This is a genomic window from Paenibacillus agri, assembly GCF_013359945.1.
In the GTDB taxonomy this organism is placed as follows: domain Bacteria; phylum Bacillota; class Bacilli; order Paenibacillales; family Paenibacillaceae; genus Paenibacillus_AQ; species Paenibacillus_AQ agri.
Genome location: NZ_JABWCS010000216.1, coordinates 57672 through 115342 on the forward strand (window position 1 = coordinate 57672; position 57671 = coordinate 115342).

56 protein-coding genes, 2 pseudogenes and 1 other annotated feature (2 of these 59 cut by a window edge) are annotated in these 57671 nt (G+C 46.2%); of the genes and pseudogenes, 9 read left to right on the forward strand and 49 right to left on the reverse strand.

Going from position 1 to position 57671, the window contains the following annotated elements; genetic code table 11:
- From HPT30_RS20605 to HPT30_RS20690, 18 genes and pseudogenes are all read right to left on the reverse strand, one after another.
- Window positions 1–424, reverse strand: partial view of a hypothetical protein gene (locus HPT30_RS20605; protein WP_175373207.1) — the 5' portion only. The gene continues 785 nt to the left of window position 1, outside the view; the window shows 424 of its 1209 coding nt (coding positions 1–424); its start codon is at window positions 422–424; its stop codon lies beyond the left edge, outside the window.
- A gap of 16 nt (window positions 425–440) precedes the next feature.
- Window positions 441–1466 (reverse strand): hypothetical protein, encoded by a 1026-nt coding sequence (locus HPT30_RS20610; RefSeq protein ID WP_175373208.1) that lies wholly within the window; start codon window positions 1464–1466, stop codon window positions 441–443.
- A gap of 40 nt (window positions 1467–1506) precedes the next feature.
- Window positions 1507–2121 carry a hypothetical protein gene (locus HPT30_RS20615; protein WP_175373209.1) on the reverse strand — a complete coding sequence of 205 codons (615 nt, stop codon included), beginning with the start codon at window positions 2119–2121 and terminating at the stop codon, window positions 1507–1509.
- 67 nt (window positions 2122–2188) lie between these two features.
- Window positions 2189–2539, reverse strand: coding sequence for an SMI1/KNR4 family protein (locus tag HPT30_RS20620; RefSeq protein ID WP_376767052.1), 351 nt, complete (start codon window positions 2537–2539; stop codon window positions 2189–2191).
- A gap of 86 nt (window positions 2540–2625) precedes the next feature.
- Window positions 2626–2796: a hypothetical protein gene (locus HPT30_RS20625; protein ID WP_175373210.1), complete on the reverse strand. Its 171-nt coding sequence runs from the start codon at window positions 2794–2796 to the stop codon at window positions 2626–2628.
- A gap of 59 nt (window positions 2797–2855) precedes the next feature.
- A complete protein-coding gene (locus HPT30_RS20630) occupies window positions 2856–3422 on the reverse strand; it encodes an Imm44 family immunity protein (RefSeq protein WP_175373211.1) in 567 nt (188 codons plus the stop codon).
- An 83-nt stretch (window positions 3423–3505) separates the two neighbouring features.
- The gene (locus HPT30_RS20635; protein ID WP_175373212.1) at window positions 3506–4072 is read right to left on the reverse strand and encodes a hypothetical protein; all 567 of its coding nucleotides are present in this window, start codon (window positions 4070–4072) and stop codon (window positions 3506–3508) included.
- 257 nt (window positions 4073–4329) lie between these two features.
- Window positions 4330–5040, reverse strand: a pseudogene (locus tag HPT30_RS20640) (HAD family hydrolase); the annotation flags it as partial.
- Between the two features lie 372 nt (window positions 5041–5412).
- Window positions 5413–5814, reverse strand: a complete 402-nt coding sequence (locus HPT30_RS20645; protein WP_175373214.1) for a VOC family protein — start codon at window positions 5812–5814, stop codon at window positions 5413–5415.
- Between the two features lie 114 nt (window positions 5815–5928).
- On the reverse strand, window positions 5929–6876 hold the full coding sequence (locus tag HPT30_RS20650; protein ID WP_175373215.1) for a helix-turn-helix transcriptional regulator: 948 nt from the start codon (window positions 6874–6876) through the stop codon (window positions 5929–5931).
- 171 nt (window positions 6877–7047) lie between these two features.
- Window positions 7048–8013, reverse strand: coding sequence for an MBL fold metallo-hydrolase (locus HPT30_RS20655; protein WP_175373216.1), 966 nt, complete (start codon window positions 8011–8013; stop codon window positions 7048–7050).
- Window positions 8014–8139: 126 nt separating this feature from the next.
- Window positions 8140–9135 (reverse strand): sensor histidine kinase, encoded by a 996-nt coding sequence (locus tag HPT30_RS20660; RefSeq protein WP_175373217.1) that lies wholly within the window; start codon window positions 9133–9135, stop codon window positions 8140–8142.
- Window positions 9132–9803 carry a response regulator transcription factor gene (locus tag HPT30_RS20665; RefSeq protein ID WP_175373354.1) on the reverse strand — a complete coding sequence of 224 codons (672 nt, stop codon included), beginning with the start codon at window positions 9801–9803 and terminating at the stop codon, window positions 9132–9134. Before HPT30_RS20665 ends, HPT30_RS20660 begins: the two co-directional genes overlap by 4 nt.
- Window positions 9804–9828: 25 nt before the next feature.
- A complete protein-coding gene (locus HPT30_RS20670; protein WP_246317309.1) occupies window positions 9829–10743 on the reverse strand; it encodes an alpha/beta fold hydrolase in 915 nt (304 codons plus the stop codon).
- A 458-nt stretch (window positions 10744–11201) separates the two neighbouring features.
- Complete coding sequence (locus HPT30_RS20675; protein ID WP_175373218.1) at window positions 11202–12440, reverse strand: glycosyltransferase; 1239 nt, start codon at window positions 12438–12440, stop codon at window positions 11202–11204.
- Between the two features lie 120 nt (window positions 12441–12560).
- Entirely contained in the window at window positions 12561–13598 is a 1038-nt protein-coding gene (locus HPT30_RS20680; protein WP_175373219.1) for a sugar phosphate nucleotidyltransferase, read from the reverse strand.
- Window positions 13599–14039: 441 nt separating this feature from the next.
- On the reverse strand, window positions 14040–14804 hold the full coding sequence (locus tag HPT30_RS20685; RefSeq protein WP_281364525.1) for an SDR family oxidoreductase: 765 nt from the start codon (window positions 14802–14804) through the stop codon (window positions 14040–14042).
- A gap of 94 nt (window positions 14805–14898) precedes the next feature.
- Complete coding sequence (locus HPT30_RS20690) at window positions 14899–15753, reverse strand: MerR family transcriptional regulator (protein WP_175373221.1); 855 nt, start codon at window positions 15751–15753, stop codon at window positions 14899–14901.
- Window positions 15754–16189: 436 nt separating this feature from the next.
- On the opposite strand from HPT30_RS20690, the gene HPT30_RS20695 reads away from it, so the two are divergent.
- The 3 genes from HPT30_RS20695 (at window position 16190) to HPT30_RS30470 (ending at window position 17158) form a co-directional block, all read left to right on the forward strand.
- Window positions 16190–16393 (forward strand): hypothetical protein, encoded by a 204-nt coding sequence (locus HPT30_RS20695; protein ID WP_175373222.1) that lies wholly within the window; start codon window positions 16190–16192, stop codon window positions 16391–16393.
- Window positions 16369–16704 carry a serine hydrolase domain-containing protein gene (locus HPT30_RS31010; RefSeq protein ID WP_376767053.1) on the forward strand — a complete coding sequence of 112 codons (336 nt, stop codon included), beginning with the start codon at window positions 16369–16371 and terminating at the stop codon, window positions 16702–16704. The genes HPT30_RS20695 and HPT30_RS31010 overlap by 25 nt, the downstream gene beginning before the upstream one ends.
- 103 nt (window positions 16705–16807) lie before the next feature.
- Complete coding sequence (locus tag HPT30_RS30470; RefSeq protein WP_175373223.1) at window positions 16808–17158, forward strand: serine hydrolase; 351 nt, start codon at window positions 16808–16810, stop codon at window positions 17156–17158.
- Window positions 17159–17219: 61 nt separating this feature from the next.
- Here the strand turns inward: HPT30_RS30470 and HPT30_RS20710 are convergent, their stop codons facing one another.
- The 7 genes from HPT30_RS20710 to HPT30_RS20740 form a co-directional block, all read right to left on the reverse strand.
- Complete coding sequence (locus tag HPT30_RS20710; protein ID WP_175373224.1) at window positions 17220–17567, reverse strand: DUF4260 domain-containing protein; 348 nt, start codon at window positions 17565–17567, stop codon at window positions 17220–17222.
- Between the two features lie 4 nt (window positions 17568–17571).
- On the reverse strand, window positions 17572–18192 hold the full coding sequence (locus HPT30_RS20715) for a TetR/AcrR family transcriptional regulator (protein WP_175373225.1): 621 nt from the start codon (window positions 18190–18192) through the stop codon (window positions 17572–17574).
- A 198-nt stretch (window positions 18193–18390) separates the two neighbouring features.
- Window positions 18391–20670 (reverse strand): type IA DNA topoisomerase, encoded by a 2280-nt coding sequence (locus HPT30_RS20720; protein ID WP_175373226.1) that lies wholly within the window; start codon window positions 20668–20670, stop codon window positions 18391–18393.
- Between the two features lie 86 nt (window positions 20671–20756).
- Window positions 20757–21539 (reverse strand): glutamate racemase, encoded by a 783-nt coding sequence (gene murI / locus HPT30_RS20725; RefSeq protein WP_175373227.1) that lies wholly within the window; start codon window positions 21537–21539, stop codon window positions 20757–20759.
- Window positions 21540–21767: 228 nt separating this feature from the next.
- Window positions 21768–22850, reverse strand: a complete 1083-nt coding sequence (locus HPT30_RS20730; protein WP_175373228.1) for a Gfo/Idh/MocA family protein — start codon at window positions 22848–22850, stop codon at window positions 21768–21770.
- A complete protein-coding gene (locus HPT30_RS20735) occupies window positions 22847–23785 on the reverse strand; it encodes an AraC family transcriptional regulator (RefSeq protein ID WP_175373229.1) in 939 nt (312 codons plus the stop codon). Before HPT30_RS20735 ends, HPT30_RS20730 begins: the two co-directional genes overlap by 4 nt.
- Window positions 23786–23807: 22 nt before the next feature.
- Complete coding sequence (locus HPT30_RS20740; protein WP_175373230.1) at window positions 23808–24812, reverse strand: Gfo/Idh/MocA family protein; 1005 nt, start codon at window positions 24810–24812, stop codon at window positions 23808–23810.
- 295 nt (window positions 24813–25107) lie between these two features.
- Here HPT30_RS20740 and HPT30_RS20745 point away from each other — a divergent pair, with 295 nt between their 5' ends.
- Complete coding sequence (locus HPT30_RS20745) at window positions 25108–26826, forward strand: alpha-keto acid decarboxylase family protein (RefSeq protein ID WP_175373231.1); 1719 nt, start codon at window positions 25108–25110, stop codon at window positions 26824–26826.
- A 176-nt stretch (window positions 26827–27002) separates the two neighbouring features.
- Here the strand turns inward: HPT30_RS20745 and HPT30_RS20750 are convergent, their stop codons facing one another.
- The 7 genes from HPT30_RS20750 to HPT30_RS20780 all read right to left on the reverse strand — a co-directional run bounded on the left by HPT30_RS20750 (window position 27003) and on the right by HPT30_RS20780 (window position 33387).
- Window positions 27003–27554 carry a hypothetical protein gene (locus tag HPT30_RS20750; RefSeq protein WP_175373232.1) on the reverse strand — a complete coding sequence of 184 codons (552 nt, stop codon included), beginning with the start codon at window positions 27552–27554 and terminating at the stop codon, window positions 27003–27005.
- Window positions 27555–27790: 236 nt separating this feature from the next.
- Window positions 27791–27982 carry a hypothetical protein gene (locus HPT30_RS20755; protein WP_175373233.1) on the reverse strand — a complete coding sequence of 64 codons (192 nt, stop codon included), beginning with the start codon at window positions 27980–27982 and terminating at the stop codon, window positions 27791–27793.
- 72 nt (window positions 27983–28054) lie between these two features.
- The gene (locus HPT30_RS20760; RefSeq protein ID WP_376767054.1) at window positions 28055–30058 is read right to left on the reverse strand and encodes a serine hydrolase domain-containing protein; all 2004 of its coding nucleotides are present in this window, start codon (window positions 30056–30058) and stop codon (window positions 28055–28057) included.
- 199 nt (window positions 30059–30257) lie between these two features.
- The gene (locus HPT30_RS20765; RefSeq protein WP_175373235.1) at window positions 30258–31334 is read right to left on the reverse strand and encodes a DUF5808 domain-containing protein; all 1077 of its coding nucleotides are present in this window, start codon (window positions 31332–31334) and stop codon (window positions 30258–30260) included.
- A complete protein-coding gene (locus tag HPT30_RS20770; RefSeq protein ID WP_175373236.1) occupies window positions 31331–31732 on the reverse strand; it encodes a GntR family transcriptional regulator in 402 nt (133 codons plus the stop codon). The genes HPT30_RS20765 and HPT30_RS20770 overlap by 4 nt, the downstream gene beginning before the upstream one ends.
- A gap of 565 nt (window positions 31733–32297) precedes the next feature.
- Entirely contained in the window at window positions 32298–32822 is a 525-nt protein-coding gene (locus HPT30_RS20775; RefSeq protein WP_175373237.1) for a hypothetical protein, read from the reverse strand.
- A gap of 82 nt (window positions 32823–32904) precedes the next feature.
- Window positions 32905–33387: a DUF5412 family protein gene (locus HPT30_RS20780; protein WP_175373238.1), complete on the reverse strand. Its 483-nt coding sequence runs from the start codon at window positions 33385–33387 to the stop codon at window positions 32905–32907.
- Between the two features lie 236 nt (window positions 33388–33623).
- Here HPT30_RS20780 and HPT30_RS20785 point away from each other — a divergent pair, with 236 nt between their 5' ends.
- Entirely contained in the window at window positions 33624–34724 is a 1101-nt protein-coding gene (locus HPT30_RS20785) for a hypothetical protein (RefSeq protein WP_175373239.1), read from the forward strand.
- Here the strand turns inward: HPT30_RS20785 and HPT30_RS20790 are convergent.
- The 7 genes and pseudogenes from HPT30_RS20790 to HPT30_RS20820 all read right to left on the reverse strand — a co-directional run bounded on the left by HPT30_RS20790 (window position 34672) and on the right by HPT30_RS20820 (window position 43163).
- Complete coding sequence (locus tag HPT30_RS20790; protein ID WP_175373240.1) at window positions 34672–35019, reverse strand: VOC family protein; 348 nt, start codon at window positions 35017–35019, stop codon at window positions 34672–34674. The two genes, HPT30_RS20785 and HPT30_RS20790, sit on opposite strands and share 53 nt — an antisense overlap.
- 161 nt (window positions 35020–35180) lie before the next feature.
- A complete protein-coding gene (locus HPT30_RS20795; protein ID WP_175373241.1) occupies window positions 35181–35987 on the reverse strand; it encodes a class I SAM-dependent methyltransferase in 807 nt (268 codons plus the stop codon).
- 60 nt (window positions 35988–36047) lie between these two features.
- Window positions 36048–36274: a binding site (T-box leader), on the reverse strand.
- 188 nt (window positions 36275–36462) lie between these two features.
- Window positions 36463–38163, reverse strand: coding sequence for a proline--tRNA ligase (locus HPT30_RS20800; protein WP_175373242.1), 1701 nt, complete (start codon window positions 38161–38163; stop codon window positions 36463–36465).
- Window positions 38164–38695: 532 nt separating this feature from the next.
- Complete coding sequence (locus HPT30_RS20805) at window positions 38696–40183, reverse strand: glutamate synthase subunit beta (protein ID WP_175373243.1); 1488 nt, start codon at window positions 40181–40183, stop codon at window positions 38696–38698.
- A gap of 223 nt (window positions 40184–40406) precedes the next feature.
- Window positions 40407–40904, reverse strand: coding sequence for a dihydrofolate reductase (locus HPT30_RS20810; RefSeq protein ID WP_175373244.1), 498 nt, complete (start codon window positions 40902–40904; stop codon window positions 40407–40409).
- 25 nt (window positions 40905–40929) lie between these two features.
- Window positions 40930–41724: a thymidylate synthase gene (gene thyA / locus HPT30_RS20815; protein WP_175373245.1), complete on the reverse strand. Its 795-nt coding sequence runs from the start codon at window positions 41722–41724 to the stop codon at window positions 40930–40932.
- 498 nt (window positions 41725–42222) lie between these two features.
- Window positions 42223–43163 (reverse strand): annotated as a pseudogene (locus HPT30_RS20820) (S66 family peptidase).
- Window positions 43164–43465: 302 nt separating this feature from the next.
- On the opposite strand from HPT30_RS20820, the gene HPT30_RS20825 reads away from it, so the two are divergent.
- On the forward strand, window positions 43466–44236 hold the full coding sequence (locus HPT30_RS20825) for an alpha/beta fold hydrolase (protein ID WP_175373246.1): 771 nt from the start codon (window positions 43466–43468) through the stop codon (window positions 44234–44236).
- Here HPT30_RS20825 and HPT30_RS20830 read toward each other — a convergent pair.
- The 5 genes from HPT30_RS20830 to pdhA form a co-directional block, all read right to left on the reverse strand.
- Window positions 44217–45806: an alkaline phosphatase family protein gene (locus HPT30_RS20830; RefSeq protein WP_175373247.1), complete on the reverse strand. Its 1590-nt coding sequence runs from the start codon at window positions 45804–45806 to the stop codon at window positions 44217–44219. The genes HPT30_RS20825 and HPT30_RS20830 overlap by 20 nt on opposite strands.
- Window positions 45807–46000: 194 nt before the next feature.
- Window positions 46001–47413 carry a dihydrolipoyl dehydrogenase gene (lpdA, locus tag HPT30_RS20835; protein WP_175373248.1) on the reverse strand — a complete coding sequence of 471 codons (1413 nt, stop codon included), beginning with the start codon at window positions 47411–47413 and terminating at the stop codon, window positions 46001–46003.
- Window positions 47414–47417: 4 nt separating this feature from the next.
- On the reverse strand, window positions 47418–48740 hold the full coding sequence (locus HPT30_RS20840) for a dihydrolipoamide acetyltransferase family protein (RefSeq protein WP_175373249.1): 1323 nt from the start codon (window positions 48738–48740) through the stop codon (window positions 47418–47420).
- Between the two features lie 48 nt (window positions 48741–48788).
- Complete coding sequence (locus tag HPT30_RS20845) at window positions 48789–49766, reverse strand: alpha-ketoacid dehydrogenase subunit beta (protein ID WP_175373250.1); 978 nt, start codon at window positions 49764–49766, stop codon at window positions 48789–48791.
- A gap of 14 nt (window positions 49767–49780) precedes the next feature.
- The gene (pdhA, locus tag HPT30_RS20850; protein ID WP_175373251.1) at window positions 49781–50848 is read right to left on the reverse strand and encodes a pyruvate dehydrogenase (acetyl-transferring) E1 component subunit alpha; all 1068 of its coding nucleotides are present in this window, start codon (window positions 50846–50848) and stop codon (window positions 49781–49783) included.
- A gap of 268 nt (window positions 50849–51116) precedes the next feature.
- Between pdhA and HPT30_RS20855 the strand changes: the two genes are divergently transcribed.
- Window positions 51117–51842: an alpha/beta hydrolase gene (locus tag HPT30_RS20855; protein ID WP_175373252.1), complete on the forward strand. Its 726-nt coding sequence runs from the start codon at window positions 51117–51119 to the stop codon at window positions 51840–51842.
- 148 nt (window positions 51843–51990) lie between these two features.
- Here the strand turns inward: HPT30_RS20855 and HPT30_RS20860 are convergent, their stop codons facing one another.
- On the reverse strand, window positions 51991–52455 hold the full coding sequence (locus HPT30_RS20860) for a low molecular weight protein-tyrosine-phosphatase (RefSeq protein WP_175373357.1): 465 nt from the start codon (window positions 52453–52455) through the stop codon (window positions 51991–51993).
- 178 nt (window positions 52456–52633) lie between these two features.
- Here HPT30_RS20860 and HPT30_RS20865 point away from each other — a divergent pair, with 178 nt between their 5' ends.
- Window positions 52634–53275 (forward strand): thiamine diphosphokinase, encoded by a 642-nt coding sequence (locus HPT30_RS20865; RefSeq protein ID WP_175373253.1) that lies wholly within the window; start codon window positions 52634–52636, stop codon window positions 53273–53275.
- Between the two features lie 283 nt (window positions 53276–53558).
- Window positions 53559–54059 (forward strand): C40 family peptidase, encoded by a 501-nt coding sequence (locus HPT30_RS20870; protein WP_175373254.1) that lies wholly within the window; start codon window positions 53559–53561, stop codon window positions 54057–54059.
- A 43-nt stretch (window positions 54060–54102) separates the two neighbouring features.
- Here HPT30_RS20870 and HPT30_RS20875 read toward each other — a convergent pair whose 3' ends face one another.
- From HPT30_RS20875 to HPT30_RS20890, 4 genes are all read right to left on the reverse strand, one after another.
- Window positions 54103–54852, reverse strand: coding sequence for a response regulator (locus tag HPT30_RS20875; RefSeq protein ID WP_175373255.1), 750 nt, complete (start codon window positions 54850–54852; stop codon window positions 54103–54105).
- A gap of 124 nt (window positions 54853–54976) precedes the next feature.
- On the reverse strand, window positions 54977–55285 hold the full coding sequence (locus HPT30_RS20880; protein ID WP_175373256.1) for a Dabb family protein: 309 nt from the start codon (window positions 55283–55285) through the stop codon (window positions 54977–54979).
- 20 nt (window positions 55286–55305) lie between these two features.
- Window positions 55306–56859, reverse strand: a complete 1554-nt coding sequence (locus tag HPT30_RS20885; protein WP_175373257.1) for an ABC-F family ATP-binding cassette domain-containing protein — start codon at window positions 56857–56859, stop codon at window positions 55306–55308.
- Window positions 56860–57198: 339 nt separating this feature from the next.
- A protein-coding gene (locus tag HPT30_RS20890) for a serine/threonine-protein kinase (RefSeq protein WP_175373258.1) crosses the window boundary here: on the reverse strand, window positions 57199–57671 show its 3' portion. The gene runs 1030 nt beyond the window's last position; the window shows 473 of its 1503 coding nt (coding positions 1031–1503); its start codon lies off the right edge, out of view; its stop codon occupies window positions 57199–57201.

The following is a 57671-nucleotide window of genomic DNA, read 5'->3' on the forward strand; positions in this document are numbered from 1 at the left end:
GCGGAAGCCTTAGGGTCAGGCGCTCTGCGGACTCTCCCAACTCGATATGTAAGCCATGCAAAATGGACTGACTGGCGTCTACTACCGTATCGGCAGACAGAACCGGAGACCACGTCATCTCTTCAATGGGACGTTTCTGTGCCCAATCCAAGAAGCCCGTGTCACTGCCTGAATAGTGCAGAAATCTCGGCCAGGGCGAGCCTGCAGGCGTAGCAAAGGCATCGAATACCGTCCAATCGATGACCTCGTCTGGTTCGACGTGAAGATCCGCCTTTTTCCCCAATTGCGGTGGTCCAATAGACAGACTGCCCACACCGGGCTGAATGACAAGAGTGTGACTGCGAGGACCTGTCAGGTCGATAGGATAACGGCCAACTTCTCTAACGGAGCCAGCAGAAGGACGCGCCTGGTTATCATTTGACATTTCTGTTATCCTCCTATCAAGTTATGCTCCATTTTTGAAAACCCAACTTTAATAAGGAATCTTGTATTTCTTGATCTACTTTGCTTTTGGAGGTCGCGAATTCAAATTCGGTTAAAGCACTTGGAAGCTCTTGATGGATAAAGGAATCAAAATCAATGGCTGTTTTAAAAATACGGAGCTTACGGAGCGTGGGCAAGTGCTTCATTTCCAACAAAGAAGTCAAGCCTTTACAATTCAAAATAGATAGCTCCTCCAGCGCTTTCATCTCCCGGTCAAATCCGATTTCCTGCAGTTGAATTTGATCCTCGATTACGAGCCTCGTTAGGTCTTTAAATTTAGTAATATTGCTCAGGTCATGGAATCCACGGACTCTAACGATCTCCAGGTCGTCGATCTCATTCTCTTCGATTTCCTGAATATGTTCCCGGCCTCCAAGAAGAATACGAAGGTGCTTCAATTTCTTCAATTTATTAATAAAATGCAATGGTGATTTGCTAATCGAATGCAGCGCGAGGTAGTTCAAGTGTTCCAGATGGCCTACCGCATCCAGGTTTTTCACCTTACCCCCAACATGTAATTGTTCTAGATGAGAGAACTCTTTTAAATATAGCAGATTAATGTTCTTTTTCTCCGAAATAATCGTTAACTCTCTTAACGACCGTAGAGAGTCTATTCCCAAAATATCTGAATTCTCCAGCTCATATATGCCCACGTGCAAACTGTACAAGTGTTCCAGCGTAGCCAACGTATCGGTATTATGTGCCTGGGTGAGACTATTGAGATGCAGCATTTTGACATGGGGAATCCGTAGAAGTGTGTCAGCATCAAAAGAGAGGGAATAATGCCCATAGAAACGCACTCCGAAATTCTCATCCAAAGTCGCGCAAAGCTCATCGACTTCCTCCAAGATAGAGCCATAAAAATCCGGGTGGGAGAACTGGACAATCACTTGGTTATCATCGTGCAAATCCTGCTTGATCTGCACCGGGTCTAGCGCAACAGGATTATCGATCAGAATCCTTCTTTTCCATTGCTTACGCATGCGTAAACCTCCTATTTGGCATGAAGTAGAAGTCTATGATTTACCTATTATTCATAACAAGTTTATATTTCTTAAAAATCCAAGAGTTCATCATGTCATTTACCGCATTTTTGCTTATGCGAACCGGCGGTTTTTGCTCTTGCAAACCATCCGCCGTATGTGCCAAAAAACGAAGCGGCGTTGTAATTTGTTTAATATTGCTTGCTACTGCGTTAAAAAACGTATACGTTAATGGCTGATGTTCCCGAATATCCTCGTATATATAATACTTCCCTTTTTCGTCCTCCAAATCAATTTGAAAACCTTTCGGTAAGGAAAACATGATATATGGCAGTTCATCTTCTGCCCACTGCTCGCGATATGGAAATCTGATACTTTCATTTCTGGCAAATAAACCAGAGCTTTCATTACCAGCAGAAAAAGAAATAGAATATACAAAGAACGGGTAGTAATCGGGCTTTTCTTGCGTTATGAAATATTGATAGAACTTTTCATAAGCTTCATACACTTGTGCGTGGTCATGTTTTGTCCGGGCATAATTAGTATGACTAAATTGTGCTTGCTGCTGCTCGAAAAGTTTTAAAACATCCTTAAATTCCTCTGGTGTTATAAAAAATTTAAGTTTATAGAATCCGCTGTGCTTTAATCCACTCACTTACTTCACCACCATTTTAGGGAGTCAAAAATGCCTGTTGCACGTAAATGAAGACCTGACGCGATCACTATTCATAAAAATTTTCCTCGATTAGCTCCTCGAATGAATTCGCTAACAACTTAATCTCCCCGTTATCGTGATAACCAATAAAAACCTCACCTGCCTGATTGATGAAAATCGGATCACCCGCTCCATCCATAGAAATGACATAGCTGGTTCGTAAAACCTCTGCAAAAGGAGGTGCCTTGAATTGCTCCCGGAATCCCAGCGTCAAATCGACAACCGTTTCATTTCCGAGACTAGAGCCATTAGAGAAGGCATGTATCGCAAGCCCTCCGTATGCTCCCCCAAACATGCTGATAAATTGTAAGTAATCCTCATGAAAGGTTACTTTCAGCACCTGCTGGGCCTTGATAATTTACTCTTGAGTCGCCGGAATGCCTACTAGTGTTCTATTATCTTCCCTATGTAGAAAAATCTTTAATCTCTCCATTAACGAATCTTTCATAAGTTGATCTCCTTCACTGCGAATGCCCTTATTCCGCCGCTTCCGCCAGCCATACTTGCATAGCCGGAGACTCCGCCCGGTTCAAACGCAGTGCGAAAAGACGCCCTGCCCGCGCCGGCGATCTCTGCTGCCAGCTTCTCTATTTCTTGCATCGGGTTTATGATCATCGCCCACTTTTCATTTTAAATTTCGGATTCGTCACTCAGGATCTCTATCCATATGCCTTCTACAATTGATATGGCGGGGCTTTTTCAGCTGCGATGTTGTCCGGATGAGCTTCAGTTGGCTCATAGTCATGCATACGGAGAAGGATATACTCCACTTCTTCTAATGGCATTTGCAATTGTCGGCTGATCTCGTAAAGCCCCATATTCTCCGCAAGTAGCGTCCTTGCTTTATTGATCTTTCCATCCAACCAATTGTTTTCTAACATCCAATTTTTTACCCGGATCGATAATTGATCTTGTGTTTCCTTATCTGCGTGCTTTTTATATTTTGCAATAGACTCCAGCAGATACTCATAGAGAAAGATACCTAAAGCTTCGCGTTGTTCATTTTTAGACATCCGTTGATACTGCTCATAGACGATGCTGACGTCTAAATATAGAGCGTGATCCCTGCTATCAAAACGTCTAAATGTTTTTCGGCCATAACTTTCAGGTAAAATACGCAATACAAAATGAATATCATACGGAAACTCCCATGTCTCTGCTAATTCCTCCAAAGGCAACAGTTCATCTCTCAATTGACCGACGCATGTTCCATATGTATCTAACAAGAAATCTAGCTTCATTCATGCCTCCTTTGGGACAAATTTCAAACCGCTGTATCATCTCTTTCTAATGCAAGGAGCCATGTCTATACACTAATGTATGTTCAAAGTTCATATTTTTCAAATTGCTCTCTGAGCGTTTCTTCATACGGTATCCACTCAAAATCGCTCCACAAAGTTAATCCTATGAGCTCCGACAGCTTATTAACGGCTTGTTCAGGGCTAGTAATGCTGATGAGATCGGCTAGAGCCTCATTGCTGATACCCAGCACTTCTCTAATATAGTCATCATTAAGACGTTCTTCTTTGAGCTCCTCGTATTCATCTCTTGTCCACTGTTCACAAAAGATTCTCTCGGCTTGAATGACTCCGTCGGCAAAAAACGACAACTCGAATATTTCCTCATTGATGTACCCGCCGGTCATGATTGGCTCCCCGATAAGCTGGGACAGCGTTTTGCCAACCTCCTTCACCGTACCCCATACAAAATAATCATGGAGAACGCTGACCCAGTTCTCGTTGCTTTTGCTAACATACATGACAGTTTTGCTCTCCTGAGCTTCTTTTCCACCTAATACTTCGGTATACCCGTGGCTTAGCTCTCTTAGTGCATCGAGCGTCTTCTCAAGGTTATTCGACTTAATATGTAAATTAGCAAATGATCTTCCCACAAGATAACCTCCTTCAGTTTTTAACTAACACGAATTCACATTGATATATACTATACTTTTCACCTGAATTTTTCGTCATCATTTAGGATACGGTTCACCATAATATACTTAAACACAAAGTACAGTTTTACCACAAAATTTCACATAAACAAATAAAAAAAGAAACCACTCCTGACGTATGGAGTGGTTTTCTACAGTACATATGCTGATATTGACTATAATTGGAGTCTATATCCCGCTTCAATCCAAAACTCCACTCAGCGTTTAGCGACACCATCACGACTAGGATATAAACCATTCAAATTAAGCAAAATCGACTTTAATTCAATTAAGTCATCGATTACGAAGTCAGCCTGGGCAAGTTCATTTTCTTGTGCAAAATCAAAATTACACCCGATTGCAACTAAACCATTATCTTTAGCCGCATTTATATCCGATAGGCGGTCGCCTACTACTGCCCCATTGGTAATACCATATTTTTCAATAACAATCCGGACTAAATCTGATTTATTCAGCGATTCAATTTGTTGGATACTAAATGCTTCAGTCACCCAATGATCCAAATTAAAATAACTGACAATGGCTTTTAAGTATTCCGTCAAACCATTACTCGCTATATAAATTGAACAATGATTCTCTTTTAAAAAACTGAAAACTTCATTTACATTAGGATATAAAGCGCCTTTCCCACGCTTAATATTTTCAATTAATCTTTCCAGGAAATAAGCATCCGTCTGCTCTCTTTCTTCAATAGAATGATCAGGCAGCAATGCTTCCCATACTTTGGGTAAAGGTACACCCATAATTTCACGGTACTTATCAATAGGCGTTGCTGTATCCCATCTATTTAGCGACCGTAAACGGTTAAAAGCATCCTCAAGAGATAATTCTAAAATCTTATCTGTTTGAAATAGTGTTCCATCCATATCAAAGATAAATGATTGCGACATTGGTTCTTCTCCCTTTTTCAAAAAAGACTGATCTTCCCTCAAATTTTCACTATAACAATTACTTTTTCATTCTCCAAAGAATTCTCACTCTTACTATAGCATATGTCGGAATTTAATCGTGGGGAAAGTATGCAACTAATTATACGGGATACTCTCTACCGTGCGGTCACCTCATACCGGAGGAGGATCCGCAGGGTCTACTAAATGCACTACACCATTTTCTACGGATATGAGCTCTGTCTCTCATTGAACAGAAGTTGAATATTGTTATAACCTGCCCACTTAATGAGTGGCTTCTATCGTTTTTCCTACAGAAAAGTAAATAATCACATGGAATGATTTCCAATGTGACTATAAGAGGTTATTTTTTAACTATACGTTTGTTTTATGCTACCTACTGCTAAACCGTTTGATCGCTTCCTCGGTCACTGGCTGGAAGAGGTTAACGAGGTTGCCGTCGGGATCGCGGAAAAACACTGAACGGTTTCCCCACGGCATCGTGGTCGGTTCCTGTACCCATTCTTCGACAATTGGCTTTAAGCGCACGTATTCGGCTTCGACATCGTCGACGCGGAACTCGATGATGACAGTGCGATTGTTGGCCGCTACTACGGAACCAGCGCCGAATAGCCCCGCCGTCTGGGAGTGGCCGATTGCCAGGGTACAAGATGGCAGGGTGAGTTCGGCAAAAACGGGCGCGGGGCGCTCCGCCGAAACACCTATGACTTTCTCATAGAACTCGACGAGACGATCCACGTCGTCGGTAATGATGCGTACAGAAGCGAAATTCACAAAATATCATCCTTCCTAATAATAAATGAAACAATAGTTTAATATCGTGGGCTAGAACCAACGACGTTACGTTTACATACCCGATTATAAAACAACGCTACTGACAACGTTATGTCAGTAGCGTTTTAACATCTTTTGAACTTCCTCAGTAATCCTTTTTCGGAATGATTCGGGTTCCAATACGATTACACCCGCTCCCCAGCCAAGCACCCATTGCAGCAATTCATCCAGTTGACGAACACGTAAGGTTACATGCAAACCATCTTGACGCTCTTCCATATCCTCTATGTAATGATAGTTCGATTCCTTCACCTTATCTGCGATATCATGGTTAAATCGAAGGCGAACCCGCAAATGGCGATCATCCGGAGGGGTGTACTCCCTTAAGTTAAAATGCGCCGGTAGTTCGAATTGTTCATCCAGATCGATTAGCTCGGTCATTCGGGACAAACGGAAATGGCGAATATCTTGACGTAGATCACAACGGGCCACGAGCATCCAAGATCCTTCAACGAGTACTAGACCATAGGGAGCGACGGTACGATCACTATGGTAATTCCCCTTGGAATCACCAATCCCTTTCGAATAATGAAATCTGATCTTTCGTTCCTCTAATATCGCCAGGCGGATCTTTTCGAAATATTCCTTTTCTTTTGACAGCACGTCCGGTTTACCGGGAGTGAGCAAGCGCAGCGCCTTGCGCACACGAGAAGTCTCATCGCGAACGCTCTCCGATAGAATGGCCTCGATTTTCCTCCGAGCGGCTTGAGCCCTGACACGATACTCATCATCAAATCGTTGCTCGATAAAGTCCGTTCCTATAAGCAAGGTCACGGCTTCTTCTACCGTGAAATGGATCGGCGGCAGGAAATAGCCTTTCATCAAAGAATATCCTGTGCCCGGGGCACCAATAATCGGCACGCCCGCTTCGCTAAGTGCCTGAATATCACGATAGATGGTCCGCAAGCTGGTCTCGAATAGGTCCGCTAACTCTTCGCCCCGTACCACTTCTCTACTTTGCAGCTCCAGAACGATGGCTAATAAACGGTCTGTTTTGTTCATTGGCTGCCTCCCTTGAAACTTAATGCTGTTCACCAAAAACTTGCCATCACTTGTGGTAAGGTTCATCGCGCTATGAGTAACGGCACGTTTTAGAGAAACGATCATCCATATGATGTGTTCTTCATTTCTTTCTTCTGAACTCAAGAATAGTCTTGCTCCAAATACTCTTCGTTAATCCTCTAGTTTAGTGATCATCGCATGCACTTTACTCAAATTCGTCTTAAAATATGTAGTAAAATACCAGTCATGATACTCTTTTGGTACTTCAATCTCATCAATGCTTCTATTACTTTGAACGGCTTCTGTCACTATTTTCATGATATTGGTTATATACCCCTTCACTTCGTGAAGTTCGTGTAAAGAGCATACTTCGCCATGTCCCGGTACGATAGTTTCTACATCTAGCAGTTCAACCTGCTCCAAAATATTCAGCCATTCCTGAGGATTTGCATGCGTCAAAACCGGGTGATGTTTTGAAAGCACCAGATCCCCTGTTACGGCTATTTTATCTTCAGGGATGTACACGATTGCATCACTTTGCGTGTGACCCCCGCCAAATGTGATGAGTTGAATGCTACGATTACTGCCATGTATGGTCATCAGTTGATCAAAAGTTATCGTCGGCAGCGAATGTACCAGATTGGGGAGCATCTTCATAAACTCACGGTCACTAGCATTTTCCCATGCCATTTCCCTTTTTAACTTTTCATCTGTCTCTTGTTGTATTTGCTCTTCAAGCTCGTCGATAGCCTGATACATTTGATCCATATTTTCCTTATATTTCGTTAACCTATCCCTGGAAAAAGAATCCATAATCTCACGGGTAGTTGATGTCGAAATAATTTGAGCCGTAGGGATGAACACTTGATTTCCAGAGGTATGGTCACTGTGCCAATGCGTATTGATTACATAGGATACAGGATTTCCCGTAAGGTACTCTGCCGCCGCTTTCAAATCCTCAGCAGCCTGTATGGTCGAGAATGTATCCACGACAACAGTTGTATCGCCTAGATCAATGATTGCTGCATTTCCCAAAGAACCGGTACCTGGAATCGCAATCGCTGCAATTACACTATCAGCGATGTGATTCAGCCGAAAATGCTCGGAGCCTCTAAATGTTTCTATCCTATTTTTCATATTCGCCTCTCCCTCCAATATCGGAATATATCATATGCCAGATCAATACGAGAGACAATGGTTTTTTTTCAAAAATCAGGATATACAAGCTAGACTTAAGAATGATGCATAGCAGACGGTATGTTTTTAAAAAGCTTCCGCCATGAACCGGTACACTGTTCCGCTCCCGTCCGATTGCAACGTGTAAGCAATGTGCAGGACCTGGGACAGGTCCGCAATGATCTTCAGACCAAGACCGGAATGGCTGACATGTGCATCAAACCCTGTCCCGTTATCGCGGATCATCACCACATTGTCTTGAATCGTTACCTCGACTATATTTGCGCTTGAATGTCTGAGCGCATTCTGAAAAATATTATCGAAAAGCCGCTGCAGCCACAGGGCGTTGCTTGTCCAGTTCAGCTCCCGGTTCAAGGATGCATAATGCAGCTCCACACTCTGGATGCTGTAGAGATAAGCCCACTTTTTCACCATCGTCTCAAGTAATTCATGCAGATTCACCCGGTCCTTCAAAATATACGAACTGTCCGGCGTGCCGGCGGATTGAAGTCTGATTTCAGTCGTCAATTCCGAGATGTACTGAATCTGCCGGGACAGTGACCACGTTAAGTTGGCATGCTCTGGATTCTCGATTTCCAGATCGAACAGCTGCAGCCGCATCGCGGTCAGTGGAGTGTTAATATCATGTCGCAGCTTGTTCATCATCTCCTTGTTAAGTTCTTCCTGCTCGCGGAGCTGAAGCTCCCGATAAGTCGTACGTTCAATTAACAGATTCACCGACCGGATCAAGTCTCCAATTTCATCCCCGCTGTAAACGCTCAGTGTATCCGGAATCTTCTCGTCGCTCGCGAGCTCCCGAACCGTCTGATTGAGCAAATTAATTCGTTTCAGCAGGGAGTGAATGGACCTTGAGAACAAGAGAGCAATCAGCAGCAGTGAGCACAAGAAGAGGCCGAGCATTACTGGGTAGGCAAAAGAGGCGTAAAAAGGTATCCCCCCGTTAACTGTCTTGAACACCGCATCGTACACTAGCGAAACAAGCACGCCTACCGCCAGCATTATAACCGGCACCGTGACGAGTGCAGATACCAGCAGCAGCCGGAATTTAGTCTTTAACGTCATGATTTAAAATAGGTATTCAGTCGATACCCTTCTCCGTATATAGTCTCGATAATCCCGCCCAGTTCATCCTGAATCTTCGCCCTTACTTTCTTTATATGTACCGGAATCAGATTGGGATTGCGGTCTTCCAATTGCCATACGTATTCGAGAAAATGCTCTTTGGACAGGATGCGGCCCCGGTTCTCGTACAGATAGAAGAACAGCTTACGCTCCGTCGCGGTAAAGAGCACCTCCTGGTGGAGGCTGCCGTTGAACACCCTTTTCCGCTCCGCGTCGATATACAGATGTAAAATCTGCACGAAGGTCCCGTAAGTGCTGTCCAGCATTTTCCGTATCCGGAGCAATAGTTCCCTAGGATCGAACGGTTTGACCATATACTCGTCTCCGATCTCCAGTCCTTGAAGCTTGCTGTCCATATCACCCCGGGCGGACAGAAAAATAACGGGGATAGGAAGTCCCCGATTCTTGAGCTTGCGGGTCAATAAATACCCGTCTTCATCTGGCAGCATCACATCCATAATGACCAGATCTATGTGTTTGATAATCTCCAGCATATCTTTGCCGTCTGTTCTCCAGTAGACCTTATACCCTTCGCGCTGTAATATTTTCACCAGCAATGAGCCGATTAAATGGTCGTCTTCTATAATGAGCAGGTTGTATTCCTTCATCATTCAGCCTTTCTGCTTGTCTGATTTACAGTCTGTCCATGAACTTCTCCGCAAGCTGGAAGATTTCATCTGGTGCGTACAAATAGAGAGAGTGCTTACCTTTTACCCGAACCACCTCAGCAGCATCCAACTGTCCGGCGATTACTTGATAGTGCTCTTCCTTTTGGAGAGTATATTTCGAATCCTGGTTCTCTTCCGTATAAGCGGATAGAAACAGGATCGGCGTTCCCTTAGGTAAAGGTAGCTTCAGTGATCGTCCAGCATTGGTGGCTGCGTTAAGGAGTTCCCGCATCATATCTTCATTGAAAACCTGCTTATAAGAAATCGCTTTGAATTTCTGAAAACCCAGGCGCGTCATCACATTCATGCCTCGCATGAACAGCTTGTCCAGCCTTCCTAACGGATACTCCACGTATTCTTCGGGAAGACCAATATCCAGTCCAATGATCGCTTTAATCTCATCGGGATATTTCTGCGCCCAATAGATCGCTTCCAGCCCTGACAAAGAGTGCGGCACCAGAATATAGGGCGGCTTGCTGCCGCTTCGATGCAGCGCTTCCCTCGACTCTTCGAGGATCTTATCCAGATCCCTATCGTCGCCAGCGATCTCGCTATACCCGTACCCGGCTTTTTCAATGACTGCGATTTTGTGATCCGCCGAGAATTTGCTGTAAAGCCCTTTAAGCTCATACATTGGTGAAGCAGTTCCGGAACCAGCCATGAACACATAGGTGTCTTCGCCACTGCCCTCATTATATACATTAAGCTCATGGTCGTTTACCCTTACTCTCTGCCCTTCGCCTGCAAACAGCCTCGACTCCTCGCGCAGCTGATACAGGTGGTTCAAATAAATGGCCACGGTCCCTGCAATAAGCAGGCCGATGGCAGCTAATGTCAGTTGCTTCAGCATTTTCTTTACGGTCTTCCATCTTGTTCTCATTATCGTACTCCCCCTTATAGAGTACAGCATAGAGAATCATTCTAAAGATCTGATAAACATTTTTGTAACGTAGGCAAATTAGTATGAAGCTCGACTTGAATACAGAAGCCGCTTTTCCAAAGCAACATTAAGCAAATCCATTTGGGTATACCAAAACATCGTTATGTAGCACAAATAAGCCCGCAGAAGCCTGTTTGCGCATCGTTTCTATCGGAGCGTGCCCCATCCTACTCCTAAAGTCGATATAATGCCAACACAGACTCTTGCAAGATCTCCCAAGAAAACTTGCCACTACTTATGATAAGGTTCATCGCGCTGTCTGTAACGGCAAGTTTTGCAGAGGAACGAATTCGCGGGCCATTGACTCAGCTTCTTAGCAATAGTGTATTAAAGACTTGTATAACACCCTAACCCTAACGATCCACCCGGATCACCGGGCGAATCGCTCTCACAGACCCTTATGAGGTACGCTTCAAAGGGTATGTGCTTTTTTTCGGAGGTACCTTTTTCATCCCATGTTTGCTCTTTTTTCTGACCAGCGGCAGTTTCTTCTTTCTCAATTGCAGTGCTTTTTTCTTCTTTCTCAATTGCAGTGCTTTTTTCTTCTTTACATGTAGACGCTTGATCAGTTTTATCCGCTTTATAGAACGATATTTGGCGCGGATCATTCTTTTCTTTCTCAGTCTTCTTATTATCCGTAACCGTAACGATCTGCGGCGTTTCCGTCTGCGCCGCTTTACGGGAATATTCTCCGGGGCCGGGGCTGCCACTTCAGGGGCCGGGGCTACCACTTCAAGGGCCGGGGCTGCCACTTCAGGGGCCGGGTTTTCCGGAAGCTGTATTTCTACAGGTTGAATTTCTGGAGCGGGCGGCTCAGGCGGGATGTTGGCCTGCTCCGGCTCAGAAACTGGCGCTGGTGTAAATTCTCCGCCCCAGGGAGTCATGGCAAGGAATTTATTGTATAGCGGTGCTGCGGGTGAGTCTGTCTCCCACCATTTGTTGTCTCCGGCGAAATGAACAATTTTATTATCTAAATCGAGTTCGCTATGAGCGAACGTATTAAAGCGCTGATCCATTTGCAAATAGTTAGAGCTATAAACGGCATTCAGAACATCCTGATCCGGCATGGTCATCATTGGAAAATTACGCAAGAAATCAAGCATTTCTCCATACCAATTCTGTTTATTGCGGATATTGTTCAGTTGAAACAGAATAACCCCTGAGTTAAAATACAGCTCCGCACTTAGCCCAAGTGAGGTAAAGTACTCAAGCAAGTTTTCGCCCTGGTCCAGCACTGCGCCCAAATAGTGTTCTCCCAGGTCGATGCTCCACAATTCGTTAATATCCATATTGACCAAAATGTCGCAGTCCAGATAAATAACCCTGTCAGCCTGAATTAAATTCGGAAGCAACAAACGGTACATACTTGCCATAGTCCAATATTCAATTTTATGAACGCCGGCTGCAACTTCAATCATATCCCCAGGAACTGTAACATGATAAAAAAAGATGTTGTGATGAAATACATCCACCAACTGGGTGAGCTTTAACTTGTTCTCTTCACTTAAGGAATCGTCATGCACAATGTGCACATTGATCGTTTGCTGGGTATTGAAAAAAATCGATGCAAGAACAACACCCGCATGCGCCGTATAACTCCCGTCTTTATCGTTAATCGTCAAAACCAGCTCAATCATTCTCAAGGACCACCTACCCTTAAAAGTATTCTTCTGCATAGTCGTCTAATGCATTTGACTACTTTAAGTGTATGTTTACCCCAGTGACTGGATTGGACCAATCCCCAGTAAGCAGCTGATTTATTTTGAAACATTCGGCAAGTCAGGATTGTATCTTGTAACCGTTGCGCGATCTCCCAGGATATGACGGGCCGGCTGCTCCTGAATTTCTTGTTCAGCTAGATGAACATGTGATCCAAAAACACTTCCCTCCGCATGAACATGGGACAATCGCACCTGATCCGTCAAAATGCTATTGGTCAGAATACAATCTTCGACGACGCTATCCGGACCAATATACACATGAGGTCCAATTACGCTGTTCGTTACGCGGGCGGTCGGATCAACCCTAACCGGAGGGATCCACTGAACGAAGTTAATGCCTGAAGGCACCACAAAGTTCTTAGGATCTTGATCCATCTTGTAGCGGTTCGCTTCAAGCCAGCGCTCATGGGTCCCGATATCAAAAAATGGTGCGGTCGTTACGCTGTACGCAACATGCCGGCCTTCCGAAACCAACATTTGAATCGCATCCGTTAGCTCGTATTCCCCCCGTGGAGAAGGTGTAAGTCTCTCAATTGCCGGCCAGATGGCTGCAGTCAAAGCATACACACCGACAATAGCCAAATTGGATTTGGGATAGCGGGGTTTCTCTTCCAGATTGACAATTTGCCCATCTTTGATCACGGCAACACCAAATTGACGGGGTTCATCGACCCGCTGAAGCAGTATTGAAGCCGCAGATTTATCTGCGTCCAGTGATCGAATCAATGGCTCTAAATCACCCTCATACAAATTATCGCCAAGCATCAATAAAAAAGGGGAATCCGCCACAAAAGACTGCGCGCTTTTGACTGCATCGGCCAGTCCCTTAGCTTCTTTTTGCAGTAGAAAGGTTAAAGAGGCGTTCCACTGCCCCCCATCCCCGATCATTTCCCGGATCTCTCCTTGCGAATGGTTCACTACAATTCCAATATCGGTAATTCCGGCCGCTACAAGTTCGTTAATGATTGAGACAAGAATATACTCCCCGTTAACAGGCAGCATGCACTTTGGTTTGGTATAAGTCGAAGGCTGCAGTCTCGTCCCCCGGCCGGCACACAAGATTAGTCCTTTCATAAACGTCCCCCCTACTCATTAACTTTGCAAACTGCGAGACTTGATACAAATGAGCTCTATATATTTTATGCACAAGCTATGAGAGAGCTTGGGTATATATTAAGCAGCAATAACCTATTAAATTATGATCCGGAAGGCATATGTTCGTCATCCGCATTTTCTGATCATTCGATTAAAATACAAATGACCCGTAGCAGGGTCACTTTTTTTCTAACATCGTGTATTCCTCTTAATCTCCCCATAAATAAATGCATATCTACTACTTAAGTTTGCGTACAAGAAAATCGGTTCGTCTACTTTATTAGCTAACAGTCATTATTTAAAAAACTTGCCCCTATTTATGATACGGTTCTCCGTGATGTCTGTAACGGCAAGTTTAAGGCCATCCTAAGCGGATGGCCTTAAACTTGTTACCCATACACACTACTAAACCCACCTATCTTACAGATGCGATCCACCGGTCGCATCAATCATCTGTCCCGTTACCCATCGACCATCCGACGAAGCCGTGAAGGCGACGATGTCCGCGATATCAGAAGGCTTGCCGACACGTCCAAGCGCTGACATCTCTTCGGCCATTTTACGACCATCAGTGGTATGCAGCCACGACGCATTGACTTCGGTATCGATGATACCTGGCATAACAGCGTTCACGGTAATACCCCTCGCTCCTAGAAGCTGGGCCAGGTGTAAGGTGAATGTATTGAGGGCACCTTTGGTTAGATTGTAGGTCATGATATGCGGATAGGCAATTCGTGTCACCCCGGATGAGATATTGATGATGCGGCCTCCGTCCCGAAGTCGCCCGAGCGATTGCTGGACGAGGAAGAATGGCGCCTTGACGTTAACCGCGAACAGCCGATCGAATTCCTCTTCACTCGTTTCTTCTAATGACGACGATGTGCCGATTCCAGCATTGTTGACCAAGATATCGAATTGGTTAGCTCCAGTCCTGCGGATAAGTTCCTCATCCAGGCACTGAAGGAGCAGTTCAACTCCGTCCAGGGAATCCAGCTCGGCGCCTATAGCGAAAGCTGTACCACCTGCTGCTTCTATCGCAGAGACCGTCTCTACAGCCGCACCAATCCGTGTGCCGTAATGTACGGCCACGAGGGCACCTTCAGCAGCAAGACGTAGCGCAATCCCTCTCCCGATTCCTCGGCTGGCTCCTGTAACGACTGCAATTTGACCTTTCAATCGTTTCAAATTCATTGCAAATCCTCTCCTTGTCATATGGTCGATACCATGATAAACCCTCCCCAAGAGGGGAGAGTCAAGGAGTGGATCCTAACCCTCTTTCTCAGATTCGTACGACCGGTATGATTGCCTCTGCCATTCTCAGATGGCCGTAGATATCTTTGTCCGGCGTCAGATAAACCTCCCGGACCGGGATCGTCTCGAGTGGCCGGTAGCCCTTGTCAACGATCCATGCCCATATCGTCTCGCTCGCTTTACAATTGTCTTTATAGGGGTCGCAATGATGGGTATAAGAGACAGCTTCCTTCACGTTGGGTAATTGATGAATCTTCACCCTGTGGCTGCTAGGGATTGGTCTTGAGACGGGAATAGCGACCTCGATATCCGAAGGCTCCTCGTTGCTATCAGCCTTCCTGTGCCAGACGATTGTCATCTCGCGGTCTGTATCTTCACCCTGTGAGCGGACATACTGCTTCAGTTCGTCGAGCAGCAGACACAGTTGGCTTTTCGGCACAGTTTCACGGACGTATGCGACTAAAACCGGCTCCACGCTTCGGAGCAAGAACTTCCCTTCCTCTGCAACCGCCTCATGGTGTTCGATCCGTACGAGTCGCTCATCGATCTCTACTAGTTGCCGCTGAGCCTCTTGTATCTGTCGTTCCAATTCCTCTCGCTTCTCAAGCAATGTGTACTCCGCTTGCGCTAGAGAGGCTCCTCCTATCAACAGTGGTCTTATCATCTCAAGGGTCAAGCCCTGTTCTTTGAAACCAGCGATACGACGGATGGTTAACAGTTGCTCTGCTGAATACAAACGATATCCTGACTCTTCGTCCACTTGTGCAGGCTTTAACAATCCGATTTCATCGTAGTGGCGCAGCGTCTTCACTGTCACGCCGCTCAGTTTGGCAAACGCCCCTATCTTGAACATCCAGACAACCCCTTTTCGGAATCTCAGCATGACACTGTACCCTATTTAGTCGGTATCATATCAATATGCCGCAGCTTTGCCAAGCGTTGAAAAGTTTCTATGAAGCTACCCGCAAGGAATTCCTCAAGAAAACTTGCCGTCATTTATGATACGGCTCTCCGCGATTTACCTTAACTGCTCGTTAGTTTAATAATATGCCTAAGTGTACAGAGACATTAAAATCAATGCATTTAAGCGATACTATCACATCTCATTTTCGAACCATCAAGATTCAAAGAAAATAGGGAAAAGAATTCCTTGCGGAACCATTTCCCTGCATCTATTATACCAAAAAAAGGGCTGCAATATAAGAATGTCATTTCCTATATTTATCCTGTAGAATAGCTTGTTTGGAAACTTTAATCAAGGTGTTGGTTGCCTAGTGACAAGTTTAGTAAGTGAGACTCATTCAAGGGTGCATAATTACATGGAAAAGAAAACTAAGTTAGGTCATTTTAGCGGCTCTGTACTAATTGCCAAGCAAGGAGAAGTGATACTCAACAAGGGATATGGAATGGCAAATCTTAAACACGAAATCAACAATACCCCTCAGACAAATTCAGACTTGGCTCTACAAGCAAACCCTTTACTGTCATTGCAGTTTTACTGTTACAAGAACAAGGACTCCTAAGCATACATGATCCTATTGATCACTTTCTTCCCAACTACCCAAACGGAAACAAAATTACAATACATCATATTTTAACTCACACTTCTGGCATACCGAATTTCACACAACTTCCAGATTACACTGAATTCAAAGGGATTCAATCCAGACCAGAAAATACCGTAAACCGTTTCAAAAATCTTCAGTTAGAATTTGAACCTGGAGAACAATTTAAATACAGTAATTCTGGATACGTATTGTTGGCACACCTTATCGAATATATCTCACAAGAAACGTTCGGTGATTTTTTACAAAACACATTTTTGGACCCTTAAATATGTTTAACAGTGGTTGCGATAACCATAAAACTATCCTGAAAAATAGAGCTTCCGGTTATGAAACCGGAACCACATGATTGTAAATTGCGAGTTTATTGATATGTCCATCCCAACTGGTGGTGGAGGCCTCTATTCAACCACCCAGGATCTATATTTATTTGATCGTGCATTATACACAGACAAAATTATTAATATTGCCTCAGTTAATTTGATGCACACTCCCTATATACCCTCTTCTCAGTATAGTTCTTCTTATGGTTATGGTTGGTTTATCGCAGACGATACATTTGGAGACACCAACAATCGACAAATTGGTCATGGTGGCGGCATATATGGCTTTAGATCTGAATTTAATCGTTACGTTGATGAAGATGTTGTCGTCATTGTTCTTGCGAAAGGAGTCTTTTCACTATGTTTAAATATAAAAGTTCTTTTAAGAAGTTTTGTTTAGACAAAAAAGAACACCGAAGTAACAGGCGTCCTGATTTTGAAATCTTCAATTTAAGCGAATGTTATAGCCTTTGGATATGCGTGTCTTTAAAATCCATTTCATATTTCAATCCAAAGCCCATCATTCGGTCCATCCCGATATGAACCATCCAGATGAAGCCGATCATCATGAGAAAATCGACCGAGAAAGCCAGTCCAAGCAGCAGCAACAGCAAAGGCGTAACGAACGTATGGGCAAAATTATACGCATACGCTCCAGTCTTATTGCTGACCACATATCCGATCATGGACAGGTCGGGCAGCATTAATAGCAGCAGGAAGACGGCCCAGTTGTATCCGTTGGAAAAGTACAAATAGGTGCCTAGGACCAGCACGACCAGTCCTTCGATTCTAATCAATTTCTTAGTCATGGTTTTATTCTCCCTTCTCCTGTGCTGCAGAACGAATTCCGTCAAGCATCCATCCGATTCCCTGCGACACCTGCTCATAGGAGAGCGGCTCCGGAGACAGCGGTACAGGAGCTTGAAGCATCAACCCGTCGAAAACAGCCTGGATCAGTGCTGCAAAATTCTCCTTTTCGCTCTGGTTCAGCTGCAGCTCCATGCGATCGATGATCTCTATAATGCCCGACTTCATTTCCTTGTATAGTTCCAGCAGCTCTTTGGCGAGCTTCTCGTTGTTCACGCTTTCCGTCCAAAGGCTGATCAATAATGTGAACCACTCCGGGTTTTCTTTTCGAAATTCAACCACATGGCGCAACCCTTGCTGAAGAAGCTCCGCTGGAGATAAGTGCAGATCTAACTTCGCAAAGGCCGCCTTCATTCCTTGATTGATCATCCACTCCCTGACCACTTCGACCAGCAGCGTTTCTTTGGTGCTGAAATGGTATCCGATCAATCCTTGAGCCACTCCCGCCTTGGCCGCTATGTCTTTCATCGTCGCTTTCGTGTAGCCCACCTGTCCGAATAACGTGAATGCCGCTTGCATGATGGCACTTCTTCGTTCGTCCTGGTTGGACGGTTGTGTTTTAGTCATTGCTCGCTCACTCCAATACTGTTTGATTGAACAGTCAGTTGTTATGCATCTATCTTAAAACTGTTTGTTCGAACAGTCAATAGATTTTGTGTATTCAACGAAAAAATCCTCCTCAAATCAATCTGAGGAAGATTATCTCATGTTTATAGGTCGCCGCAGGTGTGAAATTCCACATGCTTGATATGTTTTAATGAGGGCTTATTCCACAGCTAATTGCCCCGTGGCACTGTTAGCCAGTACCAGCTTGCCCTCCAGCGGAGAACCATCTTCGGTGGTGAGCTTCAATTTACCCGTCTTGCCTTTTTCGATCAAAGCTTTGACCTGAGTGTCCGTCAGGCTGCGTCCATAGCATTCTTTCCAGATCACGAACTTGCAGCCTTCCTTGTAATGAGAACAGCCGTATCCTTTGCGTCCCATAAAAATCATACCGCCGCAGCCCGGACTTGGGCATTGGCCGATGATCTTCGGCCCGGTATCAGCGGACGCCTTGGCAGAAGCAGTTTTAGTCCGGCTGCCACTTGATCCGCCCTCGTCTTCCGTCTTACGCTTACGCGGTGTCGCCGCCTTGCTCTCGGTCTTCCGAGCGGCTCCGCTCCGGCTTTTGCCACTTACAGCGGGTGTCTCTCCTTCAAAAGAAGTCTTGTCGGCTCGAGATTGCACCTTAACCTTCGTCACGATCATCGTGGCGAATTTCTTGACATTCTCCATAAACTGATTATCCGACGCTGTACCACGTGAAATTTCATTCAACCGCCGTTCCCATTGTCCGGTCATCTCTGGCGAGGTCAGCAGCTCAATACCGGCACCGCGGATCAGCTCGATCGCAGTCCGGCCTTTTTGGGTAATCGCAATTTTCTTGCCCTGCATTTCCACGTATCCGACATTCTTCAGGCGTTCAATCGTAGCCGCCCGTGTGGCCGGTGTTCCCAGACCCGAATCCTTCATCGCATCACGCAGCTCTTCATCCTCAATCTGCTTCCCGGCACTCTCCATCGCTTTAAGCAATGTTCCCTCCGTGTAGTGCTTGGGCGGCTGCGTGTCCTTCTCTTTTACGACGGCATCACTACAGGTCAAAGGCATGGATGGTGCGACAGAGAACGGCTCATTCACTTCAATCTCTTCCTCTTCTTCCTCGTCCTTACCTTTGCCTTTGGAAGTCTTCGTCTTGTCCTTCTTCTGGTCGGCATAAATAACCTTCCATCCCAGGCTCAGTAGCTCCTTAACCGTGGTCTTGAACTTCTCGTTCTCTACCTCTGTAATGACAGTATGTACCTTGTATTCCGCCGCCGGGTAGAACTGTGAAAGGAATCGGCGCACAATGAGATCATACAGCTTCTGTTCATCCGCACTGAGACCCGATGCTTTGCGATTGGTGGGCAGGATGGCATGGTGGTCCTCAACCTTCGCCGGATTACAGATGAACTTGTTGCCTTTGTGCACCAGATTCCGGTTAGCCCCCTTCACCCATTCGTCATAGGCCGTGCCTTGCAGCGCAGACAAGGTCTTATGCATCTCGGGAATGTTCTGTTCGGTCACATAGTTGGAGTTCGTCCGTGGATACGAGATGACTTTATGCTTTTCATAGAGCGCCTGCGCAACATCCAGCGTTTTTTTGGCCGAAAAAGCGTACTTGCCGTTCGCTTCCCGCTGCAGCAGCGTCAAATCATACAGCTTGTTCGGATACTCCTTGGTCTCTTTGACCTCGTAGGAAGCAATCCGTCCCGGCTTGCCCTTCACCTTAGCGGCTAATGCCTCAGCCTTCGCCCCGTCGGTCATGCGCTCGCCCTGCCACATACCTTTATACGTCATCTCACCCTGCGTAAAATGCCCTTCCACTTCAAAAAACTTCAGCGACGAGAACGCCTCAATGGTCTTCTGCCGGTCATAAATAAGCGCCAGTACCGGAGTCTGTACTCTCCCCACTGACAACAGCACATTGTGCTTCGTCGTAAACGCGCGGGAGCCGTTCATGCCGATCAGCCAGTCGGCTTCACTGCGCGCTTTGGCCGCCTTGGTCAAATTCTCGTATTCCGCCCCGTCCTTCAGCTCCTGAAAGCCCTTGCGGATCGTTTCCGGTGTCAAATCAGAGATCCACAGGCGCTTAACGGGATGCTTAAGCTTCAGGTGCCGTTGAATGAGCGAAAAGATATGCTGCCCTTCCCGCCCGGCATCGCAGGAGTTTACCAGCAGATTGCTCCGTTTCGCCAGCTCCGCAATCACCTTAAGCTGATCCATCGTTCTGGCGTTTGGCACCAGCTTGAATTCATCGGGAATAATCGGCAGATCATTAATGTTCCATTTTTTGTATTTAACATCGTAGGCATCGGGTTCAGCCAATCCGATCAGATGACCGATCGCCCAGGTAATAATGTACTGCTCCCCTTCTAGATAGGAACGGTGATTTTTGGCCTTCGGTTCTATTGCGGCGGCGATATTCCGCCCCATATCCGGTTTTTCCGCAATAATAAGTGTCTTCAAAAATATTCGCTCCTTACGTCTCTCGTTTCCTCCACAATACGTCCAGTAGTCTATTATACCACTATGTCCCTCTACTTTTCAGCGATTCAGATCTGAATCTGGTCCAATCTTTTTAATAACCGCCCGTATTTCTCCAGCTCAGCTGCTGCCTCTACCCTGACCCCTGATTGGTAAAACACCAGATTACCGCTGCCCTTATGCAGATCTCCCGCTTCTGCCAGCGTTCTTTTAAGATGATTAACCGTTCCTCTATTTCCATCAATTATATGGATACCTTCCGGAAGCAGCTTTCTGAACATATCCTTGTAGAAAGAGAAATGAGTGCAGCCCAAAACCACCGTCTCATAGTGGCTCCAATCATAACCTTGCAGTTGTTCTCTAAGATAAGGCAGAACGGCTTCCTCACTAAATTCCAATTCCTCCGCAAAATGAACGAGACCCGGGAGTGCCAGCAAATCAACGATATGTTCGTTATCCAGCTTAGTTATTAAATTTTGCAGCTTCTCTTCCTTCAGTGTAAGAGCCGTGGCGGTTACCAGCACACGCGTATTTCCCCTCCGATTGTGTTCAACCGCTGGCTTGACCGCAGGCTCCATGCCGATGATCGGAATGTCGTAGCGTGCTCTTAGCTCGTCTATCGAGACGCTTGTAGCAGTATTGCAGGCAATCACCACTGCTTTGACCTGCTGTTCAACTATGAACTCTACGGCATTAGAAATATAGGTCCTTACTTCTTCTTTCGGCTTCGGACCGTAGGGAACATGCAGTGTATCAGCGTAATATATATAATCCTCCATGGGAAGCTGCTTTAAGGCCTCATGCAAAACCGTAATGCCGCCCACCCCGGAATCAAAAATTCCAATTCGCATTTCTAACCCTCCAATAAATAATTAACGATATTAAATAAATTCTTCCCATTCTCCAAGATGAATTGCTTATATAGTATGAAACATGCCGATTCACAGTGCAAGCCCGCTTTCGAGGTCGGGACTTTCGTCCTGCATGATTACTACAACACCTATTTCCCTCTAAAAACAAAAGAACAGCACATCTCCCGTTGGCGGGAGATGTGCTGTTCTGTGCTTATCCGGTGTCTTCTAGTCCAAGTAAACCGCTTGACCTGTACGAGCAGATTCATAGAGGGCTTCCAGGATCCGTGACACCACATAAGCCTGTTCAGGTGTGACGACTGGATCTTTGTCCTCTTCAATCGCTTCAATCCATTTTCTCATCTCGATGTCCGGCGCACTTTCTTCACGGCCTTCGTAGAAGGCTACTCCGCCAGCGCTCAGTTCAACTTCATTTGTGTATAAGCGGCCGTACTTCTCGCCGTTGATGCGCAGACCGTTCTTCATATCCGCCCCGGCTTCGGTTCCGCTCAGACTACATTTTGCCTCATCTACTTCGAGGGAGTTCAGCGCCCAGCTGGATTCCAGCATAATCGTCGCTCCGTTCTCCATCACGATCATGCCAAAAGCGGAATCCTCCACTTTGAATTTGCTTGGATCCCAAGGACCCCAGGCATTAGCTGCATTTTCTCTCTTGGAAAGCTCATGATACTTCGTGCCAAGTACTACCTTAGGTTTATAATTGTCCATCATCCATAAGGTCAAATCCAGTGCGTGGGTGCCGATATCAATCAGCGGCCCGCCGCCTTGCTTCTCCTCATCCAGGAAGACACCCCAGGTCGGGACAGCTCTCCGGCGGATCGCGTGAGCCTTAGCCATGTAGATATGGCCGAGCTCGCCTTCTTCGCAAAGCTTTTTCAAATACAAGCTGTCTTCTCTGAAACGGTTATTATAACCGATAGTCAGTTTCTTGCCAGTCCGTTTAGCTGCTTCCACCATCGCTTTGGCTTCCTCGGAGGTCTTGGCCATTGGCTTCTCGCACATCACATGCTTGCCGGCTTCGAGCCCAGCGATGGAGATTTCAGCATGAGAGATATTTGGTGTTAGGACATGCACAATGTCAATCGAAGCGTCCTGCAAGAGTTCCTGATAATCCGTATAGACCTTGGCATCTACGGCTCCGTATTTTGCTGCTGCTTCTTCCGCCCGTTCCCCTACGATATCGCAAAAAGCTACCAGATCAACGTTCGCAAGCTTACTTAAACTCGGCAAATGCTTTCCGTTAGCGATCCCGCCACAGCCAATAATTCCAACCTTGTATACTTTGCTCATATCCATTCTCCCTCACTAGTGGTTTGCTGTTTCATGTTACGATACACCGCGGGCGTCAACCCCATGCGTTTGCGAAAAACGGCATGCAGGTAATTCGCATTCGTAAAGCCCGCTGCCTGTGCAATCTGCTCAATCGGGTACGTACTCTCCTCCAGATTGTGACATACCGCCTGCAGCCGGATATCTTCCAAAACCCTGCTAAATGGCCGTTTTGGATCGGCCTGATTGAAAATCCGCTGCAGCTGCCTGCTGCTGATGTTCAGCTTCTCTGCTACATTGTCCAGTGTGACAGCCGACGAATGGTTTGCTTCCATGTATTGGACGGCGTACTCATAACGATAGGTCGACATATCCCGGACTGGTGCTTCACTCACGATCTCGCCTGTATCGTAGGCTCTTGCTGCTTTGATCAGAATACTGATGACCAGGTGCCTAATCGATGTGTAATAGCCGATGAGCTTTCCATCACAGGCTGTATAGGCTTCCAAAAAGCATCGCATCGCCTGATGGTAATCATACGCTGGCGTCAAGGGCAGCGCCCGGAGCTTCGCGACGAATTCCTCGGCTTCCGCAGCCTCCCATGGATCTACATCTTCCCTCGGCTTCTCTACAATGTCCACATGCAAACACAACTCTTCCATGGACTCTTCGGCGTCGGCCTCCTGGTAATGAACGAGCCCCGGTCCGGTCATATATAGCATCCCTTCGGACAACGGGTACATTTGATCGCCGAGAATAACCTTTCCTTTTCCTCTCGGGATAAAATGAAATTCGAATTCAGCATGAACGTGGAAATCAATGACCTTACCTGGTGGAAAAGAGGTCAGGTGAAACCGCAGCACCCGAATCTCATAATGTCCCCACGGGATGGTGAGATCCAGCCGCTCCAGAAGTTCATGCTTCTCGAACATGATCTCGAAAGGAAATTTATTCATTGTAAGCGTCCTCCCAAAGGCATTAGGAGCCGAGTTCTTCCAGCTTGATCTTACGTCCTTCCTGGACGGAGCGATTCGCCGCTTCCATCAGAGAAGTAAGCTCGGTGGCTATTGCCAGGTTCTCTTCAGCCAGCGTATTCCCCCGTATGTGGCCAACCCACTGATGGAACGCACTCTCCCGGTTATCCGGCAGTGTCAGTTCATTCCACTCTGGCGAATCCTGTGAACCGACATTTGTCTTAAGTAGAAGTTTGGCCTCCGGGGTTCCGAACAACAGAGTACCTTCAATTCCATGCACTTCAATGGTAAACGGCGAATGACTGTTCACGAATCCGGCTTCCACCACACCAATTGCACCTGATTCGGTATGCAAAGTAGCCACCGCATTGTCTTCCACTTCCTTACCGGTCACATAACCAAAGTTAGCGCTTACACCAGTAATTTTCTCCCCTAGGAACAAGCGGGTCAGATACATTGGGTGACAACCCAAATCGATCAATGCACCGCCCTGACATTGCTCCAGATTGTAGAAATGAGATGGCAACCAGTTCGCCGTGGCCCCGTTGTGGGACAAACGAACTCTAACGTATGTGATTTTACCCAGTAGTTTCTGTTCCAGAACCTCTTGTATCTTCAAAGTATACGCATCGTTTAGACGAGGCAGCGAAACCGTCAGCTTGACCTTATTATCGTTAACAGCAGCAAGGATATGATTGGCTTCCTTTTGCGTGGAGGCGATCACTTTTTCCGTGAAAATATGCTTGCCCGCCTTGGCTGCAGCGAGTATAACCTCTTCATGCCGATTCGTCGGCGCATCTACAATTACGGCATCAATGTCATCTTGTGCCAGCATCTCATCCAGGGATTCAAAAAAAGGAACATTCAGTTTCGCAGCAGCCTCTGCCCCGCGCTCAGCATCTTCATCCCACACCGCAGCGATAACGGTATCTTCATGCTCTTGGGCTTGTTTGACATAGTCCCAGGCATGGACGTGCCAAAAACTGATTTTGCCAATTCTAATGGTCATTTCGCTTGGCCTCCAAGTATATATTATTCTGACATCCACCTATAAGGTATCACATCTTCCGGGCATTTTTAATAGGAATATGCGACACCTACTATATAAAATTACGACGCACTTCTGAAAATATAATTTCACTCATAAAAAAGCCTCAAACAGCTGGCAAAGTCATTCCGCCTATTGTATGTAAGAGAAATTAGGTCAGGTGGGCGGCCTGTAGGGACCTGTACCTTAGTGAATAACTAGCACTGCTAAGGGAAAGTTATACAAAAAACTTGTCTTGATAGGGAGTGAGCAAGAGATGGTAATGAAAACAGCGGTGGGCAGCTCTAACCCGATAACTGGAACAGCGCAAAAAACACTTGGCCAGTATTTGTTCGATTGCCTGAAGCTGGAGGGGATCACCGAAATTTTCGGTGTTGCCGGAGACTATAATTTCACACTACTGGATGCACTGGAGCAGTATAACGGGGTTAACTTTATTAGTGGACGAAACGAATTGAACTCAGGCTATGCAGCGGATGGGTACGCAAGAATCAAAGGTCTATCTGCTCTTATCACGACTTTCGGGGTCGGTGAGCTTAGTGCCTGCAATCCAATCGCGGGAGCTAACAGCGAGCATGTGCCGCTGATTCACATCGTAGGTGCACCTCCCGAGAAGGATCAACAAGCACACAAGCTGATGCACCACACGCTGATGAATGGAGAGTTCGACGTCTTCCACAAAGTGTATGAACTGATTACGGCTTATACCGCGAAATTAACGCCGGAAAACGCCGAAATTGAAATTCCTGCCGCCATTCGCATGGCCAAGGAGAAGAAAAAGCCGGTATATCTGGTTGTGGCTGATGATTTAGTGACCAAGCCGATCATTACCCGTCAAGAGCCCGTGCCGCCGCGTCCAGCTTCCAATCTGAAGACCCTTCAGGCAGCACTTGAACATATCCGCCAGCTGCTGGAGCGTGCCCATCGGCCGGTCATTCTCGTTGATGTCAAAACAATGCGTTTTGGCCTGGAGACAGCGGTTCAGCGGTTGGCCGACACCATGGATGTACCCGTAGCGACAATGATGTTCGGAAAAGGGTCTTTCGACGAAACCCATCCTAATTATATTGGGATGTACGAAGGCTCCTTCGGAAGATCTGAAGTTCAAGCCACGGTAGAAAATGCAGACTGTATCCTTGCGATAGGCTTGGTATTGTCGGACAACAACACTGCGAATTTCACTGCGAAGCTGAACCCTCTGGTGACAGTCGATATTCAACCGGATAAGGTCAAGGTCGCAGAAGCGGAATATCCCAATGTGTTCGCTGCTGACATGTTGCTAGCGTTACAGAAGGTCGGTTACAAAGGCCAAGGCTTGGCTGGAAACCCGACATTCCCATACGACCAAATCACCGGTAGTTCTGATGAGCCACTAACAGCGGCCATTTATTATCCTCGTATTCAGCAGATGCTGAAAGAGGGAGATATTGTGATTGCCGAGACCGGTACGTTTTACAACGGAATGGCGCAAGTAAGACTGCCGCGCAATGTAACATATATTGCTCAGGGAGGCTGGGAGTCCATCGGTTATGCCACACCTTCGGCATTCGGTGCCTGTATCGCTGCCCCCGACCGACGGGTGTTGTTATTTACAGGTGATGGCTCCTTACAGCTAACAGCCCAAGAGATTAGCTCCATGCTCTATTATGAATGCAAGCCCATAATCTTCATTTTAAATAACGATGGTTATACGATCGAGAAATATTTAAATGTCAAAACAGAGAAGCAGCAATATAACAAAATTCCCCGCTGGTCATACACGAAGCTGGCCGAAGCTTTTGGAGGCGATGCATTCACCGTGACTGTCCGGACCTATGGAGAGCTTGAGCAGGCTATAATCCAGGCGGAGAAGGAACGTGCCGAAAGACTCTGTATCATTGAAATGATCGCCGCCGATCCCATGGACGCACCTGAAAATATGCGCCGGATGCGCAACTATTTAGAAATGCAGGAGAAGCAGCAAAGCCAGAATTAGAATCCTATGATTAGTTATTTCAAAATAAGACCGGATAAGCCCCTGAACCGAGCTTATCCGGTCTCTCCTATTTCCGCTATTACGGTTACATCAGGATATCAACATAAAGCCGCCCCATGTAAGGTGGTTTAGTTGAACTATCTTTCTGCGTTAGTTCAATGTTTGGATACAGATTTTTAGTAGATTACTGTATTGTTTGCATCGTAAAAAGTTAATTCAGCAGGGAAAGTTTTTTTTAAATCACTTGGTAGCTTCTTATACTTTACAAACATTTCGTCTTTAGAAACATCTGTTGTAAAACTGAATTCTTCATGTATTAATTTAGTAGTTATATGATTAATTTTTAAACTAGGATTTTTTCCCACTAAAATACCATACATACCTTCATTGGTCCTTATATTTTCATACGAGACTACATTAGATCCATATCCTGCTAGCTCAATCTTGAATTTTCCATTCAATCCTTTAATCAATTGCGAGTATCCTATATCATCATTTTCCAACTGAAATAATGCGATGTATGTATTTGATTGATTTAATCGTACAACCTTTATAAGGTTAGCACTAATCTGTTCTGTGTCCCCTCTATTTAACCAACTATTCAAATTAGATTGAATAGAAACATTTGAGTCTTCAATATGATATTGATTAAAATAACGCAATGAATACCCAATACAAAAGACTATAAGAAATACAGAAAAATATATCACCTTTTTGACTCTACACATTTAAACACCTCCAAAAAATGTTGACTTCTTAGCATCGTTGATGGTCTTCACCGCAGGGTAACGGGGGTTCATGGATATTCTATTCTTCATATTTTAACCCGAATCAGACAATAAAAGGAGATGGTTTAAAATCGCCCCCTTCCATCGGACAAACGGAAGCTTAACAGAACAATGCCTTAAATAGGCTCACAGAAGGTCATTTATAGACATGAAAAAAGCACCCGAAGGTGCTATTCTTACTCCTCGTACCATATTAGCGCATTTGCCTTATCTCCAGAAGCAGATAGTTGAATGTTTTTAACGTTTTTCCTTTTGTTGTTGCTCAACCATGAATTAATTTTATTTTCTACTTCCTGTTCTACGGTCGTAAGAAAAACATCCTGTGAAGATACAGTTATAATTATCACCTTTTCTCTTTTCTCACTCATCACGCCACCTCCATTCGACAATCTTATACGCAGGACTATATCTTGGCCAGTTATGAAATGCCTATTACGAAGTTACTGAGCGGAAATCTCGAACTTCGTGCCGGCATCTCCGGCGAAAACAATCGATCCTCCCGCGGGCAATACAACCGGATCCTTGCTTCCGATGACACTGAAGTAGATGCATGTTCCCTTCACATCATAAACAGCGAAGGAGGCGTTCGAGGACATGTTCACCTGGGCGGTCTTGCCCCCGTCTGTGTCGCTTATCGTATACCATCTGGCGTATCCGTCGGGCGGAATCGTAACGATAGACTTCTTATCGAAGTTAAAAGGCTTCACGGCGTCCTCATTCACTAAGATGAATCCACCAAGATTCAAGTACTCAACCCCGTCTTGTGTAAAGAATGTTAACTCTGAGAGATCCCGCCCGTTCATTCCCGGAATTTGCAATTCGGAGACGGCCGTATTCGGGCCTGTAATTCGCTTATCTAGCACATACCCCGGCAATTGTTTCGACACGTTCAATTGGGTTGGCGGCAACACCAAATAAAAGATCGACGAATACTTCTCATTCAGCAAATAATACTTCTTGCCGTCGCGCTGCATCCATGCTTTTTTTGTCTTTGCCGGAAGTTCTTGAGGCTGGAGCTTCTCGGCGCTATACTCTGACATTGCCGTCTGCCCAAGACCCGGTAACGAAATGTATCGACGAAGCCATTGGTAGGTGCGGCCGTTCTCCTTAGTCACGAAGCTGATCATCTCGTTCCCATCTACACTCCGGAACGTGCCGTCCGCCGAATACTCGTAGATCTGGGGCGGGTTACCAGGTAACTGCTCCGAAGTGACAGACATAACGCCGCCTTTGTTAATATCGATCTTAAACGTTCCAGTATATGCACCATAGATTCCCGCATACTTCAGCATGGACTCCGGCATATCAGCCTTTACCGGCACGCCGTAGGACTTCTCAGGCTTGAATTCAGCAAGTATCCCTTTCTCCTTTAGCGCCTGAAGCAGGATTCCGTTCGCCAGAAGCTGGTCGTACGTGCTGCTCCCGCCAGAAGAGACGACGGCTGCAGCCATGTCCTGTTCGGGAAGCACAATGAGCGACGAGTGAATAAGAGGCGTGTCCCCTCCTTTGGTGAGTGCCTTTATCCCGTACTCGCTGAAGGGATACAGATTGACGCTGTCCCAGCCGAGACCGTATTCTAATGAGTTGTCCGCATCGTCAGGCCACAATGACGTCTTGTACTCGTCTTGCGCCATAGCCGCAGCCGATTTGCCGGACAAGACTTCTTCCGCTCTCCCCGTGAAAATTTGCGAGAATACAGCCAAATCTTCAGCCGTGGAATAGATGCCCCCCGTTCCGATCACGTTAACCGACTGGTTGGGAAGTTGTCCTATGTAGGTAGGATAATAGAGTCCCGCCATCTTCGTTGTATCCGGAGAATCGAGCGGCGTCTCCGTATTGGCCATACCTAGAGGTTTCGTAATATATCGGTGGATATAAGAGGTAAAGTCCATACCGCTGACACGCTCGACCAGAATCTCGGCCAGCGTAAATCCGTCATTGCAGTAAACCGAGTAAGCACCCGGGTCCGCCTTCAAGGTCTGTCTGGCCAGTTGCTTCAGCAGTGTGTCGTGGGCGTAAGTATCGTTATCTTCAAACAAAGAGGCGTACGTAATTGTCGATCCGTTCAGACCGGAAGAATGATTCAGCAGCATGCGTGGTGTAATCTGCTTGTAGCGTTCATCCTTCATCGTAAACTCGGGGATATACTGGACGACCGGCGTATCGAGATCGATTTTCCCTTGATCGACCAGTTGCATAACAGCAACCGTGGTAAGCATTTTACTCGTCGAGCCGATCCCATACATCGTGTCTTTCGTGAGCGGCCTCTGTCCCTGCTCATCATTCTTGCCGGATTGACCGGATACGACGATGTTACCATGATCGATAATGGCGTACTGCACGCTGTTAGTATCGTAAGTTTTCGTCAGAAGATCTGCCTTCTCCTTTGCAACTTTCCGGGTAATTTCGTATGTAAGCCAAGCTTCGTTCGAAGGTGAGTCCATTGCCGCCACCGGCAGGGTTGTCGGAACTGCGACTGGTTCGATCACCTCAGACGTATTCAGTGCCTCTGCTATGTTCTGCATCTCAGCTACTGGTGTGTTGTCGTCGCAGGCGGTTAACGGCAGAAGCAGACACAAGGATAGCACAGCTATAATTATCCATCGACTTTTAAACAATCGAATTCCCCCTCCGGATATTAAATTATTTATTCAAAATAGGAAGAAATAGGATAATTTCGATCACCGGAACGGTTATGATCGCGGCGACTATGATCTTACCAAGCGAATTGGCCATATTGATTGTCCAGCCGAAACCGTGAATGTTCGGAACGATCGACGCCGGATCTTCAGGGTTCACATAAATACTGCCGAGCCACTTCCAGTGCCTTTCCTCCATCGACGGAACGTCCCTTAGCTGATCTATACCTTTGATTCGCAGGTAAATCATGACGCCGATCAGTGCCAAGAAGAGCACTGTACAAAGCAACATACCGGAGAGGAAAAGCAAATTCCCCCTCCAACCGTACAACGCTATGGCTTGCGCCACCCCTAAGAATACAACCATTAAGAGCGAAGCGGCCCAAGTCAGAATCGAATGAATTTTCTTGTGCTTCAACTGTTTTTGCAACGAACCTTTCCGGTCCTGGGGATCCAGTGCTGTTCTGGCACGCTTGATCATCAGATTAATACCGACGAAAACGGTGATATTCAGCGCTTGCACGATGTTCAACGCGAACACGGTCCATACGGATTTGTAAAAGTCATACTTTCCGAGATGCAACCACCCCGGAATCGTATCCCACCTCGCAATAGCAAAGAAGATGCATAGCGCCATCACGGCGACATTTGCTGAATACCACCAAGAATTCAGCACCGCGCTATGCGTCCGGCCAATCCCGAGGCTCGCTGCGCGCTTACTCTGCACGACAACCTGCCAGCCTCTTGCTGCCTTCAAGCGCTCCGCGGACCTCCGGCTGATCCACGTAGCGAAGAAAGAAGCACTCATTAAAAGCAAGAGGGCTGTCGTCCAAATCAGGAGACCCCGCACCGGTTGATGACGCACCCATAAAAAGCAAGCGCCTCCGATGACAACCGCAAAACCGCTGGTAAGCAAAGCGTAATTCCGGCGAATGACTCGGACGGCTGCGTCCTGCAAGGCCTCAACCGGCAACACAATGCCGAACAGCAGAGTCCGCAAGCCGATAAAGGCCTGTAAGCTGAGCAACAGCGTAAGCATCAAATAACTGCTGAACATTATGATCATGGCTTCTTGTTTCAACGTTGTTCCCCTCCACGATTGGTAATCATATCCCGGTACACCGACCTGCTCTCCTGTGCGAATGCCTCTTCCGACATGCCTCGCACCGCGGCGGCGGCTGCAAGAGACCGCAGCTGCCGCCTGAGCTTCTCTTCGAAATCCTCCGTCACGCCAGGCATCCCGTCGGGCTGAATGATAACACCCTTCTTTCGGTGTACTTGAAGTAAGCCCTCTTGCTTGAGCAAATTGTAGGCTTTATTGACAGTGTGGAGATTGATTCCTAAGTCCTCCGCCAAGCTCCGGATCGACGGAAGCGGATCTCCCGGCTGCAAGGTACCAGAGGCGATCCCCTCTACAATTTGGTCAACCAGTTGTGCGTAAATTGGTGTTTCTGATTGCAGATCGAGTTCTATGAACAAAAATATCCCTCCTTATGGCAGTTGCTGTGTGTCTTCAAGAAGCGAGTGGAGCCGATATTGCCGTACAAATGCATATCGACTGCAAGTACGTTTGCCGTTATGTAAAAAAATGAGGGAGTCACAGCCTTCTGATACGGTCCAGCCTTGCGAGCGGCCACATGAACAGAGACATCGACGGTTTCTCGGCCTTCGGTAGCACTTCTAGGAAATAGGGTATTAGCAGCGCACCAGTAATGGCGTAGGCGATCATTATGTATGCGCGATGTTGACATGTCGAAGTAGTTCTATATCGCATCACCTCCACATTTGTTATATTACATATATAACACATGTGGAGGTGATATACAAGATTCAGATGTAAATTCTTCCATCTTAATGAGTTTGCTCAGATAAAGCACTTAAAAGACCTGTTCTTAGCCTAATAAAAACAGCAGCTGATTTATGGTCAGCTTCCGTGCCATCCTTGTTCAATTTTCCTGCGTATAAGCACAGCAAAGGCAACCGATCATTTAGATCGACTGCCTCCTCCTAATGCTTTTTTAGTTCTCATATCCCGTTAGTTCAATCATTGAACTTCAATAACAAAAACTGCTGATGTATCACCTTTCGAAAATTTACCATCATCTGTTTTCCAGACCGCCGAAATCCAATAGTAATAAGTACCTTGTTCTTTGGGGGCATTAAAAGAGCCCTTATTCAAAGGGATTTGTATTGTTGTATCATCGATAAATTGCTGAATATACAACTCATTAGGTGCTGGTTTATAAGCAAAAGAAACTTTAATATCCCCTTCAAGTGTTATAGCAGTAGGAGTAATCCCTTTTAGCATTCTACTTTCCGTTGAATAAAATGCACATCCTAATTTGCCCCAGCAATAACTACTCTGGATAACTGGAATTTGAGTTTGCCCCGAAGTAACAACAGGTAGAGGTGGGGATTTTTTTATAATTTTAATACCAACGCTCCTAGCGTATCCTTCAAGCCTTGTATTTTCTACAAGGTTTCCTGCAACAGGAGTTACATAGACGAGCACTACCAATGAAATTAAAAGTCCCGTAGTAAGTATAATAAATGCCTTTTTCCGATACATCCCAAGCCCCCTATAGACGTGATTTTACCGTATTAGTACTTCATCTAACTTGAATATGTATTAAACTACTCTGCCCGTCAGTTCAAAAACCAAGCAGCTTAAACATAAAATCCACCTTAATGTCCTCCGCTTGGTAGCAGTTTTCGAATTTCCCTTTAAGCAATAGACTTCGGCAAGCAGCTCCTGATTCTTCATAAATATCTGTATTTACATTCAAATCAATATTTCTATAGTCATTATATTTAGGACTTTCATTCTTTATAGAAAGGATGTCGAAGGGTTTCCAAGATAGCGAAAAATCATCTTTATGGTTACTTGAATATACCTTTTTCTTTTTACCAGTCTGCATTTGTTCAACCTCGACAATGTACAATACCCCACCTGCTGCACCGCCATACTCTAAATAATACGCGTTAGCATTATATTGACCATCTGGTGATTCTATGGGACCTAAAAATAATGTTGCATTATCAAGGCTTTTGAAACTATAGAAGTATCTATTATAGCCAATTAACAGTAATATACCGAAAATCAATAGTAAAATAACAAGATATCTTTTTTTCATATAATCCCCCAGTGTTACTGGTCTAATAATCCTCCAATATTTTGAATACCAACAATATTTCCTATTAATCCATATTATTGTATTCTATAAACTAGGTATCAGCAAGATTGCTCCGGTTGAGATGCGGCGTAGTCAGGAACAGATAACTAAAATAGGCTCTAATCACTTTCGACGGTGAAATAGCGCCTGTAATAAATTTGTTAAATAAACGTACTATGCACACAGGGGGAGAATGTATGACGATTAATGCTGCACGTTCACTGTTTGATGAGTATTGTCACTTCAAGGAAATTAATCCACTCAATACGGACGAGACACTATTGTTAACGGCTAGGGATCAAGTATTGACTGACATCGCTTTGAACGGATACACCAAGGAAGCAGCCCGATTAATGCATCGGATCTTGAGCTTCCTAGGCGATGCAGGACTACAGGAACGGGAACATCATTTGAGACTTTACCTGCGTGAACCTCTGGAGCGGGACGAACAGTTTTGGGCTCACTGGGAACTAGTTGATACATTGGCACTATTGAAAAAATGCAAGGAGACAGTAGACGAACAACTCACGTTTCTGCATTGGACAAAGGCGAACTGTGAACCCAAAGCATGGCCAGCTGTTATGTTCGATGGTACACAAGCACATTGCTGGGCGTGCGTGAACAGAATGACCGAATGGTTTGATCTCTATTACAATATCATCAATTCGATAGAATCAACTGAAGATAGCCGTAGGAATCGAGCGTCATATATTAGAACAGCCGGCGAACATTTAGTGATCCACAATAAAATAGATGACGCAATGAAGGAATCAGAGCGTCTAATGGAAGTCGTGGATGAGTCTGCACAATGGCCAGAGCGGGTTATTTTTTGGCTGGGCGCCACCACAATAAAGCTGGAGGTTTTTCGAAAAAAACAAGATTGGGAAAGCTACGATCAACAGGTACAGTATATTATGGCCCTACTTGAAACGGACTCGCTTGATATAGAGAAGAAGAAGTTTATCGCTAATGATCTCGGAGCCTGTCTTTTATGGGCTGGCCGGTATCAGCAAGCACAGCCTTTATTCGAATTTAACATAAAACACGGCTCCGGCGGGATCACGCATTATTTTTTGGCAATATGTATCTGGTCATCGAAAAAAGATCGTATGCAAACTCTGCATCATTTGGCCATGGCTGAAAATGAAATCGTCGACAACCTGAACATGAGAGGCCGATATATTGAAATGTTTAAGGAACAACCAGAATTTTCAGATGTCTGGGATGATCAGGAGTTTATGTCCGTTATTTCTCCCAAAGCTCGATCAGTCGACCTTCAGGATCTTCAATCCAAATAAACTTCCCAAATTCACTAATCTCTTCTTTCTTTGCAAGAGGGACACCAATATGTTCAAGATGCTGAATAGTCTCGTTTAGATTATCTACTTGGAAATTTAACATCACTTGTTGTTCTATTGGAAAATAACTGTCATCCTCGGTAAAGAAAGAAAAGATAGTCTCATTTCCTAATTGGGGTTTGATCACAGTTCCGTTCCAATGATCTATTTCAATCTTCAACACTTCACTGTACCATTTTTTTATAACTTCAAGATTTTTCGTTCGCCAAAATATACCTCCGAAACCTTTTATCATCGTATTTAACTCCTGTCTGTCATCAATTTTTTAGCTATCCGATTACGATTACCTATTTAAAAGCTTCAATAACCTCAAATAACTCGTACTCCGGAATTTTGTCTAAAAGCATTAACTCATAAACCATTTTACCTAATCCACTTAAGATTAAACCTGCAGGATTACTTTCTTCTCCCTATATATAGCAAATGAGATGATATTCCCAATACCGTAGGATCTTTAGCCATGGAAATGAGAAAATTAACCATTCTTTCATACTCACCTTGGTCTGCCCAATACTGCTTTTGTTCATTTGAAAGCATTGCACCGATGCTGGAAGAACCAATTAAATCTATTGTATCGAATCCATTCTTCTCCATAAAAGGTTTTACTTCATCGATGTTAAAATAAAACGCTCCTGTAAATCGACCTTTATCATTATGATTGAACACCCCGGTCTCGTAGAACTCATTTATTGTATCCAAGTTATCATTGGGCTTCCAAAATTGTGGATATTGTAAAGATGTAATTGTCATTCTCATCCGGCTTTGGAGAGCGATAAAAACGATGCCGTTCCGCTTTGTTACACGATGCAGCTCCCTGATTGCTGATATTCGTTCCTCTTCCTTTTGTAAATGGTATAGGGGACCAAGCATCAAAGAAGCGTCATACATCTCGTCTGGTATCCCCTCTAAATGTGTTGCATTTAATACATGAAACCCATTAAACCGTTCTGTCAATCCTAATTCAGATACCTTCTGTTGCGCTATTTCAACTAACTTAGGTGTTAGGTCAGATAGCGTTACGTTATATCCAAGCTTCGCTAACTCAATTGAGTATTTACCTGGTCCTGCGCCATTATCTAGTACAGTTCCGGACGAAGCTAAATACTGTTTTATATAATGCAGATTAATAGTAAACTCAAGCGGCTCCCTGTCCAGCCTCCCCCATTCATCAAACCGGGAGTAATAATCAATAACATTATCCATTGACCAAACACCTCTCTTTACAGTTTTTACACAGAAAAAACAGAAAAAACCTGTCGCCTACAAAGAGGCGACAGGTTTAACCTTCGCGGTACCACTCTTCTTGATCGTTGTTATAAGCAAAACGACAACGAATCTTAGAACCCGATTACGGAGGTTAGCCGTTAAGATCTACTCATGTTCAACCTTACCGCTCATGGGTGAGTTGGGGGAACCATTGGCTGTCTTGCACCTACCGACAGCTCTCTGGGCAATAGTTATTCCTTATTACTCCCAATCATTGCGTTTAATCATATTCTAATTGGACTTAGTATACATTTTACAAATATTACCTGTCAATAGAAAGTTAATTTTATCTATTCTTCGCATTCAAACTCGTCAAAAGCTCAATTCACCGCTTAATACTATTAGTTATGCGGTTCTCCTCACTGACTGTACAGTAAATTATCATTTTACGCTTTAGTCTCATAGCGCAAAATCAGCCCTGTCTAATCCGGAGTATGGCTTCCTCAAGACCCATGCTTTCCTTCGTCAGTACTTTGCGTTCAATAAGCTCTACCTGACCTTCAGCGGCTCCCTTACCGATCACGACGGTGAATGGGAGACCGATCAGCTCGGCATCCTTGAATTTCACGCCTGGACGCTCATCCCGGTCATCGAGCAGCACTTCTAGTCCTTGCTTACTCAGCACCGTGTAGAGATTCTCCGCAGCTGTACGCTGAACTTCATCCTTCACCGACATTAGCAAAATGTGAACCTGGAAAGGAGCCAACGCCGCTGGCCAGCTTATCCCATGGTCATCATGGTTCTGCTCCACTACGGCGGCCAGCAGCCGGGATATACCGATGCCGTAACAGCCCATAATCATGTCCGTGTTTTTGCCGGAAGGGTCAAGATAGCGTGCACCCAGCTTTTCACTGTATTTGGTCCCCAGCTTGAAGACATGCCCGATTTCAATCCCCAGATGGAATTTTAGCTGTCCTGTGCCGCAACGCGGGCAGCTGTCTCCTTCCTCCACATTTCGGAAATCACCTACTTGATCCAGGCTGAAATCCCGACCAGGCACTACATAACGAAGATGGTAATCCACTTCGCCAGCGCCGGCTACCCCATGTGCCATAGCTGCTAGCTCTGCATCGACGAGCAGCGGAATCAACAGCCCGACAGGACCAATAAAGCCACTCTCCGTGCCCGCCGTCGACTGAACAGCTTCATAATCCACGAGCTTAATCTCCTCGGCGCCTACCGCTTTTTTCACCTTGATCTCGTTGACTTCATGATCGCCCCTGACCAGAACGGCAAATACTTTGCCACCGCCGGAATAGATCAGGGTCTTGATGATCTCCTGAGACTGCAAGCCCACAGTCGTAAGCTGCTCAATGGAGCGTAGGTCTGGCGTATGGAATTTCTCCATGGCTGGCAGATCTGCCACAACTTTCACCACTTGCTCACTTGTCTTTGCAGATTCGGCCTGCTCCAAATTGGCTGCATAATTACATGCCGTACAGGCAGCAACGGTATCTTCACCAATATCTGCGAGTGCCATAAATTCATGACTGCCGCCTTCGCCGCCAATCGCTCCCGAATCCGCCTCCACCGCACGGAAGATCAGTCCGCAGCGTTCAAAAATCCGATGATACGCATTAAACATTGTCTGATAAGATTGGTCCAGACTCTCCCATCCATTGTCGAAGGAGTAAGCATCCTTCATCAGGAACTCTCTGCCTCGCATCAGGCCCGAGCGGGGACGACGTTCGTCCCGGAACTTCGTCTGGATCTGATACAGCGTAACCGGCAGCTTCCGGTAAGAGTTGATCTCGTTCCGTACCAATGTAGTGATAACTTCCTCATGCGTTGGACCGAGCACAAATTCCCGGTCATGGCGATCCTGCAGAGTGATCAGCTCCCTGCCATATACCCCGAACCGTCCCGATTCCTGCCACAGTTCAGCAGGCTGCATCGCGGGCAGCAGCACTTCCTGGGCTCCCGCCTTGTCCATCTCTTCCCTCACAATGTTCTCCAACTTGTGCAGGACGCGCCGTCCAAGTGGCAGATAACTGTAAATCCCTGCTGCCAGCTGCCGGATATATCCGGCCCGCAGCAGCAGGCCATGGCTAGCTGTTTCCGCTTCCGCAGGAGCCTCTCGCAGAGTAGTAAGTAACAGATTGCTTTGACGCATGTTCATCATCCTCCTCCGTGATTCCTTTTTTAAAAAGCTGTTCTTTCTCCGGCAGCTGACAAACCTTCGCCAGAATAACAAAAAGACGCATTCGTCAGGGACGAATGCGTCGTGATACCACCCTGTTTTAACTGCCGCCAATAATCGCGGCAGTCCTCCATCGGATAACGGCCGAGTCCGGCAGCGTTTGTACGTTCTCTCGCGCTGCTGCTTCCAAGGCAGGATGCACTCCGCTCGCTATGAGGAACCTTTCACCCGGTGGGTTCCCTCTCTGTTCCAACGATAATGGGACTACAGATCCTTGGTCCATGCATTTTGCTATATGTAGATAAGCTGAACGAAGTTCACTTACATAGATTGTAATTAATTTATACGATCACGCGGAATTCGTCAAGGAGAGGATTTTGATTTTAAAACGGCGGTAAACAATATCTAGAGCTGCTACGCAATACAAAAGAGACCGCCCCCAGTTCTGACAACTAAGACGACGATCTCTAAGTATAAGGAAAATTATTATGTTGCCATAGTATTCTTAGACAAGTACAGTGGAGCCCATCAGGAATTTGTCAACTTCACGGGCCGCTGCGCGACCTTCGTTAATTGCCCATACCACGAGGCTTTGTCCACGACGCATATCACCCGCAGCAAATACTTTTTCCACGTTGGTGTTGAACTTGCCATAACGTGCCTTCACGTTCGTGCGGCGGTCTGTTTCCAAGTTCAACGCTTGAACCAGATCTTGTTCAGGTCCGTCAAAACCAATTGCGATCAGCGCCAGCTGAGCAGGATAAACCGCTTCTGTGCCAGGCACTGGCTGGTAGATTTTGCGTCCGGTCTCATCAACCATCCGGCGGATTTGCACAGTGTGCAGCTCCTTCAAATTCCCCTCTTCATCCCCAACAAACTTAGTCGTCATGATCGAGAACTCACGCGGATCATCGCCGAATACTGCTTTGGCTTCCTGTTGTGCATAATCAAGGGTATACACATTCGGGAACTGTGGCCAAGGGTTAGCAATCTGGTCACGCTCCAGTGGAGCCTTCTCATGCGTACCAAACTGGGTGATGCTGTTACAGCCGTGGCGAAGCGATGTAGCAACACAGTCGGAACCAGTATCTCCGCCGCCCAGAACAACAACATCCTTGCCGGCAGCTGATACGAAGTTGCCATCTTCCAGATTGGAGCTCAGATAGCTCTTGATCGTTCCGTTCAGGTAATCCATTGCATACATAACGCCCTTCAGGTCACTGCCTTCGACGTTGAACTGACGCGCTTTGGTTGCTCCGCCGCAAAGTACTACTGCGTCGAACTCGTCCACCAGCTGTTGTGCCGGGATATCCTTACCAATCTCAGTGTTCACTACAAAGTTCACACCTTCAGCAGCAAGGAGATCCACACGACGCTGCACTACACGTTTATCCAGCTTCATAGTTGGAATACCGTAAGTCAGAAGTCCGCCGACACGATCGCTGCGCTCGTATACCGTAACGGTATGTCCCGCTTTGTTCAACTGTGCTGCTGCTGCCAGACCTGCCGGACCAGAACCAACGATTGCAACGGTCTTGCCCGTACGTTTCTCCGGAGGTGTCGGTACCACCCAGCCCTCTTCAAAACCCTTGTCGATAATAGCTAGCTCAATAGTCTTGATCGTAACCGGCTGGCCAATCAGGCCGACCGTACATGAGCCTTCACAAGGAGCTGGACAGATACTGCCGGTGAATTCAGGAAAATTATTCGTCTTGTGCAGGCGCTCCAGCGCTTCCCGCCACAACCCGCGATACACCAGATTATTCCATTCCGGAATCAGGTTGTGTACAGGACAACCTGAGGTTCCGCCAGCCATATCAATACCGGTATGACAATAAGGGGTTCCGCAATCCATGCAGCGTGCACCCTGTGTCCGAAGCTCGTCCTCGGATAAATGGTGGTGGAACTCCTCCCAATCTTTTACCCGCTGCTCAGGATCACGATCACCTGGGAGCTGGCGTTTATACTCCATAAAACCTGTAGGTGTAGACATGTTTACGTTTCCCCCATCCGTTCTCTTCGTGTTGATATCTATAGTTTATTGTAGCATACCTGTGGCTTAATGATGTCGTGAACAGTGCAACTTTAGTCCTGTGCATTCTATCGTTTAGCAATTTCTAATTTTAATAATATTAGCATTCCAGACTTTTGCACTGTAATGGATTAATCTGCTGATTATTTGTACTATTTCACATGTTGTGTTAGAGAAAACGCTTTTACGCCAGCTCCGTACGTTCATAAACTACAAAACGGTAATCATACGGATTCTTCTCATCTTTGATCCCCGGCGTACTGGAAACTTCCTTCCATTCATCCCAATTTACATCTGGAAAGAAGGTATCCCCGGCAAAATCATGCTCTATGCGGGTCACGATCAGCTTGTCTGCATAAGGCAGCACGATTCGGTAAATCTCGGCTCCGCCGATGACCATCAACTCATCCGTACGCTTCGCAGCTTGCAGTGCCTCCTCAAGTGTATGCACCACTTCAGCCCCTTCAGCAGTAAAGCTGTGATCTCTAGTCAGCACAATACTCGTTCTACCTTTCAGCGGCTTACCACCTAACGAATCCCATGTTTTGCGGCCCATCAGCATTGTTTTCCCCATCGTTTCGCTCTTAAAAAAAGCAAAATCCCGCGGCAAATGCCAGGGCATACTGTTATCCTTGCCGATCACACCTTTAATGTCCATGGCCCAGATCATGCTGATGCTCATTTCCATCTCTCCTTTCACTTCGATGTTAGATCGCTACCGGTGCCTTGATTCCCGGATGATGCTGATAGCCTTCAAACTCAAAGTCCTCAAAAACATAATCGAAAATACTGTCTGGTTTTCTGCGGATTTTCAGCGTTGGCAACGGATATGGATCTCTTTGCAGCTGAGTTGCAACCTGTTCCAAGTGATTTGTATAAATATGCACATCCGCCCCCGACCAAATGAACTCACCGACCTCCAGGCCGGTCTGCTGGGCGACCATGTGGGTCAGCAGTGCGTAGCTGGCAATATTGAATGGCAGACCAAGGAACGTGTCCACCGAACGCATGGTGAGCATACAGGACAGCTTTCCACCTGCTACATAGAACTGGAATACAAAGTGGCACGGCGGTAGCTTCATGTTCTCAATCTCGCCTACGTTCCAGGCACTAACGATGTGTCTGCGCGAGTCTGGGTTATTCTTAATCGCCTCGATGACATTCGTAATCTGGTCGATAAGCCGTCCATCTGCAGTCTCCCATGCTCGCCACTGCGAACCATAGACGGGCCCTAAATTGCCGTTCTCATCCGCCCATTCGTCCCAGATGGAGACACCGTTCTCTTTGAGATAAGAGATATTAGTTTCGCCTTTCAAGAACCATAGCAGCTCATGTACTACCGATTTCAAATGGATGCGCTTAGTCGTAACAAGCGGAAAGCCTTTACTAAGGTCAAACCGCAGCTGCCGTCCAAAAACAGACTTAGTACCTGTCCCTGTCCGGTCACTTTTTTCCACCCCGTTGTCCAAAACATCCTGAAGTAATTCCAAATAATTGCGCAAAGTTTAACGCCCCTCTTCTTTGATGACATTACATATAAGGTTCTCTCATTTACTTTTGTTTAACCTTGAATATGCCTTTCGAGAAACGTAAAGCCACCCCTAAAGGAGCAGCTCTTCATTTCGTCCCGTTCTATTAGTTTACCACGACCTGATCCTGCTTGTAACTTGCCAAACTGTAGAAAACGAGAAAAACAGAACCGATTCGCTACCTATCCTGCTGGATTTTGAGAAAAGCTCTGAAGATAAAAGACGATCCGCTCCCCTTGTAACAACAGGTGCAGATCGCCCTTGCAGCTTCCTATACTCTTCATAAGAGGTCTCGCATATCGATCATGTTGATTACTGACCCGTTCAGGAGTGCCTGTGAGCTTCTTTTTGCCCAACATTCGGTTTAGGCCCACGTGCACCTTTTAACGTCCGTGAGGAGGGTTCTGACGAGGCTTCAGGAGCGACCTAGGATAGATTAAATGAATCACATATAGATAAATTTGAATCACCTTATTCAGTGATCTGTAGTTCAATCTTTTGTACGCCAGCATGTAAGCTTGCAAGGCCGCCTACCGGAAAAGTAATCATGGGAGAAGTATGTCCGAAGTCTACATCTGCTATAACGGGGAGGTGCCCAGCTCCTGTTTACTCTTGATTATTTTGGTCAGCAGCTCTCTTGTCATACCTGAACCCATTTGAAATCTGCCGATAGCGATACCTTTTACCTGCTCAAAGTCCGGTTGATGAATAAGGGATTGCAAGTCCCGATCAAAGGTCACTGGCTGTGACTCATAATCATCCTCCAGGAAGAGGATAGCGTTTTCGAGACTCGTCATATACTCAGTTCCTTGCAGGAGATTCAAGGTACAGAGATTGCCACCGATAATTGTACCCTCCGCTTGACCTTCATTGATGACATATGGCTCTTCATTTTATATAAAATCGCGCTTCTCCTGATCCAAGTACCATTCATCGTCGCTCCAAAACTCCGCATGCTCCACAACCACTTCCTGATCCAGCAACATCATTTTATTGAAATACTCTATAGTGGAGTGTGGGCCTGAATAGGTAATCAGCCCGGTTTTAGTATAGATGGCATTACTAAGCGCAGTAATATCAGAGTAGCCGCACAGGCGCTTCGGATGGGCTTGAATCAAAGAATAATCCAGGTAACGCAGTAGTTGATTGGCGTTAAACCCGCCGATGGTTGTTAGAATGGCTTTAACTTTGTGGTCCAGGAAGGCCTCATGAAGGTCGGCAACCGGAGATTCAATCGATGAGGATACGAATTCATCAGCTTCAAGTGCATGCTTGGAGAATGAAACAGTGAAACCCAGCCGCTCAAGCTACTTTTTGGCCCCCTCTCTTTGCGCTGGTGCGATTAGAGACAAGCTTCTCGAAGGTGAAATAATGCGGATTTCGTCCCCTGCTTTTAGCTTTTCCGCTCTTATGTTAATCCCATCCTTGTCATTAATAGTAGTCTATCTCCTCTTTTTGTACGTTTCCCCAGTATATCATCTCATCTAAATTTTGGAAAAAAGATAAGATACATTATTTGCATGAATGAAGAGTACAGCTCGTACGCAAAATAAAATTTGTTCATCACATTAAGATTACACTCATCAAAGAGTGATGAAAAGCGATGCAATGGATGCGCTCCTAACTGAGGTTCAACACAAACAACCGGTGTAAACTTATACCGGCTTTTTTATTATCGAAGCAAAAATGATGAAATTGGAGAAGGTGAATTCAAATGCCCCACACCCTTATAAACGGATATAACATGCACTTTAAGGATTGCGGAAAAGGAACAGCGATCATATTCATCCATCCTCCGGTATTGACAAGCTTGAACTTTCAATATCAGATGAAATTGTCGGCGAATTTCCGAACGCTCGCTTTTGATATCCGGGGTCACGGACAGAGTGAAGCTTCCAGGAAAGAGATTACTTATCCGTTAATTACCCAGGATATCAGAGAGTTAATGAATCGGTTGAAGATAGAAAAAGCATTTATTTGCGGATACTCTACCGGCGGCTCGGTGGTGCTCGATTTTCTGTTGACCTGCCCTGAACGAGCACTTGGCGGCATTGTAATTGGTGGGATGTCGGAAGTTAGTGACAAGAAGTTAAGGAACAAAATATCGCGCGGGCGCTTCTTCTCTCAAATCGGCGCAGTTGGTGTAATTGCATTCTCTACTGCTTGGTCTCAAGGGAAACTCAAGCTGTCTTTGATACGGTCATTGTTTAACGATGCTAGAAAAGCAAACGCTAAAAATGCTGAACAATATTATCAATACAGCCTGGATTATAACTGTACGGCACAATTGGGAAAGATACAACAACCTGTCTTGTTGGTTTACGGTGAGAAGGATACACTGTTTCATCCTTACGCGAAGCTGCTGAAAGAACGACTACCTAAGAGTGAACTGGTTTTTATCAAAAATTCCAAACACCAAATTCCAACCAAAGCAGCGGATGAATTGAACGAACTGATCGAGTTGTTTATTTTGACAAAAGGTTAAGCAAATAAGCTTTTAAATCGACCATTCGTAAAAATTCTGGTTTTTGATCCGTTCCACTGATAATCAAAGGAACAAGCGATTCCATTTTGCGAATGGAACCGTGACCGCCTCCGCCCTTATGGGTTGGTGAGCTGTTGCCCGCCGCCAATTCATATCCCGGCTTTGCCGTGACAATCAAAAATTCGCCTGGGTGTGAATGGAGCGCCCCTGACAAGCGTTTAAGAGCATCGGGATACTGATCGTAAGCCAATGAATGAGCGGACGCTTTCACCGTTAAATCCAATACCGCTTCATCCTGTTCAACCGTCCATGATTGTTTGTAAGAATCGGTCAGGTTACCGCCTGCTTTATACTTGAGCTGTTTCCCTGTTGATCCCTGAATGGCGTGAATCCATTCCTTTTCCTTCCAGGCAACAAAATCAATGCGTGCATCGTTTTTTAATAAGTCTGCCACATCTCTCAGAGAACGATCCGCTTTCAACGAATATACATAGGCCATCGTTTCATTGATTGCAAGAATGATCTCTGTCTCCTTCGTGACAGCTTCTCCCGGACGCAAAACTTTAGCATCGCTGAACAAAGCAGAGAGGTCAATTACCGGATTTTGTTCAGCCGGCAGTATTGGCGTCATTCCGCTGTCCCCTGCAATGATAATAACAGCATCATGCAAAGCTTTTTCCGGGGACTCGAATGCCAGCAGTAAAGATTGAAGCTGCTGATCGAACATTTTGACCCCACGAAGTCCCGTTGGACCTTTCTTATGTAATTCCTGGTCTAATTCTGGTAAATAGACAAACAAAAAATCCGGCAATTTATCAGTTTGAATCAAATATTTTACGGCCTCAATAGCGAAATCATTATTGATGCCCATCCGCTTCGTTAGACCATCCGGCAACTTTTTAACTCCTTGAAACGGATTAGATAATGAACCCAGCGACAAAAAATCCGGCCCTTTCACATGAATTTCTTTCGGTAAAGAAGTAGGCCCATGAATCAAAAAAGGTAACGACAACTTATGAGCCGATGCCCCCCTGTAAATCAGGCCGTTTATCGAACCAGACTTTAGCCCTTTCCGGGCTAAGTCCTCATAAATCGTAGGTATCTTCCTGTTTAAATGGCTCCCATTCAAATGAATCAGTGCATCGGTCAAAACCGGATTAACTCCGTGTAGGAGCACTTCCATCGGTCCACTTCCGTAACTGATCAATTTCTTGGTGTCCGCAGAATACCAAGTCAGACCCGGCACACGGTGAATATCAGTGTACGCTCCGGTGAGGAGCGAGCTGTCGATCGTGACGGACATGGTCGGAAAAGAACTGACCAGGTCTTTGTAGTATTGTCCGTGTTCGATCAGGAATTTTAATGCGGGAAGCTCCTGTTTGCGAATTCCCTGATCAATCGCTTGGTACATTAAAGAGTCAACCATCAGAAAAATGACTTTCTTTGTCTTCCCACCATCAGCGGACTTTATCCGCAGCAAATCTTGTTCTTTAGGTTTTGAGTTCTGGCACCCGGTAGCTATGATCAATATAAAGATCAAAGGCAAAATCCATATCCATTTTTTCCTCATCACAGTTCACCCACTTTATGTACATTGTGTCTTGAAAATCTTGGGTTTATTCCAGGTTTTTTTTGCCATTATGAAAACAACCGCTCACACAGTGTGCCATTCCGTCTATTTTGGTAAACAAAAAAAGAGAGTGCAGCCGCAATCTGCGACTCCACTCTCTTTGAACGGCCTGACATGCAAGCCTGTATTATATACTATTTCAAAACGTGAATCGGGTGACCTTCTACCAGTTCAGCTGCTTCCATGACGATTTCGCCAAGGGTTGGGTGAGCGTGGATAGTCAGAGCGATATCTTCAAGCGTAGCGCCCATTTCAATAGCCAGACCCAGCTCAGCAATCAGGTTAGAAGCTTCGATACCGACGATTTGCGCGCCGAGTACAAGGTTGTTCTCGCTGTTAGCTACAATCTTGATGAAGCCTTCTGCACCGTTCAGGGAGACTGCACGTCCATTACCCGCGAACGGGAACTTGCCGCTCTTCACTTTGTAGCCTTTATCCTTAGCTTCTTTCTCAGTCAAGCCAACGCTGGAGCACTCAGGATCTGTGAAGACAACAGCCGGAATGACTTTGTAGTCAACCACGGAAGTGTGTCCTGCGATCGCTTCTGCAGCAACTTTACCTTCGTAAGAAGCTTTGTGAGCCAGAGCCAGACCAGGAACAATGTCCCCGATAGCGAAGATGTGTGGAATGTTAGTGCGTCCTTGGTGGTCAACTTTGATCAGACCGCGCTCGTCAAGCTCAACGCCGATAAGGTCCAGACCAAGCTCACCATCCGTGTTTGGACGACGGCCAACGGTAACAAGCAAGTAGTCCGCAGTAACTTCTTTGGACTCACCGTTCACGGAGTACTTCACAGTAACTTCCTTGTCGTTTTGTACAGCACTCTCAGCTTTAGCATTAGTAACGATCTCGATGCCAGTCTTCGCCATGTTCTTGGCTACCAGACGAGTCATGTCTTTGTCGAAGCCAGGAAGAACAGTATCCAGACCTTCGATGATGGTTACTTTAGTACCGAATTTAGAGTACATTTGACCCAGCTCAGCACCGATGTAGCCGCCGCCGATAACGATCAGGCTCTTCGGAATTTCCGGAAGCTCAAGCGCTTCAGTGGAGGACAAGATACGTCCGCCGAACGGGAATGGTTTGAGTTCAATTGGACGGGAACCTGTAGCAATGATGCAGTTCTTGAAACGGTAACGCGGAGATTCGTGATCGTTGAATACCCGTGCTTCTGTTTCGCTGATGAACATGCATTCACCGTTGAAGATTTCGATTTTGTTGCCCTTCAAGAGACTAGTCACGCCGCTAGTCATTTGCTTAACGACTTTGTTCTTGAACTCTTGAGTTTTAGAGAAATCCACTTTAACGTTATCAGCAGTTACACCATAAACGTCAGCATGTTGTGCAGACTCGTATGAGTGAGCTGCAGCGATCAGTGCTTTGGACGGAATACAACCACGGTTCAAACATACGCCGCCGAGTTCCGATTTATCTACGATAAGCACTTTTTGACCAAGCTGAGCAGCACGAATAGCTGCTACATATCCGCCGGGACCTGCACCAATGACCAATGTATCAATATCGAGTGAAGCGTCTCCCACTACCATATTATTACACCTCCATAACTAGCATATCAGGATTAGCAAGCAATGTTTTAATGTAGTTCATGAAATTCTGTGCTGTTGCGCCATCGATAATACGGTGGTCAAAGCTCAGGGACAATGCCATTACAGGAGCAGCTACGATTTCACCGTTCTTAACAACTGGTTTCTCAGTGATACGGCCTGTACCCAGGATCGCAACTTCAGGGAAGTTGATGATTGGAGTAAAGAACATACCGCCTGCGGAACCGATGTTGGAGATCGAGATGGTGCTGCCTTTCATTTCGTTCGGAGTCAGCTTGCCTTCACGACCACGCAGTGCAAGGTCACTAATGGCGCTAGCAATCATCCAGATGCTCTTACGGTCAGCATCTTTGATAACTGGAACGATCAAGCCGTTATCAGTATCAGTTGCGATACCCACGTTGTAGTATTTCTTGTAGACAATTTCGTTGGACTCTTCGTCAATAGAAGCGTTAAGCGCAGGGAATTGACGGGAAGCTGCAACGAGTGCCTTCACGATGAACGGAAGGTAAGTTACCTTCACGCCTTTTTTCTCAGCTACAGGTTTCATGCGGGCACGGAATGCTACCAGTTCAGTTACGTCTACTTCGTCCATGATCGTAACGTGTGGTGCAGTGTAAGCCGATTTAACCATAGCGTTCGAGATGGCTTTGCGGATACCTTTGAATGGTACGCGCTCTTCTTCCAGGCTCACGTTGCCTGCAGAAGCTGCTGCTGCCGGAGCAGCTTTCTCTTCAGTCTTAGGCGCTTCAGCAGAAGCTGCTGCTGCCGGTGCTGCTACAGAACCACCGTTTTGGAAGGCTTCAACATCCTCACGAGTGATTTTTCCGCCTTTACCAGTGCCATTGACTTTAGAGATGTCAACGCCTTGTTCACGAGCAAACTTGCGTACGCTTGGTGTAGCCAGAACATCACGGTCTGGAGCTGGTACAGCTGCAGGAGCTGCTCCGCCTTCTTTAGCATCAGCAGGGCTGCTTGCTGCAGGAGAAGAAGTTGTATCAGCGCTACCTTTTGCTGCGTCAGCTTCTTGGGAGTGCGCTTCTGCATTTCCATCATCCGGGATATCGCCTTCAGCATCGATTACAGCTACAGTTTGGCCTACGTGGAACACGTCGCCGTCTTTAGCCAATACTTCGAGAACGGTACCGTTAACCGGACAAGGAACTTCAACAACCGCCTTGTCGTTTTGTACTTCCATAATGATATCTTCATCGGTTACTTTGTCGCCGACTTTGATAAGCACTTTGATGATTTCGCCTTCATGCAATCCTTCGCCCAGCTCAGGGAACGGGTAATTATATTTAGCCACGTTCAAGTACCTCCTTATGGTAATAGAATGTCGTGATGAGTGTTTATATTAAAATTCCAGAACTTTCTTAACGCCTGCAATTACGCGGGCAGGGTTAGGCAACCAAGTATCTTCGATTTGCGCGAACGGATAAATGGTGTCCGGTCCAGCTACACGAAGCACTGGAGCTTCCAAGTGCAGGATACCTTTTTCGTTGATTTGTGCAATAACTTCAGCGGCTACGCCGGAGCTCTTTTGAGCTTCTTGTACCACAATTGCACGGTTTGTTTTCTTCACAGATTCCATGATGGTGTCAATGTCGATCGGGCTAACGGTACGCAGGTCAATAACTTCAGCGTGAATGCCTTCCTTCTCGAGTTGATCAGCCGCTTTAGTAGCTGTGTGAACCATCAGGCCGTAAGCGATAATGGTAACATCAGAACCTTCGCGAACTACATTGGCTTTACCAAGCTCAACGGTGTACTCACCTTCAGGCACTTCAGCGCGGAAAGCATGGTACAAGTTAAGGTGCTCCATGAAGAATACCGGGTCGTTGTCGCGGATCGAAGCGATCATCAGACCTTTAGCATCGTAAGGGTTGGAAGGAACTACTACTTTAATACCCGGGCTTTGGGCAATCAAACCTTCCAGGGAGTCAGTGTGCAGCTCAGCCGCTTTAACACCGCCGCCAAATGGCGTACGGAATACGATTGGTGAGTTGTATTTGCCGCCGGAACGGTAGCGCATACGTGCAGCTTGAATTACGATTTGATCCAGAGCTTCATAAATAAAGCCGATAAATTGAATTTCTGCGATTGGACGGAAGCCTTGAATACCAAGACCTACAGCCAGACCACCGATAGCGGACTCGGCCAGCGGAGTATCAAATACACGATCTTCGCCAAACTCTTTTTGCAGACCTTCAGTTGTGCGGAATACACCGCCTACATTACCAACATCTTCCCCAAAAACAAGGACGTTAGGGTCACGATTCAGTTCAACGCGGATTGCGTCGCGGATCGCTTCTTTCAAGTTCATTTGTGCCATGCCTGTTATCCCCCTTATTCAAAATCGGCTTTTTGCTCTTCCAGATGTTTCGGAGTTGCCTCGAACATGCTGTCAATCAAGCCGGAAACGGTCATTTTTTCGGTTTGTTCTGCTTTTTTGATTTGCTCATTAACAGTAGCTTTTGCTTCTTCTTTCACGCGTGCTGTATCTTCTTCGGTCCAAAGGCCTTTTTTCTCCAGATACTTAGCAAGACGGGCAATTGGGTCCTTCTCGCTCCATTGTCCTTCTTCTTCCTTAGAGCGGTATTTGCTCGCATCGTCAGAAAGGGAGTGTGGACGGAAACGGTAAGTTACAGCTTCGATCAGGGTAGCGCCTTCTCCGTTACGAGCACGCTCAGCAGCTTCTTGAACTGCGCTGATAACCGCGAAGATATCCATACCGTCAACCTTGATTCCCGGAATACCGGCTGCAACCGCTTTGTGAGCGATAGACTTAGAAGCCGTTTGCTTCGAGAATGGTGTGGTGATGGCGTAACCGTTGTTTTGAACAAAGAAAATTACAGGCAGTTTAAAGCGTCCAGCAAAGTTAAGGCCTTCATAGAAGTCGCCTTCGGAGGAACCGCCGTCACCTGTATAAGTAATCGCTACATTCTTCTGGTTCTTCAATTTGAAGCCCATTGCAATCCCTGTAGCATGCAGAATTTGTGCACCGATGATGATTTGCGGCATCAGTACGTTTACACCGTCAGGAATTTGTCCACCATGTTGGTGTCCGCGGGAATACAGGAATGCTTGGTACAGCGGGAGGCCATGCCATACAAGCTGTGGAATATCACGGTAGCCCGGGCAGATGAAATCTTCCTTCTGCAGCGCGAACTCACTACCGATCATTGTAGCTTCTTGACCGGATACCGGTGCATAGAAACCGAGGCGACCTTGACGGCCCAGGTTAACCGCACGGTCATCCCAAGTACGGGTAAATACCATACGGTACATAATTTCTTTCAATTGATCATCAGTAAGAGCAGGCAGTTTATCTTTATTGATAACTTCTCCATCCGGGGAAAGTACCGAAAGAGCCTCGACGTCCTCTGTGTACACTTCATAAGGAACTTTACTCATTATCATCTTCACCTCAACAAAAAAATTTGAATATCAGTTGCCTCTGTTATAGAATTATTATACACCTGTTTTATCTATTTCGTCAAAGAAATACGCATAAAATTTATGTTTCCATAAATTTTGTATGTATAACAGGTTTAATTTAATTGTATAACAGATGCCATTCATTTTGACAAGTAAATGATGTATGCCACATTTACCCCTTGGTAATATTATCGTATTGCCGTCGTGAATGCAAAATTCGACAAGAAAGGTGACAAGAACAGCTATGAGTGATTCTGTTTTTCTGAAACGTACAATTGTTAAAAAAAACCTGTGGAGCGAATCGCTGCAGGAGGAACGCAAGCTGCGGATCTACCTCCCGCCCGGCTACAATGAAGTTCTCAGTTATCCCGTAGTCTACTGCCAGGATGGTGAGGAGTTCTTCAACTTCGGACGAATCGCTACGCTGGCAGGCCAGCTGATCCTGGAAGAAGATGTCGAACCTTTCATTATTGTAGGCGTTGAAGTTGACGTGAAAGTTAGAACTCAGGAATACGCCCCATTCGGCAACCGGTTTGAGCAATACCTGTCTTGCTTCGCCGAAGAAATTATTCCCTTCATCGAACACAATTATCCGGTACGGCGTACGCCTGCTGAACGGATTCTGGCTGGCGACTCTCTGGGAGGCAGTGTGTCCCTCCATCTGGCCTTAGCATATCCATCCATATTTAACCGTATCCTCAGCCTTTCCGGCGCCTTTTATCCCGAGACGCGTGAAATGATCGAAGATGAAGAGGATCTCTCCTGGCTTACTATTAATATGGTAGTTGGACTACAGGAGACGGAATATAAGACGGATACAGGCGTTTATGATTTTGTTGATATGAACCGCAAGACGAAAGCGCTGCTTGAAGAGCGCGGAGCCACAGTATCATACCGGGAGAAAGACGGCGTTCATCTCTGGGGATTTTGGCAGAAAGAACTGCCCGAATCGCTACTCTATTTCTTTTAAACACCTGAAACAGCCTTGAGACATGCAAAAATGAACATCATGAGAACAATATGTAGATTCCCTGCGTGATTACGCTTTCAGGGCGGTAGGGGCAGAAACGGTCCCCCGCCCTTCTCAAGGACGGTTGTTCCGAATCTTAAAGCATGAACTAGAGCTTCTCCCTAACGATGGTGTCTAACAGCACGTCGCAACCAGCATCCATCAGCTCATAGACCTGTTCAAAGTTTCCGGTAAAGTAAGGGTCCGGCACTTCGCGCAGCTCTTCCTCCGGGAGCAAGTCCATAAAGAACAACAGCTCGGCCTCTTCTCCGCCCTGGAGCTTCCGCACATTGGTTCCGTTAGAATTGTCCATACAAATGATATATTGATAATTCTCAAAATCATCGCTGGACACCCGGCGAGCTTTCATCCCCTCATAACTGATCCCATGCTGATCCAGAATACACCGCGTCCCTTCATGCGGAGGGTTGCCGATATGCCAGTCCCCTGTTCCTGCAGAATCCACAGTAATCGAACTAGACAAGCCGCGTTCATGGATCTTGTGGCGCAGCACAGCTTCAGCCATCGGCGAACGGCAAATATTGCCGAGACAAACAAACAGTACGTTTACGATTTCACTCACCTCCAAATCTCTTTTCTATACAATCCAACAGCTTCCAGCATCTCGCTGGACACGCTATTCTTATTTTAGCGTTGTCCGGGGCAATTGTACAACCTTTCAAACTGCATTATACTTGATACTTGGTTCTGGATCAGAATCTTTAGAATTGTAAGGAAGGGGAGGATTAGTGATGCCATCCGGAAGAGTCGTTATTTGGGCCGGTGGGGAGCTGTCTCCGGAACATTTGAATGTATTAGATGAAGAGGATTTTATTATCGGTGCCGATCGGGGTGCCTTATTCCTCATTAACCATGGCATTACGCCGGATCTTGCGGTCGGAGATTTCGATTCTGTATCCCCGGAAGCCCTGCAAGACATTAGGAACAGAAGCCGGGAGATCATTACCTGTGATGCAATAGACAAAGATCTGACCGACAGCGAGCTGGCCCTGGACCTGGCGCTGAACAGATCGCCCTCATCGATCCTTATGCTGGGTGTGACGGGATCGCGGATTGATCATATGCTGGCCAGCATTCAAATGATGACACTGGCGATGCAGCGTCAGGTGAGCTGTTCCATCATGGACAGTCATAATTACCTTACCCTTACAGGATCACAAGCCCTCGTTGAGGATCGCGGCTTCACCTATGTATCCCTGCTGCCTCTAACGCCTGAAGTGACCGGAATTACGCTGGAAGGCTTTCAATATCCGCTGAGCAACGCCACACTGAAGCTTGGTCAGTCACTTGGTGTCAGCAACAGACTGCTAGGGGCGTCCGGAACCGTATCGATTGAGAGCGGCCTGCTGCTGATTATTCAGAGCAAGGATTGAATTACATACGAGATTTAGAGACATGGTTGTTACTTTTAAAATCAATATGTTCAGGCCGGAAATCCCTTGCTGCTAAAGGGTTTTCGGCTTTTTTCATTCTATCATCCGCTGTAAATATTAATTTTTTGTAACTTTTAATCGTTTTTTAATAAAACGCTTACATCCCTTGCCCCGTCTCTATTTGCCCCACCTCTTCCAATATATAGGCACTAGATTACCTGCTATACTACGAATCAGCGAAAGAAACGAAACATACGAAACAAACCTTGGAGGGAATCACAACATGAATAAACAACAATGGTTCAAAAAAGCAATCGTCATCGGGATGTGCACTACTATTGGCCTGTCCACACTGGCAGCAACTGAAATCGGCACTCCACACGCCGCAGCAGCTACAGCGTCTAAAGGACAAAGTATTGTAAATCTCGGTAAAAAATATATGGGCGTTCGTTATGAATTCGGAGCATCTACTTCAAGCACTCGTACCTTTGACTGCTCGTCGTTCACCAAATATATTTTTGGTAAATACGGTGTTAATCTGCCCCGTACTTCTGTAGCCCAATCCAAAGTAGGCAAAGCCGTCTCGAAAGCCAATCTGCGTGTCGGAGACCTCGTATTCTTCTCCAGCGGCAGCAGAGCAAACGGCAAGAATGTTACTCACGTAGCAGTGTATGCCGGCAATGGTAAAATTCTGCATACCTACGGCTCGCCAGGTGTTACGGTCTCGGATCTGAACTCCGGCAACTGGAAAAGAACGTACCTGAAAGCCCGCCGCGTACTGTAACAGCTCTAAAGATTAGAGTTTTGACTATGATAGAGGATTGGATTCAGCATGTGGCGTCTCCGTGAGACGCCCTCATTACATAGCCGGTTCCCCTTATCGTGTGAATGAGTTTGTTCCGATAGCCCTTGTCCACCTTCAGGCGGATATGCCGGATATACACATCTACGACATTGGTGTCCGCCTCAAAGTTATAGCCCCAGACCTGCTGCAAGATTTCGGTTCTGGGGCATATTTGTCCTGCATGAACTGCCAAGTAATAGAGCAAGTCAAATTCTTTGCCTGTTAACTTCAGCTGGTTGCCATCCCGGTTCACATGCCGGCTGCTAGGGTCCAGAATCAACCCATCAATTTTCAAAAGATGATTCTTGCGGCGGCGTCCGCTGAGAATTAGTAAATTTAAGATACGACAGGTCAGTTCCCCTGTATGAATGGGTCGGGACAGATAATCATTTGCCCCTGCCTTGAAAGCTGCTACCGCATCTTCTCCAGAGCCTGCTCCTGACATGACGAGTACGGGTAGATCCATCCCTTGGTCCCGTAGCTCGGTAACGAGCCGCCAGCCCTCCCATTCATCAGCCCGCTCCAGCTCAGCCAGGAGTAGTATGGGATCGCCTCCGGTTAACAATAAGCGAAGATCGCGAAGATCTTCGCTTATTGTTATTTCCAGGCCGGCTTCCAGCAAGGCCTGAAGAACGGCGTCATGGTCTATTTTTTCCTGAGTATAAGTCCCGCTGTTAGTCCCTTCTCCGCTATCCTTCCGTTCTTCTTGGATCCATATGATTCTCTCGTTCACCGCTGCCGTCCTCCGCATCACGACTTCATCACTGCCGGGCAACCCGGCACAGATAACCCTAGCGTGCCCCATATACAAAAAGAGCATTCCATCATCGATGAAATGCTCCCTCTTTATTTTGCTGTCAGTTTTCTTTTACAACATCGATTTCTTGAAATTTCGCTACTTCCGTCTCCCACCGTTGCTTTACAAATTCCTGATGGATGGGGTGATTCATGTAAGTATCAAAAGCTTCCTGGCCGTCAAACTCCATGCTGAAGCCAAAATGGAAATCGCATTTCGGACTGACTTGACGCAGGACCTCGAATTCTTTTACCCCTATAATGGAGGTTAAGATTCTCTCCCCATCCTTGAGAAATGCTGCTGTCTCCGGTGCATCCACCGGATATTTCAAGCTGAAGTAAACCATATGCCGCAGAATTCCGTTGTTCATGTTATTTGCCTCCTCATTATTTATACAGACTGTGACGACCACTGCTCGACATCCCAAGTCTTCGTTACCCAGTCTTCATAGAATTCAGGTTCGTGGGACACGAGCAGAACAGTCCCTTTGTATTCCCGCAATGCACGTTTCAATTCTGCTTTGGCGATCACATCAAGGTGATTGGTCGGCTCATCGAACAGCACCCAATTGCTCTCACGCATCAGCAGCTTACACAAACGCACCTTAGCTTGTTCCCCACCACTTAACATACTGAGCGGACGGGTGATATGCTCATTTTTCAGGCCACAGCGGGCCAAATGCGCACGCACCTCGTGCTGATTAAGACTGGAGAACTCGTTCCATACATCATCAATCGGCGTAATATTGGCAGCCTTAACCTCTTGCTGGAAGTAGGCTGGTGTAAGGTAATCACCAAGATACGTTTTTCCGCTGTATGCCGGGATTACGCCTAGAATCGTCTTCAGCAGTGTCGATTTACCGACACCGTTGCAGCCGACAATGGCAATCTTCTCCCCGCGTTCAATGGTCATATTCAGCTTCGGCAGAAGCGGGCGATCATAGCCGATCTCAAAATCAATGCCTTCGAAGACTGTTTTACCGCTAGCCCGTGATTCCTTGAAGACGAAGGTCGGTTTAGCCGCTTCATCTGGCCGGTCGATTCTTTCCATCCGATCCAATTGCTTCTCGCGGCTCTTGGCCCGGCCAGAAGTTGAAGCCCGCGCTTTATTGCGCTGAATGAAATCCTCTTGCTTTTTGATAAACTCCTGTTGCTTCGCATAAGCTTCAATATGCTGGTTCTTGTTCAGTTCTGCCATCTCAAGGAAACGCTCATAGTTCCCGGTATATCGGGTCAGCTTCGTAAACTCCAGATGATAGACAACATTCACGACCTTGTTCATGAATTCCGTATCATGGGAGATCAGAATAAATGCGTACGGATATTGCTTCAAGTAGTTCGTCAGCCAGTCGATATGTTCCACATCAAGATAGTTGGTAGGCTCATCAAGCAGCAGTACACTAGGCTTCTCAAGCAGTAGCTTGGCCAAAAGCACCTTGGTCCGCTGCCCCCCGCTCAGGGAAGCTACATCACGATCCAGACCGATCGCAGATAAGCCGAGACCATTCCCCATTTCTTCTACCTTCACATCGATCAGATAAAAGTCGCCAATCTCCAGCTCCTCTTGAATCTCTCCCATCTGCTCCAGCAGCACTTCAAGCTCTTCAGGCGTGGCTTCACCCATCTTGTCGGTAATGGCCATCATATCCTGCTCCAGTTGCAGCAGCGGGAGGAAGGCATCTTTCAGCACATCACGTATGGTTTTGCCGGGCGTCAGCTTCGTATGTTGATCCAGATAACCATAGCGCACACGCGGCGTCCATTCTACTTTCCCGCTGTCTTTCAGCAGTTTTCCTGTCAAAATATTCATCAATGTCGATTTGCCTACACCATTCGCTCCAACCAATCCGACATGCTCGCCGGCCAACAGCCGGAACGATACATCCTTGAACAACTGGCGTTCACCGAAATTGTGGGCAACCTCTTCTACTGTCAGTAAACTCATAACTTCTCTGCAAGCTCCTATCTATATTTTAAAATGAGACGAGATTGCGTAACATACAACGATTCATTTTAGCATAAGTATGCGTCACTCTGACACAGAAAATTAAATAAGACAAACTTTAAGGTTTTCACTTAAAGCTCGGTCGTCACTACAGCGAATGTTCGGACTTCCGGTCGCTGTCTTATCCAGTTTTCTTTGATTATTCCGCTATTCGCGGATAAAATCCGGGAACAGATTACGCTTACGCTTCCGATGCGAGCTTTCCTGCAGAAAGCTTTCAGGCGAACATTATCGCTCCTACAGTTCCAAACCTTCCCCTCCGTTCCTTCTCGCTTTTAATCATTGCCTTTTCCCGCGAAAAAGAGCGCTGCGCCGCTGACGCTTCCGCATAGCTATGGCCTCCTTCAGCATCACTTCCAGCACGTCACCGAGCTTTCCCTTCGAGTGGAAGGGATCATGCTGCAGAGGCAATGCATACACCTCGGCTGTACCTAGCGCTTTCTGCAACAGTACAGCAGCGTTGTCTCCAGCCAGCGGCAGACCCACCTTCCAGCCCTGCTGCGGCTCAAGCCGACGCCGGCGCAGCCAGTGCAGCACCTCCCCAAGACGCCAGTCTGCCCCTGAAGCAATCAGCAGCCGCACATCGCTCTGATCGAACTCTTCAAGGGCTCCCTCTTCGCTAGCGGTACCGAGGTCCAGTACAATGAAAGAATAATCGCCCTCTGGGAGCCTGCCGCTCCCTTTATCCGGACAAGTCCAGTAATGAACATTGTTCCACGCAAAGGAAGCAACATCGTACATACCGGTTGGAA

Coding starts and splice junctions, on each gene's coding strand:
- HPT30_RS20675 (WP_175373218.1), bottom strand. CDS start 12,440: ATGATTGAGCTGGTTTTGACGATTAACGATAAAGACGGGAGTTATACG.
- HPT30_RS30470 (WP_175373223.1), top strand. CDS start 16,808: ATGTCCATCCCAACTGGTGGTGGAGGCCTCTATTCAACCACCCAGGAT.
- HPT30_RS20870 (WP_175373254.1), top strand. CDS start 53,559: ATGAATAAACAACAATGGTTCAAAAAAGCAATCGTCATCGGGATGTGC.
- HPT30_RS20670 (WP_246317309.1), bottom strand. CDS start 10,743: ATGAGAACAAGATGGAAGACCGTAAAGAAAATGCTGAAGCAACTGACA.
- HPT30_RS20695 (WP_175373222.1), top strand. CDS start 16,190: ATGGAAAAGAAAACTAAGTTAGGTCATTTTAGCGGCTCTGTACTAATT.
- HPT30_RS20730 (WP_175373228.1), bottom strand. CDS start 22,850: ATGAGCAAAGTATACAAGGTTGGAATTATTGGCTGTGGCGGGATCGCT.
- HPT30_RS20885 (WP_175373257.1), bottom strand. CDS start 56,859: ATGAGTTTACTGACAGTAGAAGAGGTTGCCCACAATTTCGGTGAACGC.
- HPT30_RS20740 (WP_175373230.1), bottom strand. CDS start 24,812: ATGACCATTAGAATTGGCAAAATCAGTTTTTGGCACGTCCATGCCTGG.
- HPT30_RS20655 (WP_175373216.1), bottom strand. CDS start 8,013: ATGAAAAATAGGATAGAAACATTTAGAGGCTCCGAGCATTTTCGGCTG.
- HPT30_RS20800 (WP_175373242.1), bottom strand. CDS start 38,163: ATGCGTCAAAGCAATCTGTTACTTACTACTCTGCGAGAGGCTCCTGCG.
- HPT30_RS20810 (WP_175373244.1), bottom strand. CDS start 40,904: ATGAGCATCAGCATGATCTGGGCCATGGACATTAAAGGTGTGATCGGC.
- HPT30_RS20880 (WP_175373256.1), bottom strand. CDS start 55,285: ATGAACAACGGAATTCTGCGGCATATGGTTTACTTCAGCTTGAAATAT.
- HPT30_RS20650 (WP_175373215.1), bottom strand. CDS start 6,876: ATGAACAAAACAGACCGTTTATTAGCCATCGTTCTGGAGCTGCAAAGT.
- HPT30_RS20755 (WP_175373233.1), bottom strand. CDS start 27,982: ATGAGTGAGAAAAGAGAAAAGGTGATAATTATAACTGTATCTTCACAG.
- HPT30_RS20805 (WP_175373243.1), bottom strand. CDS start 40,183: ATGTCTACACCTACAGGTTTTATGGAGTATAAACGCCAGCTCCCAGGT.
- HPT30_RS20750 (WP_175373232.1), bottom strand. CDS start 27,554: ATGTGTAGAGTCAAAAAGGTGATATATTTTTCTGTATTTCTTATAGTC.
- HPT30_RS20825 (WP_175373246.1), top strand. CDS start 43,466: ATGCCCCACACCCTTATAAACGGATATAACATGCACTTTAAGGATTGC.
- HPT30_RS20715 (WP_175373225.1), bottom strand. CDS start 18,192: ATGACTAAAACACAACCGTCCAACCAGGACGAACGAAGAAGTGCCATC.
- HPT30_RS20760 (WP_376767054.1), bottom strand. CDS start 30,058: ATGGACTCACCTTCGAACGAAGCTTGGCTTACATACGAAATTACCCGG.
- HPT30_RS20790 (WP_175373240.1), bottom strand. CDS start 35,019: ATGATAAAAGGTTTCGGAGGTATATTTTGGCGAACGAAAAATCTTGAA.
- HPT30_RS20630 (WP_175373211.1), bottom strand. CDS start 3,422: ATGAAGCTAGATTTCTTGTTAGATACATATGGAACATGCGTCGGTCAA.
- HPT30_RS20855 (WP_175373252.1), top strand. CDS start 51,117: ATGAGTGATTCTGTTTTTCTGAAACGTACAATTGTTAAAAAAAACCTG.
- HPT30_RS20680 (WP_175373219.1), bottom strand. CDS start 13,598: ATGAAAGGACTAATCTTGTGTGCCGGCCGGGGGACGAGACTGCAGCCT.
- HPT30_RS20775 (WP_175373237.1), bottom strand. CDS start 32,822: ATGTATCGGAAAAAGGCATTTATTATACTTACTACGGGACTTTTAATT.
- HPT30_RS20660 (WP_175373217.1), bottom strand. CDS start 9,135: ATGACGTTAAAGACTAAATTCCGGCTGCTGCTGGTATCTGCACTCGTC.
- HPT30_RS20690 (WP_175373221.1), bottom strand. CDS start 15,753: ATGCTGAGATTCCGAAAAGGGGTTGTCTGGATGTTCAAGATAGGGGCG.
- HPT30_RS20865 (WP_175373253.1), top strand. CDS start 52,634: ATGCCATCCGGAAGAGTCGTTATTTGGGCCGGTGGGGAGCTGTCTCCG.
- HPT30_RS20710 (WP_175373224.1), bottom strand. CDS start 17,567: ATGACTAAGAAATTGATTAGAATCGAAGGACTGGTCGTGCTGGTCCTA.
- HPT30_RS20625 (WP_175373210.1), bottom strand. CDS start 2,796: ATGATCATAAACCCGATGCAAGAAATAGAGAAGCTGGCAGCAGAGATC.
- HPT30_RS20665 (WP_175373354.1), bottom strand. CDS start 9,803: ATGAAGGAATACAACCTGCTCATTATAGAAGACGACCATTTAATCGGC.
- HPT30_RS20830 (WP_175373247.1), bottom strand. CDS start 45,806: ATGAGGAAAAAATGGATATGGATTTTGCCTTTGATCTTTATATTGATC.
- HPT30_RS20745 (WP_175373231.1), top strand. CDS start 25,108: ATGGTAATGAAAACAGCGGTGGGCAGCTCTAACCCGATAACTGGAACA.
- HPT30_RS20610 (WP_175373208.1), bottom strand. CDS start 1,466: ATGCGTAAGCAATGGAAAAGAAGGATTCTGATCGATAATCCTGTTGCG.
- HPT30_RS20845 (WP_175373250.1), bottom strand. CDS start 49,766: ATGGCACAAATGAACTTGAAAGAAGCGATCCGCGACGCAATCCGCGTT.
- murI (WP_175373227.1), bottom strand. CDS start 21,539: ATGCGAATTGGAATTTTTGATTCCGGGGTGGGCGGCATTACGGTTTTG.
- HPT30_RS20795 (WP_175373241.1), bottom strand. CDS start 35,987: ATGGATAATGTTATTGATTATTACTCCCGGTTTGATGAATGGGGGAGG.
- HPT30_RS20735 (WP_175373229.1), bottom strand. CDS start 23,785: ATGAATAAATTTCCTTTCGAGATCATGTTCGAGAAGCATGAACTTCTG.
- pdhA (WP_175373251.1), bottom strand. CDS start 50,848: ATGAGTAAAGTTCCTTATGAAGTGTACACAGAGGACGTCGAGGCTCTT.
- HPT30_RS20780 (WP_175373238.1), bottom strand. CDS start 33,387: ATGAAAAAAAGATATCTTGTTATTTTACTATTGATTTTCGGTATATTA.
- lpdA (WP_175373248.1), bottom strand. CDS start 47,413: ATGGTAGTGGGAGACGCTTCACTCGATATTGATACATTGGTCATTGGT.
- HPT30_RS20785 (WP_175373239.1), top strand. CDS start 33,624: ATGACGATTAATGCTGCACGTTCACTGTTTGATGAGTATTGTCACTTC.